This window comes from Pseudomonas sp. TCU-HL1, from assembly GCF_001708505.1.
In the GTDB taxonomy this organism is placed as follows: domain Bacteria; phylum Pseudomonadota; class Gammaproteobacteria; order Pseudomonadales; family Pseudomonadaceae; genus Metapseudomonas.
The window spans coordinates 4523577-4581247 of the sequence record NZ_CP015992.1; the positions used below are offsets into that span (position 1 = coordinate 4523577).

Genomic DNA, 57671 nt, shown 5'->3' on the forward strand with positions numbered 1-57671 from the left:
TAGATGGCGAAGTTGTTGTAATTGATCAACTTCTCCTGCACCCCTACGTACTTGAAGTCATAGCGGTCCTGGCGCCCCAGGAACAACCGCTGCTGGTCCATGGTGGTGATGCCGCCAGCCACCGGCGAGGGGGTGTCATATGCTAGGTCAGGAGCAAGCTTTACCCGACGCTGGCCGGGCAGGTACTGCCAAGCCCTCTGCTCGCCCGCGATGTTCGTCCGCACCAGTGTCTGTTCGCCATTACGTCGAGCGGGATCGTACAGGGCGACACGCACCCGGAAGTATTCAACTTCGCTGCCCCGGGGACCACTGACACTGGGATCCAAGAAGGGATTGGTCGTCCAGTGCTTCTCAGCGTTGACCAAGATGCGGCGACCGCTACCATCGACCAGATAGGACTTGAGGTTGCTTTGCAGGTCGGGGATGTACTGCAGCTGATGGTTCCACATCACCTCGTTGCCGCTCTTCGGCATCGGGAATGGCAGGCCGCCGAAGCACCCCTCGATTCCCACACCGCCGTTTGTGGTCTTGCAGGAATCCGCGTTCTTCTTGGTGTTCTCCAGGTAAGAGTCCGGGAAACGGACAGTACGCCGGGTCGGATAGACGTTCATCTTGAAGTCGGGGTAGCGCGCAAACAGCGCCTTCTGCCCCTCAGTCAGGACGTTGGAGTACTGAGCGAGATTCTGGGCCGTGATCGTATACAGCGGCTTGTCGTTCCACGGATCGCAGAAGTTGGTCGGCTCGCTCGGGTTGTAGCACTTCGGAGTCCCGATCGGCTCGCCGGTGTAGGCCGGGATGCTGCCATCGGCATTTCCGTTGCGCTGTGCTCCGAACGGCGTCAGCTCCGACCCGCCCAGTTGCGCGGCTTCGCTGGCAGATACGGACTGAGCGGCGCTGACCAGGGCGGTCACTGCCAACACGCGAGCTAGTTTGCTTCGCATCATGTAACCCTCTCTTGTTGTAATCATGGGGTGGCGCCGTATTCGCGACGCCGGACTACGAACCATCAGGAATTAGGGTCCTGTGACCCCCTCCCTGCAAGCACTTCCGATATCGGTGAAATCCGTTGAACCCGTGCCACGGGCACCGAGGCTGCCTGGGATCGTTGAGATTACGTTACGCCCCTGGTTAAGCCCCGGTGTCGTCGGAACCGACGAATATCGGGCACTTACCTCCTAGCGCAGTGCCTGTCCGGCCCTGGCCTTCTCCAGCAGTAGCGTCGGCGGTGCGAACCGATCACCGTAAGCCTGCTGCAGCTCCTGCGCCCTCTCGATAAAGCGCTCGATGCCATAGCCATTCACGAACTGCAGGAAACCACCCGTCCACATCGGCGCGCCGATACCGAGGATGGAGCCCACATTGCCATCGGCCACTGAACGCAGGACGCCCTCCTGCAGGCATTTCACCGCCTCGATGACCTGGCGGAACAGCATACGGTCCTTGATATCCTCGACCGGCAGCGATATCTCCGGTTTGACGAATATCTCGTAGAGCCCCGGCCAGATGGTTTTCTCGCCGCCCTCCGGGTAGTCGTAAAAACCACCGCCGTAGTGGCGGCCGGGACGGTTGTGCTCCTTGATGAGAATGTTGCCGACTTTGTCGCTGTGACTGTTGTCGAAGACGGTGGCGAACACGCCCATTTCCTTCTGCGTTTCGTTGACCTTGCGCATCAGCTCCAGGCTGACCTCGTCAAGCACGGTCAGCGGCCCGACCGGCATGCCGATCTGCTTGCCAAGGTTGTCGATCAGCAGCGGGTCGACGCCCTCCAGCAGGAGCTTGCAGCCTTCGTCGAAGAAGCTGCCGAAGGTCCGCGAAGTGAAGAAGCCCAGCGAGTCGTTCACCACGATGGCGGTCTTGCCGATCTGCCGAGCGAAATCGAACGCCTTGGCCAGGGTTTCCTCGCTGGTCTGCTCGCCGCAGATGATTTCCACCAGAGGCATCTTCTCGACGGGGGAGAAGAAATGGATGCCGATGAAGTTGCCCGGACGTTTGGAGGCCTTGGCCAGCAGCGAGATCGGCAGCGTCGAAGTGTTGGTACCAAAGACTGCCAGTTCCCCCAACTGTTCTTCAGCCAGTTGAGTGACCTTGCCCTTGAGCTCGACACTCTCGAATACCGCCTCGACGATGAAATCTGCACCTTGCAGATCGGCGTATTCCGCTGTCGGCTTGATAAGGCCGAGGATCTGCGCCTTCTTGTCCTCGCTCAGGCGGCCCTGGGCAACCGACTTGCCAAGCAGCTTGTCGATACCCGCCTTGCCTTTCTCTGCCGCCTCCAGATTGACGTCGAGCAGCACCACTTCAATACCGGACTTGGCCGCCACATGTGCGATGCCATTTCCCATCATACCGGCGCCGAGAATGCCAAGTTTGACAACCTTGCTCTTCTCGAAGCCCTTGGGACGGCTGGAACCACCATTGACCTCGTTCAGCTGGAAAAACATGGTGTTAATGATGTTCTTCGCCTGGACACTGGCGGCGAGGTAGGTCAGACCACGCGTCTCCACCACCAGCGCTGCATCGAAGTCCAGCAACGTGGTCTCCACGGCCACCCCCAGAATACGCTCAGGAGCCGGCAGCAAACCGCGGGTGTTCCTGGCCGTCATGGCCATGGCGCCGGCGACCATCGGCGCGATGTGTGGCTGTTGGGCAGTTCCGCCCGGGATCTTGTGGCCCTTGCGGTCCCAGGGCTGAAAGCCGCGCAGTTCGTTCTCGCCCTGAGCCAGGATCCACGCCTTGGCGGCCGGCACCAGCGCTTCGGGCGCCGCGACCAGATCATCCACCAGACCGAGACCCAGCGCCTCACCCGGCTTCAGACGCTTGCCCTCAAGCAACAGCGGCAGCGCCTTTTCCAATCCCAGCTTGTGAACCAAACGCACGATCCCGCCAGCTCCCGGCAGAAGTCCGAGGGAAACTTCGGGCAGTCCGACCACTGCGGCGGGGTTGTCGAGCAGTATCCGATGGTTGCACGCCAGGGCGATTTCGAAGCCCCCCCCCAATGCCGCACCGTTGATGGCCGCCACTACCGGTACAGGCAGACGCTCCAGGCGACGAAGGTCATTCTTGGTCTGCTCGATCTTCGCCTGAAAATCAGCCTCGTCACCGGGCTCGAAGTCCAGCAGTTCGTTCAGGTCGCCGCCGGCGAAGAAGGTGCTTTTCGCGGAGGCGATCACGACGCCGGTCAGACCGGTTTCCTGCTCCAGACGCTGCACGGACTCGGCCATCGTGTCCCGATACAGCTGGTTCATGGCATTGACTGGACCCGGCATGTCCATGGTCAGCGTAACGATGCCATCGGCATCCTTTTCGTAGTTGAATACATTCATAAAGGGGGCCTCGCTTGTGAAGAATTTCTGCCGCGGCAGGTGGCGGCTCAGACGCGTTCGATGATCGTGGCAATGCCCATGCCGCCGCCTACGCACAGGGCGACCAGGCCACGCTTGAGATTGCGCCGTTCCAGTTCGTCGAGGACGGTGCCAACCAACATCGCACCCGTCGCCCCGATGGGATGGCCCAGGGCAATCGCTCCGCCGTTGACGTTGGTGATATCCGGCGAGATATCGAGGTCGCGCATGAAGCGCAGGGCCACGGAGGCGAATGCCTCATTGATTTCGAACAGATCGATGTCCTGGACTCGCAGTCCGGCTTTGGCCAGCGCCTTCTTCGCAGCCGGACCAGGTCCGGCCAGCATCAGCGTGGGCTCGGTGGACAGGACCGCCGTGGCAACGATGCGGGCACGTGGTTCCAACCCCAACTGCTGCCCTGCGAGCTGGCTGCCCAGCAGCGTAGCGCTGGCACCATCGACGATACCCGAGGAGTTACCAGCCGTGTGGATGTGCTCGATTCGCGCTACCTGCGGATACTTGCGCAGGGCGATATCGTTGTAACCGACCTTGCCCATCGACGCGAAGGACGGCTTCAGCTGGGCCAGCGCCTCCATCGTCGTCCCGGGCTTGATGAACTCATCGCGCTCCAGCACCACCAGGCCGTTGACGTCTCGCACCGGCACGACGGAGCGATCAAAGTAGCCACTGTCTCGGGCATGGGACGCACGCTGCTGCGACAGCAGGGCAAAGCGATCGACGTCCTCGCGCGAATAGCCATCGAGCATGGCTAGCAGGTCCGCACCGATGCCCTGGGGAACCGACCCAAGCTTGAAGGCGATTTCCGGGTCCTGAATCCAGGCACCACCGGCGCTGCCCATAGGCAGGCGCGACATGGACTCGACACCGCCAGCGACTATCAGATCCTCCCAGCCACTGGCGATACGGCTGGCAGCCTGATTAACGGCTTCAAGGCCGGAAGCGCAGAAGCGGTCGATCTGCACACCCGGAACACTCTGGTCCCAGCCAGCATACTGAACCGAGCACTTGGCGATGTCGCCGCCCTGCTCGCCCACAGGCTGCCCACATCCGAGCACCACATCATCGACACGCGAGGTATCGAGATCATGGCGCTGCTGCAATTCGGTGAGTAGACCGGCGGCAAGATGAACCGGTTTCACGGTAAACAGTGAACCGTCCTTTTTGCCTTTCCCACGTGGCGTGCGAATGGCGTCGTAGATGAAGACTGCCTGTGACATCGGAGATTCCTCTTGGCGATTTCAGAGATATGTCTGAAGCCTATGGAACCCCCTCCCCCCCTACATCGTCGGAAGCGACGATCACTGCAAGGGCATTCGACCGGACCATATCCGTAATTCACGCAACACGATCAAAACCTCATTCACAGCATCCTTGAACAGGCCATTTAGAGGCTTTGTGCACGACGGCAGGCACTTCGCACCTCGCGCCTCTCCCACGCCTAGACGTCTGATCCAGACGCTGCCGTCCCCGGAAAGAACTTGCAGCCGGCCCAGCTTGCCCATAGCTTAATGATCCAATAAGAAATGACGGGGAACATGGCAGCCCCGCTAAAGGAATCGTGATGTCTTCGACTCAACGCCCTGCGCCATACATCTCGCGCACCAAGGTGACCCCACCAGCCACCTCGCGCTTCGAAGTCCCTCGCCAGGCTATTCTCGACCGAGCGGGTACTGCCGTTGGCAGTCGCGCCGTCCTGGTCCATGCACCAGCCGGTTTCGGCAAGACCACGTTCATGACCCAATTGTTGGCACGTTATCAGCGGCAAGGCGTGGCGACCGTCTGGCTCACATTGGACAGTGGCGACAATGATGTTTCGCGCTTTTTAAGCGGCTTCTCGACGGCCATCGCCGGTCTGCAGAAAGAAATCGCTCATGACCTGTCGCAAATGCGAAACGCCGACCTTGTGTCCTGGATACTCGACTGCATCTCCGAGTGCCCGACACCTGTCGCGATTTTCTTCGACGATTTCGAATCCATCCGCAACCCGGTCGTGCTCGGCCTCGTGGCGCGCGGCATCGAAGCGCTTCCCAGCAAGGCCAGCCTGGTGATTGGCAGCCGGACGCTTCCCGAGATCGGCCTGGCTCGCCTGCGGGCACGCGGCAGCCTTGTCGAAATAGACTCGGCAGGTCTGCGCTTCAGCAGCGAGGAAACCCAGGACTTTCTCACCCAGCGCCGGGGCACTGGCCTGAACGATTCACAACTGGAAAAGCTACAGTCCAGCACGGAGGGATGGGTCACCGCGCTCTGGTTGGCGTCGCTGGCGCTAGAAAACCATGGCGATACGGATAAATTCCTCGACTCCTTCTCCGGTTCAAACGCAGCGATAGCGGCCTACCTCGCCGAGGACGTTTTGGCTGCCCTGCCCGATCGCCTTCGCCACTTCCTGCTGCGTAGCAGCATACTGGACGAGCTTAGTCCCACTCTTTGCGATGCGGTATGTGGCGTGACCGACAGTCTCGGGATGCTGCAAGAGTTGGAGCGACACCAGCTGTTCCTCGTTCCGGTCGACGAGCAACGCAATCTCTACCGTTATCACAGTCTGTTTCTTGATTTCCTCCGCCACCAGGTACAACGCCGACATACCGAAGAGCTCCACGCACTGCACCAGGCCGCCTGCAAGGCCTACCTGCAGGAAGGCAGGGCAATCCCCGCCATCCGCCATGCCCTGCTGTCTGGGGAAACGCATACTGCACTCGACCTGCTGTATCAGCACGTCGACGATCTTCTCAGCCAAGGCCGCCTGCGCCTGTTGGCCGAATGCATTGGACAGCTACCGAAGATGGAGCTGGAACGTCATCCCCGGCTGCAACTGATCCGCGCCTGGTGCACAGCCTTCACTTGGGGGCCGCGTGAAGCGATGGCGATCTTGGGCGATATCGACAGCACGACGCTGCCCAACGAGTCCGCCGTATACCTGAAGGCGTTGCGCCCGATGCTGCTGGTCATGATGGACCGCAACCAGGAAGCCCATGACCTCGGCGTGCAGGCGCTCGCGGAGGTATCCACCGAGCACCCCTTTGCCTGGGCCATGCTCAATCAGGCACTTACGCAGACCAGCATCATCCTTGGTCTGCACGATAAAGCGCATCACTTCGTCGATGAGGCGCGTAGGGCTCAAAGCGACTCTGCTGGCGCATTTGGTTTCGTGCTCGCGGAGTCAGCTGAGGCCCTGCTCGACATGATGGCCGGCCGTCTCAAGCAATCCACGGCGCGACTGCGCATGGCGACTACCATGCTCGAGGCCTCACGGCAGCGCGACCGCAACGGCAACGCCCTGGCAGCGGTGCAGCTGGCCGAGGCGCTATACGAGAGCGATGAATGCGAAGAAGCCCAGCGCCTGCTGCTGATCTTCACACCTCTCGTTCAGGACCTTGGCCTCTCGGATGCGTTGATCACCGCCCATACGCTGCTGGCGCGTATTGCCGACGACAAGGGCGATCGCGACCGTGCGCTGCAACTGCTCACCGAACTGGAAAACGTCGGACATCGATCCGGCCTGCCACGCGTCGCTGCCAGCGCGCGCCTGGAGCGTGCGATGCTGGCTCTGTCCCACGGCGATCATGCCGGTGCATTGGAACAGCTGACGCTCGCTGAGCAGACTTTCCCATGGAGCGAGGCCGTCACGCACTGGTTCATCGGCAACGATACGTTGACGCCACCCATCGCCCGACTTCGCTGGATGATTCGTTCTGGCTCTGCTGGCAAGGCCATCGCACCACTTCGCACCGAGCTGGCAGAAGCTGAACGCCTCATGCGCGGCCGCAGGGCCTTGAAACTGCGAATTCTCCTGGCCGAAGCCCTGTATATCGACCACCAGCCCAAGGTTGCATTGCGCACCCTGGAGCGGGCGCTGAAGTTCGCACAGACCGAAGGCTTTGTCCGCACATTCTTCGAGGAAGGTGCCACCGTTCAGGCCATGCTTCGGGAGTTGCACAGTGAACAGGATGAAGACGAGCTACCCGCAGAAGGCAGTCTGGATCGCTGGCTGCGGCAAAGCGCTCCAGCCCAATCTGAGGCCGTCTCGGCCAGTGGGCTGGTCGACCCACTGACGAAGAAGGAGCTGAAGGTACTTCAGCTGCTCGCCCTGGGTATGTCCAACGCAGACATGGCTGAGAAACTGTTCGTTTCTGACTCTACCGTCCGCACTCACCTGCGAAACATCAACCTCAAGCTACATGCAGGTAGCCGCGCCCAGGCCGTGGCTATTGCCCGACGCCTGGGCCTATGCCCCTGAACTCCAAAGCGCCGTGACCAAGAGGCGCAATATTCAACGAATCGGCCGCCCGGCTCTTGCAGAGGCGGGCGGCCGACGGATCTGCTCTATGCCAGGCGAGCGCGATACTCGTCCCGCAGGATCCGCTTGAGGAGCTTGCCGTTGGGCTCGCGTGGCAGGCTGTCGGTGAAGTCAATCACCCGCGGACACTTGATCGGGGACAACTGCTGCCGGCAGAACGCAATCAGTTCCTCGACCAGGGCCTCCGATGGCTCCACGCCGGGCTCCAGTTGCACTACGGCGCGAACTTCCTCACCAAAATCGCTGTGCGGTGTGCCGATCACAGCCACATCCAAGACCTTGGGATGGGTGATGAGTACGTTCTCAGTTTCCTGCGGGTACACGTTGACGCCGCCGGAGATGATCATGTTGTTTTTGCGATCAGTGAGGAACAGGAATCCGTCCGCATCAACGTGTCCGATGTCTCCCACGGTAGCCCAGCCCGCCTCGTTATAAGCCTCGCGGGTCTTCTTTTCATCTTTGTGGTAGCTGAAACGGGGGCCATTGGCGAAGTACACGAGGCCATCCTCGCCAGGCGGCAATTCTTTGCCGTCCTCGCTGACGATATGCAGCTCCCCCAAGACCGCTCGCCCGACGGTGCCCGGCCGTTCCAGCCAGGACTTGCTGTCGACCATGGTTGAACCTATGGTCTCGGTGCAAGAGTAGAACTCGGCAAGGATGGGACCCCACCAGCGAATCATCTCGTGCTTGGTTGGCACTGCACAGGGCGCGCCCGCATGCACTGCAACCTTCTGGCTCGATAGGTCATAGCGCTCGCGCACCTCGCTGGGCAGTGCCAGCATACGATGGAACATGGTGGGCACCCACTGCGAATGGGTCACCTTGTGTCGCTCGATGGCTTTCAGTGAATTTTCCGCATCGAAGCGCTCGGCCATCACCAGGGTTCCCCCTAGAATGGTCACGCCCTGCCCCCATTTCATCGGCGCAGCATGGTAGTACGGCGAGGGAGAGAAATAGACGGAGTCTGGACCCACACCGAAGCCGCGTTGCATGAGCCCGGCAATGACCGCGGTACTGCCTAGCGGTAATCCGCTCAACGCCGGTTTGACCCCTTTCGGACGCCCCGTGGTGCCAGACGAGTAGAGCATTTCGCTGCCCTCCACCGCCCCCCGGATCGGGCTACCGTCAAATGCTGACAGGGCGTCGTCAAACAGTTTCACTCCTGCGACAGGATCCAGACTGTAGATCTGCGGCGGCCTCGGCAGCGCGCGAACCGCCTCCAGGATAGCCGGCGCTGTCTTTGCAGTGACCAACAGTACCTGGGCTTCGCAGTCCGCCACGATATAGGCGGCCTCCGCTCCGGTCAGACGGGTGCTAATGAAGGTGTAGTAGAGGCCAGCATAATGGGCTCCCCACTGCACGACCGGGCATTCCAGGCGATTTTCCAGGCAGTAGGCGACATGGTCGCCCGGCTTCAGGCCGAGCCACTGATAGAGGCGGCCGAGTCGATTGGCATAGGTATCCAGAGCCCCATAGGTCAGCGTATCTCCCGTTTCGGCCATGATCACGGCGGCTTTGTCGGGAGCGTGCGCAGCGTGCGCACCGGGGTACAGCGATGGCTTGTCACTCATTTCAGTGGCCTCATGACAGTTGGCTCCGGCCCGTGTGGCGGAACACGATTGTGCTTGTTATGGGTGCGATCAGAGGTGTTTTAGTATCCAACCCAAGACTTTTCTTACGTGTGGCTTGTAGGGCGGGAAAAACATCCTGGCCAGCAGTACCTGGGTCTGCAGGACGGCGCGCTCATGGGAAAAGGCGCGAATCCCCCATTCACCGTGGTAGCTGCCGATCCCGGAATTGTTGACCCCTCCGAACGGCAGGTTGTGATGCAGGAAGTGCGCGGCCACGTGATTGACGCAGGTACCGCCTGCGCTGGTGCGCTCGATCAGCGCGTCTGCACTTGCCTGGTCACGTGTCCAGACGTAGAGCGCCAGCGGCTTGGGCGCAGCGTTGATCCGCTCGATCACATCCTCCAGCTGGGCGAAGGGGAGAATTGGCAGCAGCGGGCCGAAGATTTCCTCCTGCATGATGCGCGCGTCGTCTGGCAGGTCGCCCAGCAAGGTCGGCGAAACGAAATGGGCGTCGACGTCAACTTCGCCGCCATACAACACGCGGGCACCTCGTCGCTTGGCGTCGTCAATGAGACCCGCAACACGCTGGGTATGGCGAACGTTGATGACCCGCGACAACGGTGCATCCTTGGCCGCCAGACCTTCGCCGTACCAGGCATCCAGATGCGCGCACACGCATTCTACGAACCGCTCGCGCACCGACTCGTGAACGTAGATGTGATCGGGCGCGATACAGGTCTGCCCGCTGTTGATGAACTTGCCCCAGGCAATGGTTTTGGCCGCCAGCGCGACGTCGGCGCTGCGATCCACAACAACGGGGGATTTCCCCCCCAACTCTAGGGTCACGCTGGTGAGATTCTTCGCCGCAGCCCCCATGACCAGCTTGCCAATGGCGGGGGCGCCGGTGAAGAAGCAGTGATCGAAGGGCAGTTCAAGCAGCGCTTCGGCAACTGTCGCGTCGCCCTCGAAAATGGCTACTTCTGTCTCGTCAAAAACTTCCCGGACGATTTTCACCAGCACCGCAGAGAGGTGCGGCGCGATTTCCGAGGTCTTGATCATTACCGTATTGCCACAAGCAATCGCCGGGACCAGCGGCCCGAGAGTCAGGGTCACCGGATAGTTCCAAGGGGCGATGATGAGGCAGCGTCCGCGCGGCTCATAGCGTACCCATGCCCGCGTGCCGAGCATCATCAGGGATGGACTCACGCGCTTCGGCCTCAGCCACTTGCCGAGTCTTCGGCAGCAATCGGAAATTTCCATGATCACCGGCATCAGCTCGGTGAAGTCGACTTCTACGGGCGGGCGCTTGAAGTCCCGGGCCGCCGCTTCAACGATCGCCTCGCGATAGCTCAGCAATACCGCACGCAGCCGTTTCAGCTTGGCGATTCGCTCGCTGACGGTCGAACTGCGCAGGCGCAATGCGACCGATCGCTGCGCCTCGAAAATCCGCTGAATATCCGCCGCAAGTTGGGGCGTCAGAGACTCTGGGGGAAGAATCGGTGCCTGGACGACTGACATAGGGGCTTCTCTACCATTGGACTGAGGCCATCATCATCAATCTGTCGTCAATGGAAATCGTCGTAAACGACGACACTGAACCCCCGCTTACCTACCTAGGATTTGTCCATCAGCCCAACGCACCGCATGGACATTACTATGATCGACGGCTACCAACCCCGCTGGATGAATGAAGAGCTTCTGGCACTGCAAGACCTGGCCCGACGCTTCACCGCCGAGGAAGTGACCCCACATCAGGAACACTGGTACGCCCAGGGGGCAACCGATCGAGAAGTCTGGCTCAAGGCAGGGGCGGCCGGCATCCTGCTCCCTGATATCTCCAGTGAGTATGGCGGCTCCGACGGCACCTTCGCCCATCAAGCCGTGCTGGCCCACGAACTCTGCCTGGCTGGAGACTCCAGCTTCCGCTGCGGGCAGCAAATCCATGTGATCGCCGCACACTACATCCAGCGCTACGGCACCGAAGCGCAGAAGCAGCGCTACCTACCGAAGCTTGCCAGCGGCGAGTACATCGCCGGCATGGGCATGACCGAGCCCAATGGTGGCACCGACCTGCAGAACATGCGTACCCGCGCCATCAAGCAAGGTGACCGCTACCTCATCAACGGAGCCAAAACCTTCATCACCAACGGTTCGACCGCCGACATCCTGGTGCTGGCAGCCAAGACCAATCCCAAGGAAAAGGCCAAGGGTGTCTCGCTGTTCATCTTCGAAACCCGCACGCCCGGTTTTCGCGTCGGCCAGCGCCTGAAGAAGATCGGCCTGCATGGTTCCGACACTTGCGAGCTGTTCTTCGAGGACTGTGAGGTACCGGAAGACGCCCTGCTCGGTGGCGTCGAAGGCCAGGGCTTCTACCAGATGATGCGCGACCTCACCTACGAGCGCACCCTGACCGGAGTGAACTGCGCCGCCGTGATGGAACATGCCTTCCGTGTAACGCGTGACTACGCCAGCGACCGCACCATGTTCGACAAGCGCCTGATCGACCTGCAGCATGCCCGCTTCGAGCTGGCAGAGGTGAAGACGGCAGCCACCGTTGCGCGGATCTTCGCCGACTTCGCCATTGAGCGTTACCTGGACGGCACCATCACCACCGACATCGCCTCCATGAGCAAGTGGTGGATCAGCGAACAGCAGTGCGAGGTGGTCAACCGCTGCCTGCAGCTGTTCGGCGGTCACGGCTACATGCTCGAGTACCCCATCGCCCGCATGTACGTCGACGCGCGCATCGAGCCAATCTACGCCGGCTCCAATGAGATTCTCAAAGAACTCATTGGCCGCGCCCTCTGATCCTACCGACGCATTTTCCCGTTTCTCTAGCCAGGCCGATGTTTGGGCCTGGCTTTTTTTTGGCCACAGCCACGGCTTTTGGGCTAGCCGTATTACATGCTCACACCGCTGCTGCGACTCCTGCGCCGAATGCCACCGTGCCAATACGGAACCACAGGGCATACAACGCAGGCACCAGCAGCAGAGTGATCAAGGTGCCAACCGCGACTCCCCCGATCAGCACATAGGCCAGAGGCCCCCAGTAGGCGTCATGGGTGAGCGGAATGAAGGCCAGTACCGCCGCCAATGCAGTCAGCACCACAGGCCTGGCTCTTTGCACAGCAGCCTCCACCACCCCCTCAAAAGCCTCCATGCCTGCTGCGAAGTTATCGTTCACCTGCTGGGTCAGTATAAGCGTGTTGCGCATCATTATTCCCGCCAGCCCGGTCAACCCCAACAGGGCGACGAAGCCAAAAGGCTGGTGGAAAAGCAATAGGGCGAGCGCCGCGCCGATCAAGCCCAACGGCGCGGTAGCCGCAACCATGAAGGCCCCGGAGAACGACCTCATCTGCAGCATAATGAGTATCAGCATGATGGCGATCATCAGCGGCTGCAGCTTTTCAATCGAACCATTCGCTCGCTCCGAGGCTTCCACCGTGCCGGCGAGCAGTAACCGATAGCCCGCAGGAAGCTCCGCGCGTAGCGGCGCCAGTTGCGCCCACAATGCATTACTCACGTCACTGGCCTGCGCCCCAGCCACCTCGCCCTGGACGGTCAGCGAGCGCTGACGCATGAAGCGCTTGACCATCGACTCCTCAAAGCGAATCTCGAACTTGCCAAGCTGCCTGAGGGGCAGTTTTCGATTATCGGGCGTGGTGATCTCCAGTGCGGCGAGGCGATCGGCGTCGAAACGGCCGGCAGGCTGCTGCAGTCGCGCCACCACGTCGACGGTACGGATGTCTTGCCGCAGGCTGGTGACGGTCAGACCATCCAGCTGGAACTGTAGTGCCTGCGATACAGCTTGCGGGGTCAGCCCCATCAGGCGAAGGCGCTCGGTATCCATGGCTAGGTGCAGCACTGGCACCCGGTCGTCCCACTCCAGGTGTGGCTCGACCATGTTCGGGTGAGCCGCCATGACATCCCTCACGCGATGACCGATCTCGCGCAAGACCAACGGATCGGGCCCGACCAGCCGCAACTCGACGGGCCAGTTCACTGGCGTTCCGTACAGCAGACCAACCACTCGAATACGTGCTTCGGGAAACGCTCCCTCAGCCACCGCCTGCCGGACACGCGCCATAACTCGGTCGCGCGCATTAGCATCGTCAGCGATAGCAATGATCCGGGCGAATGCTGAGTTGGGCATCTCGGGATTCGCGGTGATGAAGAAACGTGGCGCGCCGGCTCCGGTATAGGAGGAATAGCTGCGCACCTCATCGAGCGGCACGAGCAATGCCTCCAGCTTGTGTACCACCGCATCGGTTGCGGCCACGCTGCTGCCCTGAGGCATGTAGACGCTGATCATCACCTCAGGGCGGTCGGAAATTGGGAAGAACTGCTTTTGCACCACGAAAACCATGGCGCACATCGACAGCGCCAGTAGCCCAAGCGTCCCGGCGACCACCGTCTTGCGCCGCCGCACGCACCAGGACACCAACCGTCGAAGTCGTCGGTATCCCGGGGTCTGATAAGACTGCCCATGCTCGACGCCCTTTAGCCGGACCTCTGGCAGCAGCTTGACGCCGAGATAAGGCACGAAGATCACCGCTACCAGCCACGACGCCGTCAGTGCAATCAACAGGACCCAGAACAGATTGCCGGCATACTCGCCCACCGATGAGTGGGCAAAGCCGATCGGCAGGAATCCCGCCACCGTAATTAGAGTGCCGAACAGCATGGGCGCCGCGGTAACCGTCCAGGCATGGGCGGCTGCTTGGGCCCGGTGGTAGCCGGCCTCCATCTTCACCAGCATCATCTCCACAGCGATGATGGCATCGTCCACCAGCAGACCAAGTGCGATGATCAACGCACCCAGGGTGATGCGGTCGAGGTTGATATCCATGGTCAGCATGACCACGAAGGAGATGCATAGCGTGAGCGGCACTGCAATGCCGACCACCAACCCCGCCCGCCAGCCGATGGCCAAGACGCTAACGGCGACCACCACCAGCACGGCGATCAGGAACTTGATCTGAAACAGGTTGACCGCACTGGCGACGACTTCGGCCTGATTGGTCAGGATGTTCAGGGACATGCCTAGCGGCAGGGCTTGACGCTCCGTCTCGATAAAGCTGGCGAGCTGCTCGCCGAGCGCCAGGCCGTTGGCGCCGTCGGCCATGACCACGCCCAGCAGCAGGGCTTCCTGCCCCTGTGAACGCACCAGATAGCTGGGCGGGTCCTCGTAGCCGCGACGGATCATGGCGATGTCAGATAATTTGAGCAGGCGCCCGCCGACCTCAAATGGAACCGCAGCCAGGCTGTCCAAATCGGAAAGGTCGGTGTCCAGCCGCAGATACAGACGCGGGCCGCGACTTTCCATGCGTCCGGCGGGCAGCAGGCGGTTGTTGGCGTCGATAGCCGCGAACACTGCCTCGGGTGAAATGCCAAGGTTGCTCAGGCGTGCGTTGTCGAATTCGATGAATACCCGCTCCTGCCGCTCGCCAAGGACTTGTGCCTTATGCACGCCGGGTAACAGCTGAAGGCGGTCGCGCAGCTGTTCTGCCTCGCGACTCAGTTCGCGCAGCGGCATGCCCGGGGCGGTCAGCGCAATGAGGCTGAAATAGACATCGCCAAAATCATCGTTCACCGTCGGCCCTATCACTCCGACCGGCAAGCTGGAGGCCTCTTCCTCCATACGCTTGCGAACCTGGTACTGCAGGTCGAGCACCTGCGCTTTGGTGGTGTAGTCCTCGAATTCCACCTGGATGTGAGCCTGTCCCTGGAGAATCGTGGTGTCGATTTTGTAGAGGTGCTCGACCTCCTGGATGCGTTTCTCCAGACGGTCGACCACCTGGGTCTGCAGTTCGTCGGGGGTCGCCCCCGGCCAGCGTACGGTAACGATCATGGCCCGCACTGTGAAAGCCGGATCCTCGGCCCGACCCAGCTCGAGGAACGCATACACCCCTGCGCAGATAGCCAACATGAGCAGGAACAGAGTGACCGCGCGCTCGCGCACGGCCAGCGCGGACAGATTTGGGAAACTCATCGGGCCAGCTCCCGCGCGCGCATGTTCTCCGTCAGCAAGTGCGTACCCAGCGCCACAACGTGATCGCCCGCGCGCAACGGACCACTCACTTGTGCCTGATCGGTATCCAGCGCCAGGATCGATACCGGTACGGATCGGACCTGGCCATCACTGAACCGCCAGATACGTGGGCCCGTGCCTCGCTCGCTGATAGCCGCCAATGGCACGCTGAAAACTTCCGATGTTGCGGCTTCATTGCGAAAGCGCGCACGCACAACACTACCCAGCATCAGCTTGTCGGATGGCCCGTCGAGGGTGTAGCGAGCACGCAGGGTTCGGCTGAGTGGATCCACAGCACCGGCCTTCTCCCGCAATGTCAGCGCCAAGCCCACTTCGTCCAGCAGCACTTCACCGGTCGCCGGCGGTACTACGCGCTCCGGGAAATACACCTCCACCTCGCGCTTGCCGGACTGCGCTAGGACAGCAACACCCTGACCGGCTGCCACCACCTGGCCGACCTCCCCGGAGACATCCATCAGCACGCCGTCCGCTGGTGCTCGCAACCGACCATAGCCAAGTGCATTGCGCGCCTGGTTCAGGTGAGCATGAGCGGCATCGCGGCGCCCACTGGCCTGCCGCACGGCATCCTCTGTCAGTTGCAACGCCTGGGCGCTGACGAAGTGCTTGACCACCAGTTGGCGGTGTCGGATCAGATCGGCATTTGCCGCATCGAAGGCTGACTGGGCCGCCGACAGGGTCGCCTCTGCAGCACGTACCGCTTGTTCGAGATCACGCCTGTCCAGCTCAAAAAGCACATCGCCGGCAGCAACTGCCTTGCCCGCGTCGACCTTGCGTGCGGTTATCCGGCCGCCCACCTGAAACGCCAAGGGCGACTCGGTTCGCGCTCGCACGATGCCTGACAGGCCAAGGCTAGAAGCGGCGCTGACCTTCACAGGCTCGGTCTTGACGAAGGGCGGCGGCGTAGCGATCACAACTGAGCTGCGAGCGTCGCCACACCCGACCAGCGCTGCGGCAATGAACGACAGAAGCAATGGCAGCAAGACACGCATGGAGAAAATCTCCCGGAGGCATAATTAGTGAACGTATCGTACATTAATTATTTTTCCGCGCCATCCTGCACAATGCGCAACTATTCAACGGCCTGGAAATCCCCATCTGGATGCCACATGACAGACAAACCCGTGAAGAAGGCTGGCCGACCGGTCAGCCAAAAAAAAGGCGAGGACATCCTCCAGGCCGCCCGGAAAATTGTGTTCTCCGAAGGCCCACAGGCTCTGACGATGGAACGGGTCGCCTACGAGGCAGAGGTCTCCAAGGTCACCCTGTATGCGCGCTATGCCAATCGACACGAACTCCTTCAAGCCGTCGTTGTGGCAGACACCACCAGTGTCTACCAGTCGCTGGACGAAGAGCCCGGGGGGCCGGAGGAGTTACAAGACGGCTTGTGTGCGCTCGCCAATGCCATGGCTCACTACATCCGCAGTGAGCACTATCGCCAGCTGACCCTGGTAATGGGTGCGATCCCGCAACGCAGCCAGGACCTCGAGGCGGTCTATCGCAATGGCCCGGAACGTGCGCACCAGGTGCTCGCTGACTATCTGCGGGCGGCTGCCGACAAGGGAATCATCCATTGCCCAGACCCGCTGGAACAGGCAGAACTGCTGATGGGCATGATCCTCGGGCTGGACTTGCTGCGCTCAACTTATCGGGTCGAATTGGAACCGCTCTCAACCGCAGCAATCGAAACGCGATCGCGCCGCATTGTCACCACGTTCCTTAAGACGCTGTCGGTCTAAATGAACGGCCCTTCCAGGTACTCCCATTCAGCGATCTCGGACCGCGCCAAATTGCCGGTTCTGAATGGCCGAGCTAGCCAAAACATGGCGAGGGGGGATGTCGGTAACGACCATCAACAGCCAGACCATCAATACCGATAGGGCCACGGTGGACAGCGTTCCTAGATAGAGCGCAACAGCGGGCAGCGCGGCGGTGTCAGTTCCCAGCAGGTTGTACATCGGCCAGCCGGCGGCGGCATGGCCCATGAAGGCGCCTGACGGCATAAGTGGAACAAGCAGCCATTGGCGACGACCCGACAGCATAGGAAACAGCTTGTAGACCAGAATGAAGGGCACCAGGACCGCCGCCGCGTTGGCGAAAATCCACCAGATGGGCATGTAACCGATCTTGGGTAGCTGTTCGCCGTAATAGACCCAGACCCCAAAGTGCAGTGGAATCTGCTCGACCACCGAGGCCCCGGCCACCACCGATGCGAACGTCCACCAGACGAAACGCTGGCTCAAGGCGCGCTGCTTCAGCATCGAATAGCACAGTAGAGGACAGGCAGCGAAGTACCAGAGATAACCGATCAGTACAGCCCAAGGCACGGGATGCCCATTTGTGGTCAAAAGATTAAGCTGGCCCATCTGGGGATGCACTGCGTTGCCTAGTACATCGACGATGGGCTCCAAGTAGACAGTCAGTGCCGCGCCCAAAATCATCAGCAGCGGCAGCACTGAGCGCTCGCGCAGTGCGAGGCGAATGGCCAAGAAAATGAACAGCAACGCACCGACGCCGTATATCAGTGTCGTCCATAGCTGGGCGGTGGCAGGCATGATTAGACCGGCAGGCGGCTGCGTGTAAAGCTCCAGCATGGCGAAACCTTCTTATTCTTGTATGAATGGCGATAGCTCGTCGGGTCTATCGTTTCGCAAGCGATACGCAGCGATCAGCCCTGAGTCGCGGGAATCCTCAGCACCAGCCCGTCCCACTCCTCGCGCATCTTCAGCTGGCAACTCAGGCGGCTGCTTTCGCCGACCGCTGACGCCCCTTCGAGCATGAAGTTTTCATCGCCGCTACGCGGCGGCAGGCGCTCCTGCCAGGCAGGATCAACGTACACATGGCAGGTGGCGCAGCTGCAAGCGCCACCACACTCGCCATCGATACCGGGCACCATGTTGTCCACCGCGATCTGCATCAGTGAGCACCCCGCTGGGGCCTCCACGCTGTGCTGAACATCCGAGCTCTCGATGAAAATAACCTTCGGCATGATTCGACCTCCTGACCTCAACCGAGCAACGACTTGAGTGCGATGCTTTCATCAGCCAGCGCCTGCGGATTGACCGACACACGCTCCGCCACAAGACGCTTGGCCACCATGAAGTCCTGCGGGCGATTGACCGCGTCCGCTGACAACACTACGTTCCCGCGCAAATAGAAGGCACTGAAGGACTCGGACGCCAAATCGCCACGCAGCACAAGTTTGTCGTAACCCTCCGAGAGACCGACCATTTGCAGCTTGAGGTCAAACTGATCTGACCAGAACCAGGGCACTGCGACATGTGCCACGGGCTTTCCGCAAATAGTCGCCGCAGCCGTGCGAGCCTGCTCCTGGGCGCTGGGCACAGACTCAATGCGGACAAATTTGCCGAGAAACCCGTTTACATGACGCGCGCAATCTCCGACAGCCAGGATCCTGGGATCAATCGAAGTTTTTGCATAGGAGTCCACGAAGATGCCATTGTCGACCTCGAGGCCTGCTTCGCGAGCCAAATCATCGTTCGGCAGGATGCCAATGCCGACGATGACCAGGTCAACCTGCAACTCGCTGCCGTCACTGAGGCGTACAGACTCCACGCGCTCGTCGCCGCCGAAAGACTCCACACTGACAGCGGTACGGACATCAACGCCGCGTGAACTGTGGGCACGCTCGTAGAAGGCAGAAATTTCCGGCGCCGCGACCCTTGCCAGCAGGCGCGGGGCCGCCTCCAGTACAGTCACAGCCAGGCCACTCTTGATCCCCACCGCAGCGGCCTCGAGGCCGATGTACCCGCCGCCGATCACCAGCAGCCGACGACCGTCGACGAAGTCAGCCTTGAGCCGATCGATATCCGCCAGGGTGCGGATGTAATGCACGTTTGCCTTCTGCGCTGCCGGATCGGTCAAGCGGCGCGGCCGCCCCCCTGTGGCGAGGACCAGATGGTCGTACCCTTGGGTACGGCCATCGCCGAGCATCACACTGCGTTGCTGACGATCAATGGCACAGACCTCAGTACCGGTCCAGCACTCGACCTGCAGCTTGTCATAGGCGGTCGCGCTGCGGATCTGCAGCGAGTCCCGGTCTACCTCTCCAGAAAGATAGGCCTTAGAAAGCGGCGGCCGCCGGTAAGGCAGTTCAGGTTCGTCGCCGATAAGGATGATGCGTCCGGCATAGCCCTGCTGACGCAGCGCCGCCACCAGTTCGGCGCCGGCATGACCGGCACCGACGACAACAGTGGTTTCGTTCTGTGAAGACATGATTGCTACCTGTGCGTTGGCTGTATTTCACGCTCCCAGCCATGCTCGCCGGTAGCCGGTGGCCTGCGCATCGTCGGTTGCGACGAACCCAGAGCGACCTCAGGCGCAGCGCACTACGCCCTGATCGTGCAACCGTCCCACCTCGGCACAGCTCAGTCCGAGAAGTTCGGTCAGTACTGCCTCTGTATCGGCGCCCAGACGCGGCGCGGGCTGCGCAGGAAGGCGTTGTTCATCGAAACGCAACGGAATGGCCGGACTGAGTACAGGGCCGATCCCAGGCTGATCGAGCTGCCTGAACATTGGGTTGGCCTCGGAGCAGGCCGGGTCCTCGTGCAACAGCTGGCTCACGCTCTGGTAGCGGCTCCAACACACGCTGCAGCTGTCGAATGCCTCGCGCAGTTGTGCCAAGGTGCGTGCCGCCACCCAGGGGGCGATCAGCGCCGCGAGTTCTTCACGGGCACGGAAGCGCTCCCCCTCCAGACTCAGGTCGACGCCAAGACGTGTTTCCAGCAAACGCACCTGCTCGACAATGCCGGTGGCCTCGCACAGGTTGCGCCACTGCTTAAGCGTCAGGCCGACCACCATGATGCGCTCACCGTCACCAGTCAAAAAATCGCGGCCGAAGGCTCCGAACAGATCGTTGCCATAACGCTGGCGTTGTTGCCCATTCTGCGCTTCTGCCAGAAAGCCCAGATGTGCCATCACCGCCAGTGCGACATCCTCCAGTGCCAGCTTGACATGCTGACCAGTGCCTTGCCGGCGCCGCTGCCGTTCGGCGGCCAGCAGGCCGAGCGCAGCCATCTGCCCAGTGATCAGGTCCCAGGCGGGTAGGACATGGTTGACCGCTCCTTCCGTTGCCTGCGGGCCGGTCAGATAGGGCAGACCAAGACGCGGATTGACGGTGTAGTCCACCGCCGAACCTCCACTCCGGTCGCCCTGCACGGTCAGCTGGATCAGATCCTGACGTTCCGTCCGCAACGCTTCATAGTCCAGCCAGCCACGCGGTGGCAGGTTGGTAAGCAGGATGCCAGCATCCTCGCCGGGAGCGACAATCAGCGCCCGCGCCAGCTCCCGACCTTGTGGCGAGCCCAAGTCCAGGCAAACAGAACGCTTGGACTTGTTCAACCCCGCCCAGAACAGGCTGGTACCGTCATCGCTCACCGGCCAGCGGCGGTAATCCAGGCCACCCTGGAGGCCATCGATGCGTATCACCTCGGCGCCAAGCTGTGCCAAGGTCATTCCGCCCAGCGGTGCCGCCACAAAGGCAGAAGCCTCGATCACCCGCAGTCCTTTGAGTATTGCCCCGTCCATCAGGCAGCATCGGCGCCGAGCGCCGCCTCCAGCAAGCTGCGGCCGATCACTTTCAGCGCCAGAGTTTCTTCGGCGCCCTCGAAGATCGACAGCACCCGTGCATCAACAAAGTAGCGGCTGACCGCTACCTCCTCCGCGTACCCCATACCACCGTGAATTTGCAGGGCCTCGCGGGTAACCAGTTCGGCGCTGCGGCAGGCGAACAGCTTGACCAAGCTGGCCTCCATGCTCGCCCCGCCCTGCGCCAGCCGGCGTCCTACCGAATAGGCGAGGTAGCGGCTAGCCGCGTAGCGCGCGGCCATCTTCACCAGCTTGGCAGCGCTAAGGGGATAATTCGCCAGGGGCGCACCAAAGACCTTGCGCTCGCCGGCGTAGCGGATGGCTGCAAGCAGCGCCGCGCGCATAACGCCGCTGGCACGCCCGGCGGTCTGCATGCGTCCGCCAGTCATACCGGACATGGTGTAGTAGAAGCCCTTGCCGAGCCCCTGCTGTTCGCCGATGACGTTGGCGTCCGGCACGAAGAAGTTCTCGAACGACAGGTCGAAGGAGTGCATGCCGCGGTATCCGATGGTCGGGATGGCTCGGCCGCTCAAACGGCCACCGCCGGGCTGGTGATAGTCAAATTCATGGCCATCATAGGACGGCTTCTCCGCCAGCAGCAGACTCAGGCCACGATGCCCGAGGCTGCGGTCCGGATCGGTACGAGTCACGACCATCAGTACCCCGGCCTTGCCCGCGAAGGTGCACCAGGTCTTCGCTCCATTGAGCAGCCAGCCTCCTTCGCAACGTGTGCCACGCAGGGTCAGGCCAGCAACGTCCGATCCGTAATCCGGCTCGGTGATGGCGATGGCGCACAGCGGATCGCCCTCCGCGAGGCGCGGCAGCCAATGCTGCTTCTGTTGCTCGGTGCCGCCGGCGAGCAGCGCGCGCGAAAGGATTTCCGGGCGAGTGATCAGGCTGCCGGCAGCCGCCAGCGAGGCTTCGGACAATGCCTCGGTGACCACGATCATGGTAAGGGTTTCATCCTGGCCCTCCACCGCGCTGCCGCCGTATTGCTCGGGAATCGACAGGCCGAATACACCCATGTCGCGCATTGCACTTAGCAGTTGGTCAGGCACGATCAGGTCATGGCGATGGATCTGCTCGGCCAGGGGCGCCACGACATCAGCGGCGAAGCGGCGGAACTGGTCCTGGATGAGCGACAGATCGCCGCTCATATCGACCCGTCCGATTTCCTCGGGGCGCTCAGCCAGCATGCCAGCGGTGTACTGCAGCGCTTCTCCTGACAGCAGCGTGCGACGCCAGGCGCGCAGTCGCGGATCTGCGGCAAGCGCCTGTAACGCCGTATCGTCCATGTCCAGCTCGGCCAGTACACCCTCCAAGCGGTTGCGCACTTGGGAAACCGCTTCCAAGGCAAATACCCTGACCAGATGCTGGTCGACCTCGCTAGCCCCTCCTTCCAGTGCCTCCAATGAACGCTGAGCTGCCAGCAGTTCAGCGCTGGCCCAGGCCAGCTCGAAAGTGGCTACCTGCTGCGCGTCGAGCAGATCGGCGTCCAGACCTGCGCCCTTTGCGCAGCCTCGTGCTAGCGCGGTAGTGGCCTGATCCAACACGCAGCGCAACTGCACCAGCAGATTCAGCATGTCCGACACATTGGGCAACGCGGAAATCTTCAACATAGGTCGAACTCCAAACATCAGTGGTCAACCGCCGGCATGCGGCGCTTGTAAATGGCACGGTGGCGGGCAAGTACCTCCTGCGCCCTCGCGATAACCGGGGCATCGATCATCCGGCCACGGTAGGCGAAAGCTCCGCGGCCTTCGGCGAGAGCAAGATCGAGTTCGGCCAGCACCCCCTCGGCAAACTCAACTTCCGCGCTGCTGGGAGTCAGCACCTCATTGAGCACTGCGACCTGGGCAGGGTGGATACAGAAGGCACCTACCATGCCCAGCTGGCGCGCCTTTACGACGGTCTCGCGGAAGCCCTGCAGGTCGCTGAAATCGCTGATGGAGCCTGGGAAACCGAACGGCAAAATGCCGGCGCGGCGGCAGGCGAAGGCCACCTGCTGATTAGGCCCATAGAGTGTTTCCGGCACCGGCTCGATACCTGCGGACACGCAGAAGTCCTCGGGCCCCAGACTCATCCCCAACAGGCGAGGCGATGACGTAGCGATCTCGTCGAGCATTGGCAGTGCCGCCACGTCTTCGATCTGCGCGATGAGGCCGATCTGCCCATCCGGAACGCCAAACTCTGGCTCCATACGTTCGAGCAGCGCGGCTATCACACGCACCGCCTCAGCGGAGGCCACCTTGGGCACGACCACAGCCCGCAACGCAGGGCTGACAATCGCCTGCAGATCGTCCAGGCCACCGGTCTCCAGCGTATTTATGCGCACCAGCACGTCCATTCCACGGTCATCGATGGCACGTGAGGCTACCTGGGCAACGGCGCGAGCCTCGGACTTGTGCGCGAGTGGCACGCTGTCCTCCAAATCGAGGATGCAGGCATCCGCGCCACGCTCGTGTACTTTGGAGACGAACTTTCCGACATGAGCGGGCACGAATATCAACGAGCGCCAGACTGGCGCAGTTCGGCTCATGGCGTTACTCCTAGCGTGGCAGTTGCGGTCATGGTCACGAAGCCGTCCTGGTTCACAGTCCAAAGCTCCACCGCGTCACCATTGCGACGTCCGCACAACTGCAACCGATCGAAGTCAAACACCGGCCGGACTGCCCGAAAACGGAAATTGATCATGCGCTCCTGAGGGAACTGCCTGGCCACCTGCTCGGCCAACAGTGTTGCCAGCAGAGGGCCGTGTACCACCAGCCCTGGATAATGCTCCTGCTGCATGGCGTAGTTTCGGTCGTAGTGAATGCGGTGACCGTTGTATGTCAGCGCGCTGTAGCGGAATAGCAGCACGGGGTCAGCTTCGAACGGAACCCGAAACTCCGCTTCGGCACGTGGTGTTTCCCCGGTGGGCAGCGGCGATGGGCCTGCCGGCATCTCTCGGTAGACCAAATGCTGCTTTTCGAATAGACAGAGCTCGCCTCTTTGCTCAGTGCGATGCTCAACGGTGACGAATACCAGCGCGCCAGTGGAACCCTGCTTAAGCTCGACATCACTCACCACCGAACGTTGTTCAGCGGGCTCGCCAAGGCATATCGAATGCTCATAGGAGAACTCACCAGATGCCCACATGCGTCGCGGCAGAGGCACCGGAGGCAAAAAACTGCCCGTCCGGGGATGCCCATCAGAACCAGTGTCACGCTGGTGAACCGGCTCGTTGAAGTACAGCCACTGCCAAGTGGGCGGAAGGGCACCAGCTAGACCCGGCGGATACTCGCGATTGAAGGCTGCCGCCAATGCGTCGGCCGGAAACGGCGCAAGTACGTCGCGGCGGACGCGTTCGCGGCCAACCCATTTGCGTAAGTATTCAATATCGATACTGGTCATGTGCGGTCCGCCTCTGCCGTCACTAGCGGTAAGCCCAACGAAGCGCGGCGTGCGAGCCAGGGGCTGGGGCGATAACGAGGGTCGCCGGTCAGCTCATGCATGCGCGTGAGGATCTCCATCACCTTCCTGGAACCGATGGCGTCGCCCAGGCTCAACGGCCCCAGCGGATAGCCGAGACCAAGGCGTACCGCATCCTCGATATCGGTAACGCTGGCGATACCACGCTGGGCGATATCCGCAGCGATATTGACGATTGTGGCCAACACCCGCTGCACGACAAAACCACAGCTATCGCCGATCACGGTGACGGATGCACCCCCCTTCGCCAGCAATGCGTGAGCAGCATCGCGCACCTCTGGGCGAGTCATACTGGACAGCATCAGGGTCCGGTGATTGTCCAGTCTGGGCAATGGGTCTACGGCCACGGCCTTGGTCGCATCCAAACGGTGTTCGGCACAATAGCGACTGACATCCATTCCCCAGAACTGCAGGATCAGCAGATCGGCGTTCTGCGAGAACTCGACGAGTTCCAAACCAGCTTCGAATACCAGTCCGCAGAGCCTCGCATGTTCGTCAGCATCCGGATCCACCCAGACCCGTAGCCTGTCAGGCAGCTCGGGTACCGTCGGGCAAGCTGGCACCTGTTTCTCATTGTTGACATAGACATACCAGCCACGGCCGCTCTTACGGCCGAAGAGACCTGCGGCGATGCGAGGCGCGACCAGGGTGGAGGGCCGGAAGCGCGGCTCTTGATGGAACTGCTGATAGATCGACTCCATAACCTTGCCCGAGACGTCCAACCCGGTGAGGTCGAGCAGCTCGAACGGCCCCATGCGGAAACCGGCCGCCTCGCGCATCAGGCGATCGACATCTGCCACGCCAGCAACACGCTCTTCCAGAATCCGGAGACCTTCGGTATACAGGCCCCTCCCAGCGTGATTGACCAGGAAGCCGGGCTGGTCTTCAGCCACCACCGCGCGATGGCCGGCGGCGCTCACCAATACCTCGAGAGCAGAGACAGTCGCGGCGGAAGTGCGCACAGCGGCAATGACTTCGGCGACCTTCATCAACGGCACCGGATTGAAGAAGTGCAGCCCGGCGACCCGCTCGGGCCGACGGCAGGCAGCGGCAATGTCCGCGACCATCAGCGACGAAGTATTGCTGGCTAGAATCGCCGACTCACCCAGGACTTCCTCCAGAGCTTGAAACAACTGGCGCTTGACCGTCAGGTCTTCGACCACCGCCTCGATGGCCAGGTCGCATCCCGCCAGCTCCTCAATGCGCTCGCAGGCCGACACCCGCCCGATGATGGATGCACCCTCCTCCGCGCTGTATCGACCCTTGGCTACCGCTCGCTCGATCATCTCCGCGACGAACGCCACGGCCTTGCCCGCTGAGCCTTCGACGGCGTCGAAACATCGCACAGCATGGCCCGTCTGAGCGAACAGCTGGACGATGCCCCGCCCCATGGTGCCGGCACCAATCACAGCGATGCTCTGAATGCCGCTCATGCTCATTTCCCCTTGTAGTTCGGTGCGCGCTTGTCGAGAAAGGCACGCATGCCTTCGGTTTTGTCCTGGGTGTCGAACAGCAGCAGGAATTCACGGTTCTCCAGCGCCAGCGCCACCTCCAGCGGCTGGTCAGCACCAAGCGCGAGGGTTCGCTTGATGGCACGCAAGGCCTTTGGCGGCATGCCAGCTATCACCTGAGCCAGGGCATAGGCACGTTCCAAGGCTGGACCCTCTTCGACCAGTTCGCTGACAAGGCCAAGCTGCGCGGCACGCTCGGCGCCAAGCGTCTCGCCAGTCATCAGCAGCAGGCTAGCCACCGGTTTGCCCACAGCCCGGAGCAAGCGCTGGGTGCCACCGGCACCAGGCATGATGCCGACACGGATTTCGGGTTGACCAAAGCGAGCCGTGCGGTCCGCGACGATCAGGTCGCACATCATCGCCAGCTCGCAACCGGCCCCCAGGGCAACGCCGCTAACCGCGGCAACAACCGGTTTCTGGCAACGAACCAAGGGGGCCCAATACTGGCCCAGGTCCAGTTCGGCGACGTCCTGGGCTCCCTTGTCCACCAGCAGGTTGAGGTCAGCCCCGGCAGCGAACACCTTGTCTCCACCGCTGATGATGATCACGGCCACCGTTTCATCGCGCTGCAACTCATCCAGCGCACTGGCAATCGCGGCGCGCATCGTCAGATCCAACGCATTGCGTTTCTCTTCACGTCCAAGGCGCAGGATCGCCACAGCGCCCTCGCGCTGCACACTCACCGGGTCACTCATCGCGACTCTCCCCCCGAAGGTGGAAGCGCGGCTCACGCTTCTCGTTGAACGCAGCGAAGCCTTCCTGGAAGTCTGAGCCGAGCAGCAGCACGGCCTGATCGTCCTCCTCGCGCTGCAACTCCTCCGCGAAACTCTGCGCAGGGTTGGCCAGGCGCCACTTCATGCGGCCGAACGCCTCCCTAGGCAGCTCGGCCAATCGCTGGGCCATCCGCAGCGAAGCCTCCATCACGTCGTCGTCGACCAACTCATCGGCAAGGCCAAGACGCACCGCCTCTTCTCCACCGATCGCGTCACCGCGCATCAGCAGGCGCCGGGCACGGGCCTGTCCGACCCGAGCCGGCAGCGTGCGCAGCAGGCCCCAGTCCGGTGCCAGGCCAAGCCGCAGAAATGGAAAGAGAAACTTGCTGTTCGGACCGGCGACGATGAGGTCGGCGAGCAGCGCCATCCCGGCGCCGGCCCCCGCGCAATAGCCCTGCGCTGCCGCCACAACGGGCACGGGCAAGTTCTGGAGACGACTGCACAACTCATGGATGTGGCGCATCCGCGCCCGGGCCCCGAGTTCGTCGAGCCCGGACATGCTGGCAATGTCGCCACCGGCGGAGAACATGCCGTCGACGCCGCCGAGCACCAATGCCCGACAGTCCAAGTCGGCCACAGCGCTGTCCAGCGCCTCGATCAACGCCTGGCGAACATCGTGGTCGATTGCATTGCGCTTGTCCGGGCGATCGATCAGCAAACGCCACACGCCTGGTGCGGGATGGTCGATACGCAGGCTCATCAGCGTCCTTCCCTGCCAACGATGGAAATCGAGCAGACGTTCTGCGACGGCTGCCCGCCCAGGTTGTGGATCAGTCCGGTATGCGGGTCCGCCAGTTGGCGCGCGCCGGCCCGTCCCTGCAACTGCAGGTAGATCTCGTAGAGCATACGGATACCACTGGCACCGACGGGATGACCGAAGCACTTGAGGCCGCCATCGATCTGGCAGGGCACCTTTCCTTCGGCGTCGAACACACCGTCGAGCACGTCGCGCACGGCCATGCCCTCGTCAGAGAGGAACAGGTCCTCCATGGTCACCAGCTCGGTGATGGAGAAGCAGTCGTGTACTTCAGTCAGGCTGATCTGCTCGCGCGGACGGCTGATACCGGCCTCGGCGTAGGCCTTTTTGGCGGCGATGCGCGCGGTATGCACGTAGCTGCCATCCCAGCCGTTGCCCTGTATCTCCCAGCCATTGGAAACCGCTACCTGCAACGCCTTGAAGGTCACCAGGTCGGTCTTGCCCAAGGCGCGTGCAATGTCCGGACGGGTCACGATCACTGCCGCTGCGCCGTCGGACACGCCGCAGCAGTCGAACAGCCCGAGCGGTTCGGCGATGATCGGCGCCCTCAGGCACTGCTCTTCGGTGATCGGTTTACGCAGGTGCGCCTTGGGATTCTTCGCGCCGTTGGCATGGCTCTTCACCGATACATGGGCGATCGCGCGCTTGAGCAAGTCGGCTTCGACGCCATGGCGCGCGCGGTAGGCAGTCGCCAACTGGGCGAAGTTGGCCGGCGCCACCGCTGCTGGGTACCACTGCGGGATGTAGGTCCCCACGGTGGCGACCGGCAGGCCGCCGTAGCCAGTGTCCTTGAGCTTCTCCACACCCAGCGCCAGAGCGATGTCACAGGCGCCGGCAGCCACGGCGTAGACGGCCGCGCGGATCGCCTCGGAACCGCCTGCGCAGAAGTTTTCGACCCGGGTGACGCCAATATTGGGCAGGCGCAGGGCGATGCCCAATGGCGTGCCGCCGCGGCCAGTACCGACATCCTCCATGTGGGTCGAGAACCAGGCCGCGTCGAGCTGTTCCGGGGCAATGCCGGCGTCGGCCATGGCCTCGTTGTAGGCCTCCACCATCAGGTCCTCGGGGCTGGCGTCCCAGCGTTCGCCGAACCGGCAGCAGCCCATGCCGAGAATCGCTACCTTGTCTTTGATACCTACGGGCATGACTTACTCCTCCACTGCGTCAGAAGGGTTGAGGACGGGGGTCGCCTTCCAGAAATAGCGCTTGAAACCGCGCAGTTCGTCGATGTCCTTGATGCGGAACACCATCTCTACCGACATGCCGGTTTCCACATCTCCACGGGCCACGTCGGTGAACTCCATGAGAACTCGCCCGCCCCCCTCGAAGTCGATCTGACCGTAGTGATGAGGCGGCGCCATGTAGGAGGACAGGGACTCGGCAGACCAGCTCAGCACACGCCCCGGCCGGTCAGCGAGCGGATAGGGTTCCTGGCTGTCGAGCTGAGGCGCGTCGGGGGTGTAGGAGAACCGCGACGGCGGAAAATGCACGTCGCCGCTGACCCGGCAGCGACCGGCCACCAGGCCGAGGATGGCGCGACGATGGCGATAGGCAGTGCTCAGTGCGGTCTTCTTGTCCTGCTCACCGCGCACGCCACGTTCCAACTGCAGTTGCCCCTTGTAGGCGAGGTAGCGGGTGTAGCTGGTTTCCTCGCGGCCACGCTCAAGCCAGCCGGCGACACCACAGCGCGGCTTAAAGCGGCGGATTTCCTCAGTAACGCGCAGGACGAACGCCCGCGCGCCGCTACCGAACTGAGCCAGAAGGATCAACTGGCCCGGCTCAGCGTGCTCCAATACCTGCGCCAGCATCAGGAGCCCGTGACCAACGCCGGTGTGCCCCACCTGTTCGGCGAGTTCATCCACCACACTGTCGGCACGCAGACCACAGGCGATCGCCACCTGCGCCTTCCCAAGCGAAGTCGGGAAGATGAAATGGTCTACGGTCTCGGCCGCCACGCCGCTTTCCTTCAGAGCGCGCTCAATTACTTTGGGTACGATCCGGCTAACGCCCTCATCGCGAATCCAGCGCTCCTCTCCGTAGTAATCGATATCCCGCCCGTACTGGCGGAAATGGTCGATGAAGTCAACATTCAACGCAGCCTGGCCGAGCACCTCGGCGATCACCCCTTCACGACCGATCAGCAGTGCGGCCGCACCGTCGCCGTAGTCGAGTTCCTGTGCACTGGCCGCTCGGGTCTTACGATTGTCGGCCGCGGTCAGCAGAACGTTCCCCGACGCGCTGGCTGCACTGGCCAGTGCCTGAGACAGGCCTGCCAGCGCCGCGCATTGCGAGCCGGTGACGTCGGAGGCGGCTGCAAACTCGTCCAGGTTCAGCGCCTCCGCCACTACAGCGGCATTCAGGCGCTCGGCAAAAGGCAGGCTGCAGGAGGCGAGTAGCAACTCGCGTACCCGTCCCTGACCGTCCTGACCACCCAATGCGTCACGTGCTGCGGCGACCGCCATGGTGATGCTGTCTTCATCCCAGTTGGCCATGGTCCGATGTCCCTTGCCCTTGGCTTTCAGTTCGGGCGCATACCAGGCATTGGCTGCCACGACCGCTTGACGACTCAGGCGCAGGCGCGGGATATAGGCGCCATATCCGGTGATACCGATATTCACAGTGAATTCCTCATGTCAGATCCAGTGCCTTTTCAGGAAGGCGCCTATGTGTTCGATGGCCGCACGTGCCTCTGGCAGTTCCTCGGCGAACTGCTGGAACACGTGGATCATGTCCGGCCAGACCTCCAGCTCAGCTTGGCCGCCGGCCATTTGGGCCTTGGCGACGAATAACGCACTGTCATCGAAGCCAACCTCTCGCTCACCGACCTGCAATAGCAGCGGCGGCAGCCCAGCCAGGTCGCCACACAGCGGCGAGGCCAGCGGATCGCTGCAGCTCCCTTTCTCGCCCAGGTATTGGCGTGCCAGGGCTATTAGCATCGGTTGCTGATGGATGGGATCGAGTTCGGCGCGGGTGCGGTAGCTCTCGGCGTTGACGTGGAGGTCCGTCCACGCCGAGAGCAACGCGGCAGCGGCCGGCAGTGGGCGACCCTTGTCTCGCAGCGCGTGCAGCGTCGCGGCAGCCAGACCGCCACCAGCGGAGTCACCGGCCAGCGCCATCTGCCGTGGTTCATAACCCTGGGCGAGCAGCCAGTCGTAAACCGCCAGAACGTCCACCAATGGCTCGGGGAATCGGTGCTCCGGCAGCAGCCGGTAGTCCACGCCCAGCACTCGGCAGTCGCCGGCTCGGGACAGACGCACCATCAGATCATGATGCGAAGTCAACGAGCCCATCTTGAAGCCACCGCCATGCAGGTAGATCAGGGTGCGCTCCTCGCGGGCCTCCAGTGCGCGTACCCAGCGCACTGGCACACCGTTGGCAACGTGGTCCTGAGTCTCGCAGCTGAGCCGGTCGGACCAGAACAGTTCGTCCCAGTCGCGACGCATGTCCTCGATGGACGTGTCTCTCCGCCAACGGCCGTACACTGCCCGGACCTTTGCGATGACTGTCTCGACCGCCTGGTTGAACTGGATATCGTCCATCAGCAGCCCATCCCGCCGGACACGCCAAGCGTCTCGCCAGTGATGAACGCGGCATCCGGTGAAGCGAGGAAGGCCACTGCCGCAGCAACTTCATCCGGCTCGCCGAGCCGTGCCAGCAGCGTCGACCCCTTCATCGCCGCGAGCAGGCGTTCTCCCCCTGCCTCCACCGCCTTGCGCAGCAACGGCGTGTCTACCGGACCGGGAGCGACCACATTTGCGGTGATGCCGTAGCGGCCGTTCTCCCGAGCGATCGACTTGGTGAAGGCGATTACCCCACCCTTGGCAGCGGCGTACACAGAGCCGCCCCGTGAGCCCTGGCGGCCGGCCTCGGAGCCGACGTTGATGATCCGCCCGTAGCCCGCTTCTTGCATCGCCGGCAGCGCTGCATGAGTGGTGGCGAACACAGCCTCCAGGTTGACCGCCAGCAGGTAGCGCCACTCATCAGGGGTGCTTTGAGTGAAGAAACCGTGCTGGTCGATGCCTGCGTTGTTGATCAGGATCTCGAAGGGCCCGGTCTCGGACACCACTTGCTGCACCCTACGCAGATCGGTGACGTCAAGGCGGACGGCCTGCCCACCAACCTCATCGGCCAGTTGTTCGGCGCTGATCATGTCTTGTGCAGCGATCACCACCTTGGCGCCCTCGGCCGCCAGGCGGCGCACGATGGCTGCCCCGATGCCCTTGGAGCCGCCGGTGACGAAAGCGCGCTGCCCTACCAGAGAACGCATGTCAGCACCCCTCGAAACGCGCCCGGCGCTTCTCGACCACGGCCGTCAGGCCTTCGCGCACATCGGCAGTGCGGCACAATGCGGCGACGGTGCGGCTTTCCTCCGGCATGGCTGCATCCACCCCCAGACCTACGCCAGACCATAGCAAGCGCTTGGTCGCGGCCAGCGCACACGGCGCTCCCTCCGCCAAGCGCTGCGCATAAGCCAGTGCCACGCCCTGCAACTCAGCGTCAGATACGACCTGATTGATCAATCCCAACGCCAAGGCTTCGGAAGCCGAAACCACGGGATTCATCAGCAGCATGTGCGCGGCGTTACGCGGGCCGACCAGACGCGGCAAGGTCACGGAAAGGCCTGCATCCGGAGCCATGGCGACGCGAGTGGCGCCAGCCAGGAAGCTTGCGGACTCAGCCGCGAAGACTATGTCAGCCGCGCACACCAGCCCCATACCACCGCCGCCAGCGGCGAAGCCCTGCACCGCCGCGACGACGGGCGCATCCAGATGGATCATCGCGCTGATCGCGGCCTGCAGCAGCAGGGTGGCCTGGCGCACGTATTCGGGCAGGTCTTCTCCCTTGGTGAGGAAGGTTCGTACGTCGCCGCCAGCACAGAAATTGACGCCACCGCCAGTCAACAGCACGACACGCACTCGCCGGTCGCCGTGACAACGCAACAGGGCCGTCTGCAGGTCCTGGAGCGTGGGGATATCCAGACCGTTCGATGCCTCAGGCCGGTTCAAATGCAGGCGCGCAACGCCGTCCTGCAGTTCCAGCAGCACCGCGCCGTCGCCTATCAACACTTCCGATTGGCTCATCATTCGATACTCAGATCAGGAAGGAGAGGGTAAAAAGCGCCTTGTCGTTGTTGACCAGCACCACCTTCTTGCGGGCCATGCGCAGACCACCTTCTTCGCGGCGCAACAGGTATTCGTTGCGGGTACACCAGACCGTGTCGGCGCGCAGACTGGACTCGAAGACCATCGCATTAGCGACGACACGGATCTCGTCGCCATTGGCCTCGAGGACCTCGATATTGGAAAGCACCCTTCCCAGGCGCGAACGCGGCGTCTGGGTATGGCGCTTGCCTGTGTGGAATTGCTTGATACGCAGCGAAATCCGGGAGCGGTTGTCATAGATGATCGACATCTGGGTTTCCGGATCGATGTCGTCGCCATTGGCCGGCACCCAGTAGACGCCATCGGCAGTCCAGAGCGACTCCCACTCATCAAACTCGTGGGTGTCCTGCAATCGGGCTTCGCGGGCGAGGAACTGACTAACTTCCATGAACAGTGCGACTTCAGTCGCAGCGGCGCCGGACATGCTCATACGACCTCCATCAGTTTGCGGTAGTGATTCCAGATGCCACGAGTGGTCACCTCGTCGGTCGCATCGCCGATCAGGTACCCGTCGGCGTCGCGGCGCTCGCGCGCCAGGCCGCGCCCCAGGTAGTTCCATTCCGGATTACGGATGCGCACACCACGCTGGGTCCGCTCGTACATCTCGGAGTCGTCGGCGAGCAGGAAGCCAGCTGGTCCGACCGAGCCCATGGTCTGCTGACGCATGCGCCGATTGAGATCCGGCGCGCCCTTGAACTGCAGGGCAGTGACGTGCTGAACGGTCTCATCGACCGACAGCGGCTGGATGACGAAGATCTGGATCTCGGCGATGAACAGGTTGGGGAAGATCATGATGTGCGGAGTGCCATCGATCATGATCTCGTTGGCGCGCTCTTCGCCGTAGGCCTCACGCATCTTCGCCACATAATCGGGCAAGCGATCTTCTGTTGTACCGAACCAGCCAAGCGGCTGGCCGATGCGACGGAATTCCGGTCGCAGGTCGATTTCCGTATGACCGTCGCCAAGGTCGCGGGCCACGGCAGTGGAGTCGGCACTGTAGAGGTCACCGATGCCGCTGGAGGCAACGTCGAAAATCGACGCATGCACGAACTGCGGGTGATAGCCGTCAGTCTCGTTCTCGACCAGGAATTTCCAGTTGGACTTGGCCTTGTGCTGGAGGAAGCCGGCGGTGATCTCGATTTCGCCTTCCGGGGAGGTCTCCACCAACGCATCGAGCGCGGCGCGAGCCCCGCCGAGGTGTTCCTCGAGGCTAGGTCCCTCCTCGGCGAAACTGCCGAAGACGAAACCCTGATAAATGCCAATGCGCGCGACCTTGCCAAGGCCCAACGTACTACGATCAGTGCCTTCATAGCCTGAGGCGAACGGATAGCCGCGTAGGGTGCCATTGTTGGAGAACGTCCAGCCATGGTACGGGCAGGTGAACGACTTGCGATTGCCATGGTGCTCCAGGCACACCTGATTGCCACGGTGCGGGCAACGATTGAGCAGCAGATGAATCTGCCCCTCAGGATCACGGGTCATGATCACTGCCTGCGGACCAATCGACTTCAGGACGAAGTCGTTCGGATTGGGCACCTCGCTGACATGTCCGACGTAAACCCAGGTGCGATACCAGATCTTCTCCAGTTCCTCCTGGAAGATTTGCTCATTGGTGTAGAGAGAACCATGTACCCGGTCATGCTGAATCAGGGCATCCCAGTTACGTGCGGGGCTTGCAGTCGTCATTGCGAACCTCTGGAGAGTGATGACTCGACAGTTCGCAATCTAGCGACGCACCGAAACGCCCAGATCGTCGCTTTGGACGAATTGCATCGGCACCTTGGCAATGCCGACCTCCATCGCCTGAGCGAAGGTATGCAAGATCGCGCGCTCAGGATAGTGATCGCCAGAAGGTCCGACGTATCCCAAGGACGTCACCCGAGGGAATGGGGGCTAGATTCGACTATCGGAACTAGGCCTGATAGGAAATTGGACCTGCGCCCACCAGGCGTAACGCGGCCACCACACAGACATCCACCACCCTCGATGCGTCGCCGATAGTGGACTCGCACTGAGCCGAACATATCCCTTGAAGCAGAGACAGGATGCCCAGCCGCACTGCGCCGGCATCCGCCAGCCGAAAAGCCCCCACCGAAACTCCCTTCCGCAGGATGGCCTCCAATTCGGACTCGTACTGCATCTTCAGCTTGCCGACGACGGCCCTCCCCTGCGGGTCAAGGCTACGAAAATCCAGTTGGACGATACGACTCTCCGGCGCGCGCGCCAGATGGAAGCGGACATAGACGGCGACAAAGTCCAGCAAGGCCTTCTGCGGATCGAGGTACCGGCCCTGCTCCATCCAGGCGGACAGCAGATCCTCCTGGTAGTCGCAGAACAGCTCGAGCAGCAGTTGGTGCTTGTTCTGGTAATGCGTGTAAATCGATCCCGGCTGGATACCCACAGCATTAGCCAGCTGGCGCAGCGACACCCCATCGAAGCTTTTCTCGGCCATCAGCAGGATGGCCTGGTGCTTTATTTCTTCAACCTTGGTCATGACTCATTACAAGCGCTTTCGGATTTCTGACCACTCAAGGGTCGCCCAGCCCCCTGCCCCTCCGCTCGTCGGATGCGACGATTTTCGTCTTCCAGGACCGCATGAAAGATCAGTCTTAATTGCCTTACTTATCAAACTGTTAGCACGAAACTGAAAGAAAAATTCGTCCGCACGGTTCGGAAAATAGTTAATTTTCCACTGTTAACAAAACAGTAAAAGGTTGCTAATTTGAATCCACAAACCCGCAGATACGGTGACTTATGGCACGCCCTGTCTATTCCGCCGACGAGACCGAGAGCATCCGCCAGACCCTAATTCAGGGGGCGCTGGCCCTGTACCTGGAAGAGGGCATGGACAGCGTCACCCTTCGCCAGATCGCCAAGCGAGTGGGTCTGAGCCATACCGTCGGCTACCGCTACTTTGCGAAAAAGGAAGCGCTGGTCGCTGAAATGCGACGGCTCTGCATTCTTGAGCTCAAGGCCGCCATCGTCCCGCCGGATGAGCCCGATCCGCTCCATCGTCTGCGCGCGGCACTTCTCGGCCTGCTCGAGTTCGGCCGCGACCATCCGGCCAAGTACCGGTTGATTTTCTCGGATAGCCAGCCTGACCTCGCCGAATACCCGTCACTGCTGGAGGAGCGCTGGGAATTGTTCAGCGCCTGCGTCGAGCTGGTACAGGACGCCATTGACAAGAAGCAGCTGCACGGCGACGCCCTGCTGTTCGCCCACGGCCTGTGGAGTCTGCTGCACGGGATGCTTTCACTGCACGCCGCCAACCAGCTGGTACACGGCCTGTCACTGAGCGAAATGGCCGCCCCCCTGATCAACACCTTCCTGCAGGCCGGAACCGTCCCGCAGAAGGCTCACTCACCGAGTCCCGTCAGCTAGGTACAGAGCGAAAGCGCAAGGCCCACGTAATGAGGAATGAACCATGACCAACAATAACAATCCCTTGGCTCGATTCACCGTCCCCCCGGCAAAGCAGGCCGCCATAGCGGCCCTAAATCGGGTACCGGCGATCTCTCCCCCTGTCCTGCTGCTACTGATCGCTTCCACCGGCGGCGTAATTGTCAGCAACGTTCTGGCCGTACTCGGCCATCTCAGCCTGGGATGGGCCTGCGCGCTCAACGCTTTCCTGATGTACTGGCAGTTCACCGTGGTCCATGACTCGGTGCACCGTTCGGCTGCGAGGAACCAAAAGCTCAACGATCTCGTAGGCCACATCGGCGTGGCGACCTTCGCACCGCACATCAACCTCGGCATCTTCCGTTGGGCGCACATCCAGCACCACCGATTCACCAACGGTCCGAAAGATCCGGATGCATGGATGCACGGCCCCTGGTGGAGCCTGCCACTGCGCTGGGCCCTGCTCGATTATGGCTACCTGCGCTTCATCCTGCGTACCAAGGATCAAACCGCGATGCGCCACCTGCTCGCCGCCCTGCGCAATACAGTCGCTACGCTGGCGATCGTCGCCGCACTGATCTACTTCGGCTACGGCACGGAAGTATTGCTGCTCTGGTTCATCCCGGCGCGCATCACCTTCATGTCGGTCGGTTTCATGTTCTTCTGGCTTCCACATGTGAAAGACGATGTGGCCTCGGAGGAGGATCTGACACTGGCCACCTCTGTACGCCTCGGCCATGAGTGGCTGCTCACCCCGGTCTGCCAGTTCCACAACTACCACCTCATCCACCATCTGTTTCCGACCATGCCCTCCTACCAACACCTCAAGGCCTGGCGGGTCCTGGAGCCGGAACTTATGAAGCGCAACCTGCAGATCCAGCACGGTTTCGCCATCCAACCCGTCGTCCATCCGGGCGCCTGATCGAGGACACCGACATGAAGCGCTGGCAATGCAGTTTTTGCTCCCACATCTATGACGAAAGCCTGGGCGATCCGGACAACGACATCCCACCTGGTACCCGTCTGGAAGATCTGCCTGACGACTGGATGTGCCCCGATTGCGGGGCCGGCAAGGCCGACTACTTCGAGATCGTCTGACCTCCGCACCGGGCCCCATATGGGGCCCGGTTCGTATTGCGACCGGCACAACACTGGAAAATTCGTCGCTTGAGACGAAGCCCCACACCCCGCTCCGCCCTAGCCTTTCCCTCCGAAATGCCGATCCCCTCCTCGGCCAAATGCTCTTTCCTAAAGCAAAAGGAACGTCCTGTGCGCAATTTCTCCGTGCGTATAAAGCTGTACTTCCTGATGTTTTGCTTCATCGCAACCCTGGCAATCGTCGGTTCCGCTGGCTGGCTTGGTATCCGCAATGCTGGGAGCAGCATGGAGGAAGTCAGCGACGCCCTAGTTTCGGTAGACGCACTGGGTTCCCTTCGTAACGCGCGACTCAGCTCCATCGCCGCAATGCAGGAAGGTGCCAGTTGGCGTCCAGAGGTCTTCGATTCGTTGAGCGACAAGAGCGAGGCACTGGCCGAAGCCCACGGCCAGTTCGGCGACATTCTGGACCGTCATCACGCCGCGCTGGCACAAGCCGAACAGGCATTTAACGCCTATGACGCCCAGCCAAAGAGCAAGGAAGAACAGGAGCTCTGGAAAGAATTCAGCGAACTGTGGAAAGAGTTCCATGCCGCGAATGAGGTGCAGACGCAGATCGGCCAAAGCCTGGCCGATTCCAAGGACTGGAACGAAGTCCATGTCCACTCGCTGGAGCTCGTGACCAATACGACGCCTTGGGCCGCGTCTATCCACGCCACCGGCGAGCCGCTGGAGAAGCTGATCAAGCTCAGAGTCGCTGCCGCCGCTGAGGCGCAAAGCGCCGGAGAAATGGCCATCAACACCGCGACCATCCAGATCGTCTCCGTGCTTGGCACTGCAGTGGTTGTACTCGGCGTTCTCGCCACTCTTATCGTTCGCAGCGTGGTTGTGCCCTTACACCAGATGCGCTCGACCATTGAGGAGGTGGGTGCCACCAACAACTTCTCGCTGCGCGCCCGCAACCAAGGTCGAGACGAGGTTGCTCAGGCCGCCAGTGCCTTCAACTCGCTGCTCGAACGAGTCCAGCGAGCGCTGGTCGAGGTGATGGGCGGTGCCGGCAGAATCGACCAGGCGGCCTCGCAAACCAGCACCATGGCCCAGCAGGTAGCCAACAGCGCCGCTCAGCAAAACGAGGCCGCAGCCGACATCGCCAGCGCCATCGAGGAAATGAGCGCCGCCTTGGGCCAGATCAATGCCAGCGCCCAGGACGTGCGTTCCCGTGCCGAAGACGCCGCCTCCGCCGCCGACTCCGGCGCCCAGGCGATCAACAGGACCACCGAGGAAACTGATCAGGTCGTGCACCAGGTCAGCAGAGCCAGCGGCACCATCAGCGCTCTGGGGAAAGAGTCAGACCGCATCTCGACCATCGTGGCAGTGATCAAGGAGGTCGCCGAACAAACCAATTTGCTTGCCCTCAACGCAGCTATCGAGGCCGCCCGAGCCGGCGAACGGGGTCGCGGTTTCGCTGTGGTTGCTGACGAGGTCCGCCTACTGGCCGAGCGTACCCGAACCTCAGCCGAAGAGATTCGCGAAATGGTGGGCGCAATCCAATCGTCCGCGCGTCAAGCCGTGGCTGACATGGCTGCAGTGGTCAGCCGCACCCGCGAAAGCCGGGCTCGCTCGGAGAACGCTGCCGCCAGCATTCACGAGATTCTCAGGAGCGCGAGCCTGGTTTCCAGCGCGATAGGCGAGGTATCCCTGGCGCTGATCGAGCAGGACCGCACTACCCAGATGATCGCCCGCCGCGTGGAAGCGGTGGCGCAGATGAGCCAGGAAAACTGCAGCACCGGCACCCACGCGGCCGCGGTATCCCGCGAACTGGATGGCGCCTCCGGCGCTCTGCGCCTTGCGATCAACCAGTTCAAAGTCTGAGAGGCAAAAAAGCGCCGAATGGCGACGGGTGGCTGATTGACAGCCAGAAATTTGTGGTCGTAGACTTTGCCACTATAACGAACGTTATATAAGTAGTTTGTGAGTGGCCGAGTTGGCGTCCTGGAGCACCACGGAAACCACGGCCGGAGCGGGTCTCGCTCCAAGCCATGAGCAGCACCCAGAACAACTTCAATATCGAGGACAGTTCATGCGAGACATCGATGTAATCGTGGCGGGCGCAGGCCATAACGGCCTGGTATCAGCTTGCTACCTTGCGAAGGCCGGCCTTAAGGTACTGGCCCTGGAAGCCCACCAAACACCTGGGGGCATGACCTGCACCAACCCCATGGCGCCCGAGGCGCCCGAGCACATCATCAACGAAGCGTCGATCCATGCGTCGATGTTCCGTATGTCACCCATCAACGACGAGCTGGAGCTGGAGAAGAAGTTCGGCCTGCGCCAGCGCCTGATCGACCCCTGCCACTACCAACTGTGCTCCAACGGCGAGGCCTCCTTCGGCATGTGGCGCGACGCCCGCCGCACCGCTGCGGAAATCGCCCACTTCTCCAAGAAGGACGCCCAAGCCTGGCTGCAAATGTCCGAGACCGCCGACGCGGCCTTGCGCATCGGCCTGCCGCTGGCAATGGAAAACCCGACCAAGCCCGGCTTCAACGCCATGTTCAAGGTACTGAGCAAGGCGGTCGGCAACTTCAAGCACCTGGGCCCCATCGTCAAACTGATGACGGGGTCCCATGCCGGCACCCTGGAGGAGTTGTTCGAGACCGACATTGTTCGCGCCGGCCTGCTCACCGGTCTGCCGTTCATGGACTTCCGCGCCGACCTGAGCTCCTTCGCCATGGTCTATCTGAGCGTGCTGCAGAAGTATGGCGTGACCATGTTCGAGGGCGGCACCGGTGGTTTCCCCGCAGCTCTGATCCGCTGCCTGGAGGCCCACGGCGGCAGCGTGCGCTGCAGTGCCAAGGTTCAGCGGATGCTGGTGGAGAACGAGCGTGTGGTCGGCGTGGTACTGGAGAACGGCGAGGAGATCCGTGCCAAGCGTGGCGTGGTCACCGCCTTCAGCCCCAAGGCCGTGCTCAACTACATGCTGCCGGACGGCCTGCTCGACCATGCCACCCAGGTCAAGGCCAAGTTCATCCCCACGGCCAACCGCGGCATCGCTGACTACAAGCTCAACATCGCCCTCAAGGGCAAGATCATGCCGACCCGCAGCGCCGCCTGGCGCAAGGCCAAGGGCTGGGACGGCAACATGCGCCTGGGCACCCTGCAATGGTCAACCTATGAGCAGGGCCGCAAGGCCTACACCGACTGCATCCGTGGCTTGGTGCCGGACATCATCGGCGGCCTGTCGCAGATCACAACCGAATTCGATCCTGCCATGGCGCCGCCCGGCCACGACACATTCTGGTTCTGGTCCGGACTCATCCCGAATGACCCGCACATTGGCTGGGACAAGGCACGCGAGCAGATCACCGAGTCAGTAATCAAGGATTCGGCACGCATCTACGACGGCATCGAAGAACTGGAAATCGCCCGCCGGCCGCTGTGCCCACCGGATATCGAGAAGCGCTTCCACGCCATCGACGGCAGCGTCTACCACTGCGACCCCTACATCACCCGCTTCGGCGCGGGTCGCCCGGCCAAGGGGCTGGCTGGCTACAAGATCCCGGTCAAAGGTCTCTACCTCAGCGGTTCCGGAACCCATCCGAGCGCCGGCATCTGTGGCCTGCCGGGCCGCAATGCTGCCCTCACGCTGCTGAAGGACTGCGGTTAGTCATGCACTTCACCATCCACAACCAACAACAAGACGGGTAAGCCAAAATGTCTTTCGAAAACTGGATGCAAATCGTACCGGGGGAGATCCTCCCGGTTCCTGCCGACTACCTAGCTAACGACTTGATCGGCATGATCTTCACCATCTGGGCCGGCGGCTTCGGCCTGGCGGTACTGCCCTGGGCCCTGTACCGCTACCTCAAGCACAAGGACGATATTCCCGGTCTGATGTGCATCGGCGGCTTCATCAGCTCGCTGCTGGAGCCGATGCTCGACCACTTAGGCCACCTATGGTGGCCGACCAACCTGCCCGGCCCGGCGTTCATGGGCTTCGACCTGAGCATCCCTTACCTGATCCCGCCGTGCTACGTGTTCTTCATCGCTATGACCGGCTACTGGGCCTACCTGCGCATGAAGTCCGGCCTGGATATGAAGGGCGTGTTCGTGGTTTGGCTGATCATTTCCATGTCCGATGTGATCATGGAAATGCCGGGCACTATGACCGGCGCCTACACTTACTACGGCGATGCCTCCTTCAAGATTCTCGGCTTCCCGCTCGCCTGGGGCTGGATGAATGGCACTTCCATGTTGCTGGTCGGCTTCCTGCTGTGGCTGGTCAACCCCTACCTAGTGGGCCTGAAGCGCCTCTACATCATCCTGGTGCCCATCACCGCCATGGGCGCCGCCTACGGCATGGTTTCCTGGCCGTATTTCATGTCGCTGAACTGGGATATGCCGTGGATCGCCACCCGTGTGCTGACCGTGGTGTCCCTGCTGATCGCCCTGGTCGTGGTCGGCTTCGTCGGCGTCCTGGTTGGCCGCACAAAAAACAGCACCAATCCGCTGCCGAACCTGGGCTCCATCGCCAAAGCGTAATGGTTCCCCCCGCCTTCTGACCACAGAAGGCGGGTCGCTACGAAAACGCCTCTAGCCAACAACGTGGATGAGCGTGGCTGTCCGGTGACGCCACCTCATCCCGACCAACAAAATTGGAAGTGGACGTGAACGCAATAGATATGAGCTGCCAGCGACTGGCCGCCAAGAATGAAAAGCACATCCCCGGCGACGAGATGATCTGGCTGTTCCTGCTCGGCGACATGGTCTGCTTCGCGCTGTTCTTCGGTCTGTACTCTTACACCAAACTCAGTCAGCACGCGTTTTTCGTTGAGTCGCAGCAGGCCCTCAACCTGCACACCGGCTCGCTCAACACAGTGCTGCTGCTGGCCAGCTCCTGGTTCGTGGTGCTCTCCGTCAAGGCCGCGCGCCGACAAATGGCCGCTGCCAGCCGTTGGTTCTTGTTGCCGGCCTTCCTGTGCGGTGCCGGCTTCGCAGTCGTCAAGGTCTGGGAATACAAGGAAAAGGCTGCCGCAGGTATCAATTTCCTGAGCAACGATTTCTACCTGTTCTACTACCTGATCACCGGTATGCACTTCGCCCACGTGCTGATAGGCCTACCGCTGCTCTTGTACTTCGCTATCGCCCTGCGCCGGGACCGGCTTGATGCCAAGACCCTGAACAATCTGGAGAGCAGTGCCATCTACTGGCACATGGTCGACCTGCTCTGGATCGTAATTTTCCCACTGATCTATCTGGTGCAATGACCATGAAGGATCTCCTCCTCTCCCGCGAGACCCTGGTGTGGGTGGTGTTGATGGCGATGACCATCACCTCCTGGGTACTGGCTTACACCCATGGAATGCTGCTGCCCAGCGCTCGCTACGAAGCCGTGTTGATCCTCTCCCTGGCCTTCATAAAAGCCCGCCTGGTGCTGATGCATTTCATGGAGGCCGCGGACTCACCTGCGCAGTTGCGCCTGCCTTGCGAGGCCTGGGTACTCCTCTGCGCGGCCACACTAATAGCTCTTGAAAGCGGGATTTTTACCCGTTGATTTTCCACGCTACATAAGAATAAGGACTGCACGATGAAAATCACCACGAATGACCGGTACCTCGCCCTGGCGCTGAAGTCTCTAACCGACACCATCGAGCCCGAACTGCAATCGGGCAACGCCAAAGCATCGCTGGGCATGATCAAAGGGGTACTCGGCGAGTTGCTCAAGCGCGAGCACCTGACCGGCTCACTTCTTCGCGAGGTAATCGCTGAAGGTCTGGACCTGCAGGACGCCCTCGCTGACGCGCTGCACATCCTGCCGCCGACGGACGCCGCGGCGCGGACTGATATCGAAGCGGTGATGAAGCGCGAAGACGTCGCCCTGTCTGCCCTGCTGACGCAATACGAGTTGCTGTGCAACAGCCTCGACCAGTTGAGCAGTCAATTGCCCAATAGCGAGGTGCCAGAAGATCGAGCCGCAGCGCTGCTCAAGCGAATCGCTGAGTGGGAGCTGTCCTACTACGATCGCGAGGCGCAACTGCCTGTGCCGGTACTCCCGACCATCGACAACCCCAAGCAGCCGCTGGATAAACAATTACTGCAGGACTTCCTCAACAGCCTGCCGGATAGCGACGACGCAGTCGAGGTCACGCGTCTCGAACCGCTGGCAGGGGGCTTCGGTAAGCAGACCTACTTCGCCTCATACCACACAGCTGCGAATGCCGAGCCCGGCGAACTGGTGGTCCGCAAGACCGACCCGGCGCCAATCATGACCCACGGTGCCTGCGACCTGGAAAGCGAATACGCCCTGCTCAAGACTCTGGCCCAAGTCGACTACCCGGCGCCGAAGCCGCGCGATTTCGCCAAGGACTTCAAGACCGTCGATGCAAGCTTCTACACCATGGGCAAGATCGCCGGCGCAACACCCGGCACTTACCTTGGCGGGCTGAGTGGACAGGTCGACGAAGGGCTGTTCATGCAACTGGCTGAACGCCTCGGGCAACTGCATGCACTTCCGCTCGACATGTTCACCGACTACGTCAAGAGCTACGAGGACCCGCGCATTCTCAGCGCCACCGTGGAAGAGTGCTACCGCTACAACCTTGAGGGCTGGGACCGCTACATGAAGCGCGAAGACCACCTGCCCTCGCCTTACATGCGTTGGCTTCTGCACTGGCTGCGCCACAACATCCCGCGCGATGCACGACGCCCGATCCTGGTCCATGGCGACTTCAATATCCACAACATCCTGTTCGACGAGGGACAACTCACGGCCGTTCTCGACTGGGAATGCTCGGGCTTTGGAGCTCCGGAACAGGACCTGGCCTATATCAAGCCGCACATCTCCCAGCATGTGGACTGGGACCGCTTCATCAACCACTACCAGGCCCATGGCGGTCTGGCAGTCAATCCGGAGGCGATGGCCTTCGGCTTCGTCTACTCGGCACTGCGCACCAACCTGGCCGGCAACCGTGGCACCAGCAACATGCAAATCGGCCGTAACCAGGACCTGCGCTACACCATGGTCGAACTCGGCTTCACCCGATCGTTCATGGCGATGGCACTGACCAGCGCCTACGCGAACGCCTGAGCCCAACCCTTCTAGGAGAGCAACGATGAAAGTCACTGGTGGCGGAAACGTACTGGAATACGGTCCGGAGCAGGAGGGCCCGCAGACGCCGGGCAAAGACCCCTACTGGCAGGACAGCGTGGTGCTGGTTTGGTGGGATCTGGAAAATCAGGTCGGCGGTATGCATCGCATCGGTCATGAGGTAAATGTGGCCAGCGGCCCGCAGGTGACGCTGTGGAACTACGTGTTTTCACCCGACCACATTTTCAAGCGAGAAGACCGTGTACCACTGCGCGAAGGCGATCGTGCCGGCCGCACCTTCAACAGTGGTGATGACACCTGCATTTTCGAGTACACCGATCACCCGATCTGGCGAATTAACGATCAGGATGTCCGCGCGGAACTGCATGTCAAAGACCATCATACGCCAGTGGACATCTACCCGAAGAAAGGCGCCATGGCCGACGACGTCGCCCCCAACCACATGGAGGTTGCAGGGCGGGTCAGCGGCGAATTGACGATCATGGGCAAGCACTACCAGATAAATGGTTTTGCCTTCCGCGACCACGGTTGGGGCACTCGTAAGTGGGATGTCTTCGTCAGCCATCGCTGGATGGCCGGCGTACTGGCCGATGGCACCATGCTATTCGCCCAGACCTTCCACAGCTCCGACGATCATCTGGTTCGCTTTGGATGCATGATCAAGGACGACACCATCACCTATGCCAAGCATGTGGACATCCTCGCGTATCTCGAACCGGACGGGCTGACGCATCGCGGTGGACGGGTCGAGATGACGCTGACCACTGACGAGGTGATCACTGTGGAATGCACGCCCCTGCAGAAAGGGATCGTTTCGTGGATTCACGGGATTGCCTGCGTGGACACCATCTGCCGCATCGAACACAACGGTGTCGTGGGCATCTGCGACTTCGAGACGACCAACAATGCTCTGCGCGGCTCGCACCGACCCCTGCTGGCGATTAATGGGATCGTCGAAAATGGAATGACCCGGCTGGGGTAGACTGCCACCCCGCGTCCGGCCACCACTGGTGGCCGGACAGCAGCCGCACCATTGAACGCTCTTCGACAGCAGCCTTTCGGGAAAACAGTCGTGAAAAACAGCGCCGCTCAACCTGCCAATTCTCGCCAACGAATTCTCGAGGTTTCTACCAGACTGTTCGCCAAGCACGGCTTCGATGGCGTCAGCATGCGCAATATCGCGACCGAGTCAGATATCACTCTGCCAGCGATCTATCACCACTTTGGTAACAAGGAAGAACTGTTCAAGGCCGTGGAAACGGAGATGTACAGCTCGCATGCCAAGTCGCTGATGGATCAGCTTCAAGCCGATCTCAGTCCCGAAGAGCGGCTGCACAATTTCGTCTACGTGATGTTTGAACACTTGGAATCCAATCCGGATTACCTGAAGTTGTTGCAACGCAATCTCGTCGACGGCTGGGAGGAGAATCAGGCTTTTCTGGTCGACTTGTCGCTGCAGCCGGTCATGGACGAGCTGAAGGTCCTGCTCAACGAATATGCCGAAGGCACTGGAAACGGCATAACACCCATCACCATCTTCTCGCTGATCCTCGGCTACATCACGCTGATGCCTGTCATTCGGCATCTCAAGGAGCGTCCGGCATCGGCCAACACTGACCAGGCGATGAGAGAGCTGCTGGTCCAGTCCGTCATGAATTTTGTATCAGCCAATCGGCCAACACAGGAGCCTCGCTAACGCTGCACTGTGCCGGCCGCTGCATCGAGAAAGATCCATGAGCACAATTCATAACAAGAAAACGCTCTACCTTCGCTGGCTACTGCTCCTAAGCATGGGCAGCATCGCAACGGCACAGGCCGCCAGCCAGCAAGATATCCAGCAGCTGCGCACCCTGAGCTACTCGGTGATCGACAACGTGCTGGTCTACCACAATCCACAGGGAAGACCTTTCGACAACGATAACGCGGAGACTTACCGGCGAGACCTGCAAAAACTCAAGCAACTGTCGGCACAACTAGGCCTGAGTAAAGTGACAGCGCAGGCCGAGCAACTTGAGCGTGAGATCACTGGCCTGCAGAACCTGCCGCAATCCGCCTCCGATACACGCGAGAACATTCCGCCCTACTCCCTGTGGCTGCCCCAAGTGATCCAACAGCACGATCTGATTAGCACCGCCCTGGCCGAGCTCTATGCCGAGCAGCCCGTCGCAAGTCAGGCGCAGCGGTCCCTGCACAATCTCAGCTGGGACATCGAGCGACTCTCGCTCTCCTATCAGCTCTCGTCCTTTACCCAGCTCGTGGCACAAACCTGGATGCTCGACGACCAGGCCGTAGCGGCACTGGATGACTCGATCCGGCAGCGCTTCTCCGACCTGCCGCAGCAACATGCCGAGCTGACTGACACGCTGTCCAAACTACAAGGTCGTTATCACTTCGTCAGAGGCTACGTCGTCAAACCGGGACAAACCTGGGCCCCCAATGCGGTCGATCGCTACCTCCTTGGCACTGCCCGAGAACTGGATGCAGCGGCAGGCGAGCTCGTGCCATAGGCTGTGAGCGATTAGCCCAGTGTGCAACTCGTCGAAAGCGACGAAAGAGAAGACTCACACACCACAGACAATATCCACTACCTACCCGGCACCCGTTGCCCGGGAACATCTCGTAAATGGAGCCATTGTATGACTCAGAACGTTCTGTTCATTACCGGCGCAGGCAGTGGGCTGGGCCAACTCACCGCCAAGCGCGCATTGGCAGAGGGATGGTCCGTCGCCGCAATGGACATCAATGCTGACGGCCTGGATACGCTGGGTGTCGACTCCTCTCGGCTGCTCAAGCTGGTCGTGGACATCACCGACCCGGCCGCCGTCGCAGACGCAGTGGAACGTTGTGAGCGAGAACTGGGTCCGATCACCCGCCTGACTAATGCCGCGGCGATCATGCCCCTGGGTCTGTTGATGAAACAGCCTCTGGAAACCATCCAGAAGATCATGGCCATCAACTTCGGTGGCATGGTCAACCTTTCGAAGGCCGCACTGCCGAAGATGATCGCGCGCGGCCGTGGCGAGTTCGTCAGCTATGCCTCGATGGCAGGCCACTGGCCGATCATCTACATGGGCGCATACAACGCCGCTAAGCATGCCGTCGCCGCCTATACCGAAGTGCTGTACCACGAAACACGCAATAGCGGGGTTCGCATCGTCTGCGTCTGCCCGCCCATTGTGGCGACGCCATTGCTGAAGCAGGCCAAGTCGACAGTATGGCCGAAGATCTTCGATATCTTTCCTCCGATTACCCCTGAATGCGTGCTCGACAAGATCGAGCGCAGCCTTAAGGGCAAGAAACTGTGGGTCTTCCCCGGCCCAATGACCGCTATGTCCTGGCGGCTGCGACGCTGGCTGCCCGGCATGCTCTGGTGGACAGTGCATCAGGTGGAAAAGATCTAACCTCCCTCTTCCCGAGCGTCCATACGGCGCTCGGGCCCTCGCCAGAATCGTCGGATACGACGATACCCTCCCCGATTGGCATTTCCACAATAACTAGGCGTTTCCGTGGTCAGTCCCACGCCCTCCTGAGGCCTGGCACCCGGCACACCGACAGCGCGCGTCAGCATCGTTGGACCAATAGCCAAACAGGGCCTTACAACAGAGCCGAGGAGTACAGGAAATGTCCGAGACTGCAGGGGTGGAATACCCCGTTCATCCGTTCAAGACACATCGCCGAACTATCAGCGAAACCGATATCGTCAACTTCGTGAACCTCACCGCCTTTCACGAGCCTTACTTTATCGACATGGAATTCCTTAAGGAGAACATGTCCGGGGCTCACCGCAATCGCTTCGCTCCCGGTCCGATGATCATCTCCTACTCCATGGGCTTGGTATCGCCAATCCTGATGAAAGTCGTCGACGAAGTTCTAGAGGGCCACGCTGTAGGCCCGTTCGCCGGCATGACTGGTCTGCAGGCCAGAATTCATGCTGCGGTATTCCCTGGAGATACGCTGCACGTCGAGGGTGAAGCCAAGATCAAGGCCAAGAGCAGCAGTGGCTTCACCATCCTCGACTTGCGCCACGTGACAAAAAACCAACGGGGCGAAACCGTGGTGGAGTTCACCGAAACGGTGCTGTTCCACAAACCCACGTCGGACCAGTGATAAGGAGGGCCAGTCCATGGCCCAGGCCCGGATGGATACTCGTCGAAAACGAGGCAAACCCGTCCGGGCACTAATCACCTACCCAGGAGGGGCGGGATGAGCAGCTTCAAACCACTGTTAGCCAGTGCCCCTAACTTTCGTGATCTGGGCGGATACAAGGCCTCCTGTGGCCGTACCGTGCGGCGCGGATTGCTCTACCGATCCGAAGACTTTTCCAATCTCACGCCAGAAGACGCAGAGCAGCTCCAGAGGCTCGGTATTAGTGTGCTGTGTGACCTGCGCAGCGATCGGGAGCGACGCCTCAACCCGAACAAGTGGCAGGCAGCAGGTGCTCTGAACCTGAATATCTCGGTCGACCTCCGAGCTGGCCATGCAGTCATCACTCAACTCTTGTCTGACACACCGAGCCGCGAACATGCCGAACAGGCCATGCTGGAAACCTATCGCCTTTTCCCGGCCGCGTTCGCTGACCATGTGCCTGATCTGTTCGAGCGCATACTCGGCCAAAAGCAATTGCCCATGGTTTTCCATTGCGCCGCCGGCAAGGATCGCACCGGCTTCATCGCCGCGGTGTTATTGAGCGCCCTAGGAGTTCCAAGGGATACGATCATCACTGACTACCTATTGACTGCCGAGCGCTGGACTGGCGCCCGAAGCGAAGCTGCAATCAGAGCCTACCTGGCTCCGCTGTGCGAGGGAGAACCCAGTATCGAGGTGATACGCACGCTATGCGGGGTAAGCCCACGCTATCTGAACGCTGCGTTCGACGTCATCGATCAGCATTACGACGGCATAGACGGCTATCTCGGATCGGCACGTTTGAACTGTCAAACCAGGCAACGACTTGGCGAACTGCTGCTGGGCTGATAGATCGAGACTGCTTGGTTCTGCTACAGAATCTGTTTGGCACACGGTTCAGATGCTTTATCAAGCATTGCTCTCGCTTTGCACAGAAATGCCAAAGACACCAGGTACTCGCGCACTTGGCGGTATGCCGGTTGGTAGCTTGATTTTGTCTAGGCGGCCCTGAACTGGATTGTCCTTCCTATTCGCCAATCTCGATGGCCCGCCCAAACCGCTAGGCAGTCCGGCCATTCGGTATGGTCTCCACTTCTATACTCAGAACAGCGCTAAATGCTGTGAGGTCTAGCTATGCATGCGCAATGTGCACCTCCCGAGTATCTGGAGCACCTCTATCGGGCAATCCGGACACTTAGTGGATGCAATCGGGCGCTGTTACACGCGACAGATGAACATGCGCTACTCCAGGAGGTTTGCCGGGTGGTGGTCAATGACGCGGGTTACGACCTCGCGTGGATCTACCGCATGGAGCACGACTCGGCCAAGACGATCTCCCCCATTGCACATTCGGAGATTGACGAAACTCGTTTCAACTCGCTCAACATGGCGTGGGCCTCCATCGGGGGCGCCGGAAGCCCGACGGACATCGCAATCCGCACTGGCAAGCCGAGCGTCGCACGCCAAGAGCCGCGCGCCCAGGGCTCGGCGGAATGGCATGAGGACTGGTCCAGTCTCGGAATTACGTCGACCCTGTCGCTCCCACTGCGGGTCGACGGCGGCATTTTTGGCGCTATTGGCATCGGTTCGTCGGAGCCCGATGCCTTTGGTGAAAAGGAAATAGAACTGCTTGGCGAGGCCCTGGACGACATGGCATTCGGCATCCAAGCCCTAAGAACCAAGGCCAAGCACAGACAGGCAGAGCTGGAGATCCAGGGACTCAACCGCGTTCTATCGACACGGGTGGCCGTCAACCATGCGCTAATCCATGCCACGGATGAAATGGTCCTGCTTCAAGAAGTCTGCCGGGTACTGGTAGTAGATTGCGGCTACCGCCTTGCTTGGGTTGGCTATCGACAGGATCAGGAGCCCCTTACCTATACCCCTGTGGCCTATGAGGGGTTTGAAGAGGGTTTCCTCGCGCTCGGCGTTTCTTGGGAGTCCAGTGCCGAAGGTGTGGCCTTCATTCAGAAGATCGACGCATCGCTCCAGACTGGGCAACCGGTGGTTATGCGCGACATCTTGAATGACCCCGAAGCGCCCCTTCGCGAGGAGGCTGGTAAGCGTGGCTATGCCGCCGCAAATTTGGTGCCGCTGTTCGTTGAAGGTGATCTCGTCGGCGTGCTGGCTCTCATGGCCGCCCAAGCTGAGGCATTTGATGCCAAGGAAGTCGCTCTGCTTCTCGCCACTGCCAACGACCTGGGGTTTGGAATCGCCACCCTACGCACCCGCAACCGGGCCGCAATAGCGGAAGCGACGATCAAGCGCATGGCCTACTCCGACGCCCTGACGGGGCTGCCAAACCGAATCCGACTGTGCGAATTGCTGGATGAAGCGATAGCTTCAGCAAGAACAGAGCTACGCGCACTTGGCCTGCTGCAGTTGGAAGTCGGCCGCAGCCGCGATCTCAATGAATCTCTTGGATACCACGAGGCAGACAGGGCGCAACAGGCCATTGCCCGCCGGCTGGAGCAGACAGTGGGGTCAGCGAACACGGTCGCCCGCGTCGGGGAGTGTGAATTTTCCGTGCTGATGCCCAGCGGCGGCGCCGAACAGGCATCCCAGTTGGCGCAGAAGATATTGCTGGCCTTCCATGAGCCGATCGAGCTGGCTGGGCTTTTTCTGGATGCGCGGGCAAATATCGGGATTGCTCTATATCCCGGACATGGGACCGATGCCGAGGCGCTGATCCGCCGAGCCAGCGTAGCTCTCGAGCAAGCCAAACGCACCCACTCCGAGTTTGCCGTGTTCAAAGGAGGACTGGATCAGGAATGTGCTCAGCGGGTCGCACTGATGGGCGACTTGCGCCGGGCAATCCCGGGCAATGAAATGCGGCTGTACTACCAACCCAAGCTGCAGATCGCCACCCACACAGTATGTGGATCCGAAGCATTGGTACGTTGGGAGCATCCGCTGCATGGGTTGCTTCCCCCTGATCAGTTCATCAAGTTGGCGGAAAGTAGCAGGCTGATCACCCCGCTCACTTACTGGGTGCTGGATACGGCCCTAAGTCAGTGCTATGCCTGGCACGAAGAGGGAATAGAGTGGCCCGTGTCGGTCAACCTCTCCGCGCAAGACCTGCACGATCCCAAGCTGCTTGAACGGATCAGTGGCTCCTTCACGACGTGGGGTGTACAACCCAACTGGATCGAATTCGAACTGACCGAAAGCGCCCTGATGGAAGACCCGAAGACCGCTATGGAGCTGCTGGCACAGCTCAAGGGCCTCGACGCGCAACTCGCCATTGACGACTTTGGCACCGGCTATTCATCGCTTTCCTACCTGCAGCGGCTTCCCGTGGACACCCTCAAGATCGACCAATCCTTTGTTTCCCGCATGACCCAGGACGAGGGCTCAGCCAAGATCGTGCACTCCATCATCGAGCTCGCACACAACTTGGACCTCTCAGTGGTAGCCGAAGGTGTCGAGGATTTAGAAACCCTGGACAGGCTGGGTACCTTTGGCTGTGACATAGCCCAAGGCTACAGCATTAGCCGGCCGCTCTCCGCGAAGCAGTTCCGAGAGTGGGAGGTCCGCTCTGCCGGGCACTAAAGACGCGGGAGTGTCTCGAGGAACAGTTGGTCGACGCAATGCTCGTATTCCCGGCCGCCAGAGTTTGAGTCAGCTGACAAGTTAACCGATACTGGTGGGCCAAATGAGACAAGGCATTTAAATTTGACTTTATTGGACGCCACAATTGCCCTCTTGCTCGCCGCTCAGATCTACTGCTCGGATAAAGCCATCAAGGCCACCGCCAAACGCTGTGCTAAACGTCTTCCCCGCAGCAAACGAGATTTGATGTTCTCCATCATCGACAGCGCCGAACCACTCAAGCTTGTCAGGTACATAGCAGAGAATTTGGACTGATGGATTGGAGGGTCGAGGTACCCTCGTAACTCGATCAAGGGCAATGGCATCCGCCAAAGTAATTGCAGACGATATCGGTCAACTGTGGTGTTTATTTGCATCACGCTAAGGAGAACGCAATGAGCAAACTGGCTGAATTTAAACGCCTGGAAGCCCAGCTGGCAGAACAACTAGCAGCCCTAGACAGCCTCAAGAACGATACGGAACTCAAGCGCGAAATTGAGTTTGAATCCAAACTCAAAGCCCTTCTGAATGAATATGGCCTTGGGCTAAAGGCAGTAATCAATATCCTTGATCCAGGTCGCACGCGCACTCCACTGCCTGCTCAAAAAGGCCAACGGCGCGAGCGCACTGTTAAGGTTTACAAGAATCCACACACCAATGAAGTGGTCGAGACTAAGGGTGGCAACAACAAGATTCTGAACGCTTGGAAAGCCGAGTATGGGGCCGCAGCAGTAAAATCTTGGGTCGAGTGAGGCGGCTTAGGTTCGGTACGAATAGTCGATGTAGGTAGAATCGCCGCCGTGATTAACTGGAGGCCCACATGGCAAGGCGCTATGCCCCCCGATGCGGCCTCGGAATAGATCCAGGATCGGGTTTCCCCGAAAGAGAAGATGGGGCGACCAGGCAGTGATGATCGGCTGATGCTCAACGGCATCCTCTGGCCCCCATGTTCGGGGACAGCTCGGCGCGATCTGCCGGAACGCTTTGGCCCCTGATCGACGATGTAGCGGTGGCTCAATGGCTGATGTGACAACAGCTCGTTTGACCAAATACCTGAGCGTTTACCGGCTCGGCTGAATCAGGAAGGCCTGATCGGCCTGGACTGCTGCCAGATAGACATGGAGATCCCCTGAATGCACGCTCAGGCCGCGCTCCAGCGCCATCTATCGACCCCTAACGAGGGTTCAACATACGGGACTCCCAGAACCCCAGTTGGCTCGGAGCGCCCTCCAGATTGGAAAGGGGAGTCCCAGGCAGTACAGCGCCACGTCGTGATGGCCTCGGCCGCTTTCGTCCTGCAGGGTGAGGTGCTGCACCTTGATCAGGTGTCAGGTCTCGCGCAGATCGTTGACCCGGGCAGCGGGCATCATGATGTCCAGCTGGACTAGGCGGTGATGGTGCTCACCGGACCGATGTGCAGGCGCAACAGCAGGCGACTGCGTCCCCCAACCCGAACCGCACCGGTGGCTGTTGCGCGGAAAATGAAGCAACAATCTTCACGTAGCGACCTTCTGACCAAAAATTGGGATTCTGAGTTCTATGCTTTCGTACTCACCATTTCTTAACTACTTTAACGAGTATCTTCTTGCAATTTAAATTTTCACTCAAATCCGTAGAACGCGTAGCGGTAATGACGATTTCTTCCTCAAAACATAGTAGCCAGATTCAAATTACAAGACATTGATTTTATTGTAAAAATCCAAAACCACCAAAACACCAACCCAAGCGGGCTACCCAGCCAACAAGCCCCTATGTCAAGCATGATGACTTAGCGACTTAATTTCTGAGGGTCGTTCGATGAGGTATTTTTCACCAGGCACCTTGCCTTTTTTCCAGACACCCTCCTCTAATAATATAAATATTTATTAAATAAAAAATATATAATAAAGAATAAGGAAAGGTAGAAGGACAATACTCCGCCCTGCGGGAGCCCCTGCCCCTTCCTGCCGGCTCCTTACGGCCGCCCCCTCCACAAGACTTCACGCGTCGAGTTCGGCCAAGCACCAGGACGTTAAGCGCCCCAGGGAAGTCCACCCGCCCCAGAAGGGCGATATGTACGAGCTTGGCGCCGATGCCGAGTCCTAGTAGGGGCATGGCGTCGTCTGCACAATGGCCAACGGAGCTGATGTCAGGCAGTTCGACTGGCTGCTGCACGGCGAGGGAACGTGGTCAATACCAACGCGTGTTACAGGGGGTGATAACCGCATCCAGCGAGCGGGACATGAGTGATCAGGCAGATTGCGTCGCACCGTTACGCTGAGCAAACGCCAGTTCAGCTACTTGAAGGTTCGCTTCCTAAGCCGTGCTAAGCACGCTGCGCGTTGGGGATTCCGTCACCCTGCCGAACCGCAGGATGGCTCGCCAACCGTTGCCGGCTGACACAGGAAGGGCAATTCCATGAATCCCCAAGCAGAATCCCCTAACAGGGCGGAGCGTGAGGCTATAGCCCCGCCGCCTGGTTCTCGGGCTGTGCTTTTGAAGGAGCTTGGCTACCGGGCGGGGAAAATCGGGACGAGTCAGGCCTAGTTTTCGGCGCGGGTTTTGTCGCGTTCATAGTTCACGCTCAAGGATAAGAAGTGCCTGTACCCTCTGCACCGTGGACTTGGCGCAGGAGCAAACAGTGGCTCCATTCCGGATCGTTGTACCCACGCCATGCACAGCTTAATCCGAGCATGCAGGCTGGCATCAATGGCGCAGTTTTTGTACTTACCGGCTGCCTTTGCCCTCTTGATCCCTTGAAACCTGCGCAGTTGCTCCTCCGCCGTCATACATTGCCCCCTGGGTAAGCGCTGATGCCGACCTCCCGACTGGCTGCATTCCGGATCGATGTACCCACGTCCTTGCGCAGCTTGATACGAGCATGCAGGCAGGCATCAATGGTGCGGCTTTTGTACTTACCTGCTGCTTTTGCCCTCTTGATCCCTTGAAGCCTGCGCAGTTGCTCCTCCGCCGTCATGCATTGCCCCCTGGGTAAGCGCTTGTGCCGACCTCCCGATTGGCTGCCAGCGCACGGTAAACGGTGGCTTGGCCAACACCTACCTGCTCGGCGATCCTGGCTTTGGACACACCTTCGCACGCCAGGCGCAGTATGGCGGCCCGCTTGTCCTCGTGGATGGGCTTGCGCCCCTTGTACTTGCCGGCCTTCTTCGCTTTGGCAATCCCCTCGCGCTGCCGCTCGAGCATCATGGTTCGCTCCCACTCGGCCACACCGCCCAATACGGTCAAAATCAGCTTGCCGGTGGGTGTGCTGGTATCCAGGCCCAGATTGAGGATCCGCACCTCAACCAACTTCAGTTCCAGTCGGCGCAGTATCTGGAGCAAGTCCCCGATCGAACGGGCCAACCGGTCAAGCTTGGTGACAACGAAGGTGTCCCCCTCGCGGGAAAACTCAATCGCCGCATCTAACTGAGCACGATGAGCAACGGATGACACCTGCTCCTTGAATATCTTTTCACAACCGCACAGCTCCAGTTCACGCAGTTGGGCCTCAAAGCCAGCCTCTTGCTCAATGGTTGAGGTGCGGGCATAACCAATATCCATCGTTCTTCTCCCATATACGCTTTAGATGCTGTGATAGCCCACCTCTCAAAAAGCAAAACCTACTTATATGGGAAGTTTAGGCCGGGACTTTCCTGCATTCACATGAGCCAGGCCCATTGAGAAACCGCCCAGGAGAATAGATTAGAAAACCATCACCAAATAATTACCTAAATTGCACTGCAGACACGTTACTTATATACACACCCTCAGCAACACGCCATACAACCCATAACAATTACCTAGACAGTTTTGCGATATCAATCGCCACAGAAACATCCCTTACCACCCCAAACAAATTCGACCAATCAGGCACCCCACCCACACTTTTTATAAATAAAAACTCCCAGACGGACTACAACAGTCCTCCTCACCACTTACCCCCATCAAAAAAAACCATAGGTACTCAGTACAAATCCCTTCAAAACCCAGGAACCTTGGAAATCTCTATAACTAGCCCCCAGCAACCACCAAACTAATAATCACTACACTTAATAAAATCCAAAAATAGTTCCCCATCACAGATTCGAGTCTTTCTTACGCGATGCAGACTTATCTCCCAGCCCCGACCGCATCAACTGGCAAACAAGGAAGCGCGATAGTTAGACCTTCCTATTAGAACCATATCAATCCTTTTTTCACCCGATTCAGGGTCATTGGGGCGTTCTCCTAACTTCTTAGTGAGAATGGAAAAGTGCGGCAAGACAAGTTGACGGGCGGACATCGTCCCCGCCTTGGTTTTACCTACGGCAGAGAGGAGCCGCAGAAGGCTCCAAGTACCGTGCTGATCTGTCGATGCGCGACAACCCTATCCGCTGATGATTCTCGCAACAATGTCGCGAAAACAAATGTTAATAAGAAGACTTTTCATATCCATCGTCCAGGCTGGTGAGCATGGCCAAAAGCAGCCGCGCGCAACGCTGTACCCAGTACCGAGCACGCCCACATGGCACAACGCCATCCACTCTGCAGCCCAGTAACCACGGGGCCTCGCAATTTTTTTCAAGCAGGATTTCAAGGTCTCTGCATACTTAAAGGTAGGGATAGGACGTAGACACGAGAACGCATAACCAATGGAGAAACCTAAATGGGCGTCAAGGAAGAAGCCGCTGCAAAAATGACCTGGTCCCCCAACGAAATCACCTGCAAGGTCATCGAAACCGGAACTCCTAGCTATGACCGCATGACGAACGAGGCGAGGGGCCGTGGCCGTGGCCAGCAGTTCCGCAAGTCCACCCTCCTCTACGACGCCTTGGCCTTAATCTACAACGACACGGCGCTGGGCAATCTGCTGGTGGTAGACCTGCCAAATCGCCCCTCGCCCAGCAATCTGCGCAAAACTATCGAGAATCGCGGGGTCAAGGAGTGCGACTACCGTTTGTTCCGCCCAACGTTCGACGAACATGGCCAGCGTTATCCCTTGAACAAACGTCCGTTGGTCTTGCAACGCATCAGCGACCAAAAAATGCGGACTGTTCAAGAGTTCACTACTCAGGCTGAAGCTATCGCGAAGGAAGCCGCGGAACGGGGCACCTCGAACAACAATTCTCAGCCTGAAAACCAGTGAGTCTCGAAGCGACCCACAGTTATGGAAAAACGATTACTAACAGTCAGCCCTAAGGCCTAATTGTAAGAAATCGTCCACAGAGAGAAGTTAAAGACTCGCATCAACCCACCGGGGACCATTACCCCACCTCACCCCACTACGAACTTAACCCACAGGAGCTTCTGCGCGTCTTATAAATAACAATAATTCTTTACCAACCCCAAAATACCGCCAAAGAACCTCAGGCATACATGCTCCGCATGCCATATCTTTGCGCCCAAAAAATTATCTCACCCATTCCGCTGGCTAGTTGCATAGCTCGCATTCGGCCGACTCATAAATTGCTCCGCTATATGCAAGCGGCGGAAACCAACCTGGTCAAGCCACTGCATCTAACTGAAATTATCCACACACGCCGACATAGTTAACAAATCGAGAAGGATATAATATGTACCACTATTACCAGCGCTCCGAGCATGATGCGTGGACGCCTCTGCACAGCAACAGCGACCAGGACCCGGTGGCACTGGCCAAGGCCGCAGGGGCAAAGAAACTGACCATCCTGGCGCTGAACCAAATGGTCGCCGACGGCGACGACCCTGAGGTGCCGCGTAACCGTGACAAGCTGGGCTACCGGGGGCCGCTGTACTTCGACATCGACTGCAAGGAAGACCTGTCGCAGGCCATCCGCAGCGGCCGGGAACTGGTCGGCAAGC

General features: G+C 60.4%; 49 protein-coding genes and 1 pseudogene (2 of these 50 cut by a window edge). 23 read left to right on the forward strand and 27 right to left on the reverse strand.

What is annotated here, in order from left to right; all coding sequences use genetic code 11:
• The 3 genes from THL1_RS20825 to THL1_RS20835 form a co-directional block, all read right to left on the reverse strand.
• A protein-coding gene (locus tag THL1_RS20825; RefSeq protein ID WP_069085007.1) for a DUF1329 domain-containing protein crosses the window boundary here: on the reverse strand, positions 1-944 show its 5' portion. It extends 415 nt beyond the left edge of the window; 944 of the gene's 1359 nt are visible here — the first part of the coding sequence; it begins with the start codon at positions 942-944; the stop codon falls past the left edge of the window.
• A gap of 231 nt (positions 945-1175) precedes the next feature.
• On the reverse strand, positions 1176-3323 hold the full coding sequence (locus tag THL1_RS20830; protein ID WP_069085008.1) for a 3-hydroxyacyl-CoA dehydrogenase NAD-binding domain-containing protein: 2148 nt from the start codon (positions 3321-3323) through the stop codon (positions 1176-1178).
• A 47-nt stretch (positions 3324-3370) separates the two neighbouring features.
• Entirely contained in the window at positions 3371-4579 is a 1209-nt protein-coding gene (locus THL1_RS20835) for an acetyl-CoA C-acetyltransferase (RefSeq protein WP_069085009.1), read from the reverse strand.
• Between the two features lie 344 nt (positions 4580-4923).
• Here THL1_RS20835 and THL1_RS20840 point away from each other — a divergent pair, with 344 nt between their 5' ends.
• Entirely contained in the window at positions 4924-7596 is a 2673-nt protein-coding gene (locus tag THL1_RS20840; protein ID WP_069085010.1) for a LuxR C-terminal-related transcriptional regulator, read from the forward strand.
• Between the two features lie 86 nt (positions 7597-7682).
• Here THL1_RS20840 and THL1_RS20845 read toward each other — a convergent pair whose 3' ends face one another.
• Complete coding sequence (locus THL1_RS20845) at positions 7683-9227, reverse strand: acyl-CoA synthetase (protein ID WP_069085011.1); 1545 nt, start codon at positions 9225-9227, stop codon at positions 7683-7685.
• A gap of 69 nt (positions 9228-9296) precedes the next feature.
• On the reverse strand, positions 9297-10745 hold the full coding sequence (locus THL1_RS20850; RefSeq protein WP_069085012.1) for an aldehyde dehydrogenase family protein: 1449 nt from the start codon (positions 10743-10745) through the stop codon (positions 9297-9299).
• Between the two features lie 138 nt (positions 10746-10883).
• Between THL1_RS20850 and THL1_RS20855 the strand changes: the two genes are divergently transcribed.
• Positions 10884-12035 carry an acyl-CoA dehydrogenase family protein gene (locus THL1_RS20855; protein ID WP_069085013.1) on the forward strand — a complete coding sequence of 384 codons (1152 nt, stop codon included), beginning with the start codon at positions 10884-10886 and terminating at the stop codon, positions 12033-12035.
• Between the two features lie 100 nt (positions 12036-12135).
• Here the strand turns inward: THL1_RS20855 and THL1_RS20860 are convergent, their stop codons facing one another.
• Together THL1_RS20860 and THL1_RS20865 are read right to left on the reverse strand one after the other, a co-directional pair.
• Positions 12136-15219: an efflux RND transporter permease subunit gene (locus THL1_RS20860; RefSeq protein ID WP_069085014.1), complete on the reverse strand. Its 3084-nt coding sequence runs from the start codon at positions 15217-15219 to the stop codon at positions 12136-12138.
• Positions 15216-16268: an efflux RND transporter periplasmic adaptor subunit gene (locus THL1_RS20865; protein WP_069085015.1), complete on the reverse strand. Its 1053-nt coding sequence runs from the start codon at positions 16266-16268 to the stop codon at positions 15216-15218. The genes THL1_RS20860 and THL1_RS20865 overlap by 4 nt, the downstream gene beginning before the upstream one ends.
• Positions 16269-16385: 117 nt before the next feature.
• Between THL1_RS20865 and THL1_RS20870 the strand changes: the two genes are divergently transcribed.
• On the forward strand, positions 16386-17015 hold the full coding sequence (locus tag THL1_RS20870) for a TetR/AcrR family transcriptional regulator (protein WP_069085016.1): 630 nt from the start codon (positions 16386-16388) through the stop codon (positions 17013-17015).
• A 27-nt stretch (positions 17016-17042) separates the two neighbouring features.
• On the opposite strand, the gene THL1_RS20875 is transcribed toward THL1_RS20870, so the two are convergent.
• The 18 genes from THL1_RS20875 to THL1_RS20960 form a co-directional block, all read right to left on the reverse strand.
• Positions 17043-17870, reverse strand: coding sequence for a hypothetical protein (locus THL1_RS20875; protein ID WP_069085017.1), 828 nt, complete (start codon positions 17868-17870; stop codon positions 17043-17045).
• Between the two features lie 74 nt (positions 17871-17944).
• The gene (locus THL1_RS20880) at positions 17945-18265 is read right to left on the reverse strand and encodes a 2Fe-2S iron-sulfur cluster-binding protein (protein WP_069085018.1); all 321 of its coding nucleotides are present in this window, start codon (positions 18263-18265) and stop codon (positions 17945-17947) included.
• 17 nt (positions 18266-18282) lie between these two features.
• Positions 18283-19512, reverse strand: coding sequence for an NAD(P)/FAD-dependent oxidoreductase (locus tag THL1_RS20885; RefSeq protein WP_069085019.1), 1230 nt, complete (start codon positions 19510-19512; stop codon positions 18283-18285).
• A 99-nt stretch (positions 19513-19611) separates the two neighbouring features.
• A complete protein-coding gene (locus tag THL1_RS20890) occupies positions 19612-20823 on the reverse strand; it encodes a CoA transferase (protein ID WP_069085020.1) in 1212 nt (403 codons plus the stop codon).
• Positions 20823-22502, reverse strand: a complete 1680-nt coding sequence (locus THL1_RS20895) for an acyl-CoA dehydrogenase family protein (protein WP_083245982.1) — start codon at positions 22500-22502, stop codon at positions 20823-20825. Before THL1_RS20895 ends, THL1_RS20890 begins: the two co-directional genes overlap by 1 nt.
• 17 nt (positions 22503-22519) lie before the next feature.
• Positions 22520-23422: an HpcH/HpaI aldolase/citrate lyase family protein gene (locus tag THL1_RS20900; RefSeq protein WP_069085021.1), complete on the reverse strand. Its 903-nt coding sequence runs from the start codon at positions 23420-23422 to the stop codon at positions 22520-22522.
• On the reverse strand, positions 23419-24276 hold the full coding sequence (locus tag THL1_RS20905; RefSeq protein ID WP_069085022.1) for an FAS1-like dehydratase domain-containing protein: 858 nt from the start codon (positions 24274-24276) through the stop codon (positions 23419-23421). Before THL1_RS20905 ends, THL1_RS20900 begins: the two co-directional genes overlap by 4 nt.
• Complete coding sequence (locus THL1_RS20910; RefSeq protein ID WP_177343848.1) at positions 24273-25793, reverse strand: 3-hydroxyacyl-CoA dehydrogenase; 1521 nt, start codon at positions 25791-25793, stop codon at positions 24273-24275. The genes THL1_RS20905 and THL1_RS20910 overlap by 4 nt, the downstream gene beginning before the upstream one ends.
• Entirely contained in the window at positions 25790-26560 is a 771-nt protein-coding gene (locus tag THL1_RS20915) for an enoyl-CoA hydratase-related protein (protein WP_069085024.1), read from the reverse strand. The genes THL1_RS20910 and THL1_RS20915 overlap by 4 nt, the downstream gene beginning before the upstream one ends.
• Positions 26553-27338: an enoyl-CoA hydratase/isomerase family protein gene (locus THL1_RS20920; RefSeq protein WP_069085025.1), complete on the reverse strand. Its 786-nt coding sequence runs from the start codon at positions 27336-27338 to the stop codon at positions 26553-26555. Before THL1_RS20920 ends, THL1_RS20915 begins: the two co-directional genes overlap by 8 nt.
• The gene (locus THL1_RS20925) at positions 27338-28540 is read right to left on the reverse strand and encodes an acetyl-CoA acetyltransferase (RefSeq protein ID WP_069085026.1); all 1203 of its coding nucleotides are present in this window, start codon (positions 28538-28540) and stop codon (positions 27338-27340) included. Before THL1_RS20925 ends, THL1_RS20920 begins: the two co-directional genes overlap by 1 nt.
• Before the next feature lie 3 nt (positions 28541-28543).
• A complete protein-coding gene (locus THL1_RS20930; RefSeq protein ID WP_202969614.1) occupies positions 28544-30013 on the reverse strand; it encodes an OB-fold domain-containing protein in 1470 nt (489 codons plus the stop codon).
• 15 nt (positions 30014-30028) lie between these two features.
• Positions 30029-30934, reverse strand: a complete 906-nt coding sequence (locus THL1_RS20935) for an alpha/beta hydrolase (protein ID WP_069085027.1) — start codon at positions 30932-30934, stop codon at positions 30029-30031.
• Positions 30934-31662 (reverse strand): SDR family NAD(P)-dependent oxidoreductase, encoded by a 729-nt coding sequence (locus tag THL1_RS20940; protein ID WP_069085028.1) that lies wholly within the window; start codon positions 31660-31662, stop codon positions 30934-30936. Before THL1_RS20940 ends, THL1_RS20935 begins: the two co-directional genes overlap by 1 nt.
• A gap of 1 nt (position 31663) precedes the next feature.
• Positions 31664-32479, reverse strand: a complete 816-nt coding sequence (locus tag THL1_RS20945; RefSeq protein WP_202969615.1) for an enoyl-CoA hydratase/isomerase family protein — start codon at positions 32477-32479, stop codon at positions 31664-31666.
• Positions 32480-32486: 7 nt separating this feature from the next.
• Positions 32487-32987 carry an aromatic-ring-hydroxylating dioxygenase subunit beta gene (locus THL1_RS20950; RefSeq protein ID WP_069085029.1) on the reverse strand — a complete coding sequence of 167 codons (501 nt, stop codon included), beginning with the start codon at positions 32985-32987 and terminating at the stop codon, positions 32487-32489.
• A complete protein-coding gene (locus tag THL1_RS20955; RefSeq protein WP_069085030.1) occupies positions 32984-34243 on the reverse strand; it encodes an aromatic ring-hydroxylating oxygenase subunit alpha in 1260 nt (419 codons plus the stop codon). Before THL1_RS20955 ends, THL1_RS20950 begins: the two co-directional genes overlap by 4 nt.
• A 226-nt stretch (positions 34244-34469) precedes the next feature.
• Positions 34470-35051, reverse strand: coding sequence for a TetR/AcrR family transcriptional regulator (locus THL1_RS20960; RefSeq protein ID WP_069085031.1), 582 nt, complete (start codon positions 35049-35051; stop codon positions 34470-34472).
• A gap of 260 nt (positions 35052-35311) precedes the next feature.
• On the opposite strand from THL1_RS20960, the gene THL1_RS20965 reads away from it, so the two are divergent.
• The 18 genes and pseudogenes from THL1_RS20965 to THL1_RS30835 form a co-directional block, all read left to right on the forward strand.
• Positions 35312-35938, forward strand: coding sequence for a TetR/AcrR family transcriptional regulator (locus tag THL1_RS20965; RefSeq protein WP_069085032.1), 627 nt, complete (start codon positions 35312-35314; stop codon positions 35936-35938).
• Positions 35939-35981: 43 nt separating this feature from the next.
• Positions 35982-36878: a fatty acid desaturase gene (locus tag THL1_RS20970; RefSeq protein WP_069085033.1), complete on the forward strand. Its 897-nt coding sequence runs from the start codon at positions 35982-35984 to the stop codon at positions 36876-36878.
• A 14-nt stretch (positions 36879-36892) separates the two neighbouring features.
• A complete protein-coding gene (locus THL1_RS20975) occupies positions 36893-37054 on the forward strand; it encodes a rubredoxin (RefSeq protein WP_069085034.1) in 162 nt (53 codons plus the stop codon).
• A gap of 117 nt (positions 37055-37171) precedes the next feature.
• Positions 37172-38923: a methyl-accepting chemotaxis protein gene (locus THL1_RS20980; RefSeq protein ID WP_083245983.1), complete on the forward strand. Its 1752-nt coding sequence runs from the start codon at positions 37172-37174 to the stop codon at positions 38921-38923.
• A 208-nt stretch (positions 38924-39131) separates the two neighbouring features.
• Positions 39132-40715: a phytoene desaturase family protein gene (locus THL1_RS20985; RefSeq protein WP_069085036.1), complete on the forward strand. Its 1584-nt coding sequence runs from the start codon at positions 39132-39134 to the stop codon at positions 40713-40715.
• A gap of 65 nt (positions 40716-40780) precedes the next feature.
• Positions 40781-41590, forward strand: a complete 810-nt coding sequence (locus tag THL1_RS20990) for a hypothetical protein (protein WP_145928360.1) — start codon at positions 40781-40783, stop codon at positions 41588-41590.
• Between the two features lie 125 nt (positions 41591-41715).
• Positions 41716-42315 carry a cytochrome c oxidase subunit 3 gene (locus tag THL1_RS20995; RefSeq protein WP_145928361.1) on the forward strand — a complete coding sequence of 200 codons (600 nt, stop codon included), beginning with the start codon at positions 41716-41718 and terminating at the stop codon, positions 42313-42315.
• Positions 42316-42317: 2 nt separating this feature from the next.
• A complete protein-coding gene (locus THL1_RS21000; RefSeq protein ID WP_161490986.1) occupies positions 42318-42602 on the forward strand; it encodes a cytochrome C oxidase subunit IV family protein in 285 nt (94 codons plus the stop codon).
• A 33-nt stretch (positions 42603-42635) separates the two neighbouring features.
• Complete coding sequence (locus tag THL1_RS21005; RefSeq protein ID WP_069085040.1) at positions 42636-44135, forward strand: phosphotransferase family protein; 1500 nt, start codon at positions 42636-42638, stop codon at positions 44133-44135.
• A gap of 25 nt (positions 44136-44160) precedes the next feature.
• Complete coding sequence (locus THL1_RS21010) at positions 44161-45138, forward strand: DUF7065 domain-containing protein (protein ID WP_069085041.1); 978 nt, start codon at positions 44161-44163, stop codon at positions 45136-45138.
• Between the two features lie 90 nt (positions 45139-45228).
• Entirely contained in the window at positions 45229-45852 is a 624-nt protein-coding gene (locus THL1_RS21015; protein ID WP_069085042.1) for a TetR/AcrR family transcriptional regulator, read from the forward strand.
• A gap of 37 nt (positions 45853-45889) precedes the next feature.
• Positions 45890-46663, forward strand: coding sequence for a hypothetical protein (locus THL1_RS21020; protein ID WP_145928362.1), 774 nt, complete (start codon positions 45890-45892; stop codon positions 46661-46663).
• A 129-nt stretch (positions 46664-46792) separates the two neighbouring features.
• Positions 46793-47557 carry an SDR family NAD(P)-dependent oxidoreductase gene (locus THL1_RS21025; protein ID WP_069085044.1) on the forward strand — a complete coding sequence of 255 codons (765 nt, stop codon included), beginning with the start codon at positions 46793-46795 and terminating at the stop codon, positions 47555-47557.
• A gap of 220 nt (positions 47558-47777) precedes the next feature.
• Positions 47778-48263: a MaoC family dehydratase gene (locus THL1_RS21030; protein ID WP_069085045.1), complete on the forward strand. Its 486-nt coding sequence runs from the start codon at positions 47778-47780 to the stop codon at positions 48261-48263.
• A 96-nt stretch (positions 48264-48359) separates the two neighbouring features.
• On the forward strand, positions 48360-49130 hold the full coding sequence (locus tag THL1_RS21035) for a tyrosine-protein phosphatase (protein WP_069085046.1): 771 nt from the start codon (positions 48360-48362) through the stop codon (positions 49128-49130).
• Between the two features lie 285 nt (positions 49131-49415).
• The gene (locus tag THL1_RS21040) at positions 49416-51833 is read left to right on the forward strand and encodes a bifunctional diguanylate cyclase/phosphodiesterase (protein ID WP_069085047.1); all 2418 of its coding nucleotides are present in this window, start codon (positions 49416-49418) and stop codon (positions 51831-51833) included.
• A 434-nt stretch (positions 51834-52267) separates the two neighbouring features.
• Entirely contained in the window at positions 52268-52624 is a 357-nt protein-coding gene (locus tag THL1_RS21050; RefSeq protein ID WP_069085049.1) for a histone-like nucleoid-structuring protein, MvaT/MvaU family, read from the forward strand.
• 68 nt (positions 52625-52692) lie between these two features.
• A pseudogene (locus tag THL1_RS30835) lies at positions 52693-52990 on the forward strand (IS5/IS1182 family transposase); the annotation flags it as partial.
• Between the two features lie 1646 nt (positions 52991-54636).
• Here the strand turns inward: THL1_RS30835 and THL1_RS21060 are convergent.
• Positions 54637-54828: a hypothetical protein gene (locus THL1_RS21060; RefSeq protein ID WP_069085051.1), complete on the reverse strand. Its 192-nt coding sequence runs from the start codon at positions 54826-54828 to the stop codon at positions 54637-54639.
• Positions 54825-55412, reverse strand: coding sequence for a recombinase family protein (locus tag THL1_RS21065; RefSeq protein ID WP_069085052.1), 588 nt, complete (start codon positions 55410-55412; stop codon positions 54825-54827). The genes THL1_RS21060 and THL1_RS21065 overlap by 4 nt, the downstream gene beginning before the upstream one ends.
• 1084 nt (positions 55413-56496) lie before the next feature.
• On the opposite strand from THL1_RS21065, the gene THL1_RS21070 reads away from it, so the two are divergent.
• Together THL1_RS21070 and THL1_RS21075 are read left to right on the forward strand one after the other, a co-directional pair.
• Positions 56497-56976, forward strand: coding sequence for a hypothetical protein (locus tag THL1_RS21070; RefSeq protein WP_069085053.1), 480 nt, complete (start codon positions 56497-56499; stop codon positions 56974-56976).
• A gap of 427 nt (positions 56977-57403) precedes the next feature.
• Positions 57404-57671 carry the beginning of a hypothetical protein gene (locus THL1_RS21075; RefSeq protein ID WP_069085054.1) on the forward strand. 2534 nt of this gene lie beyond the right edge of the window, so the window shows 268 of its 2802 coding nt (coding positions 1-268); it begins with the start codon at positions 57404-57406; the stop codon falls past the right edge of the window.

Bases quoted from the DNA above. Each gene is read 5' to 3' on its own strand.
- THL1_RS20830 (WP_069085008.1), bottom strand. From the start codon at position 3,323: ATGAATGTATTCAACTACGAAAAGGATGCCGATGGCATCGTTACGCTG.
- THL1_RS20835 (WP_069085009.1), bottom strand. From the start codon at position 4,579: ATGTCACAGGCAGTCTTCATCTACGACGCCATTCGCACGCCACGTGGG.
- THL1_RS20840 (WP_069085010.1), top strand. From the start codon at position 4,924: ATGTCTTCGACTCAACGCCCTGCGCCATACATCTCGCGCACCAAGGTG.
- THL1_RS20845 (WP_069085011.1), bottom strand. From the start codon at position 9,227: ATGAGTGACAAGCCATCGCTGTACCCCGGTGCGCACGCTGCGCACGCT.
- THL1_RS20850 (WP_069085012.1), bottom strand. From the start codon at position 10,745: ATGTCAGTCGTCCAGGCACCGATTCTTCCCCCAGAGTCTCTGACGCCC.
- THL1_RS20855 (WP_069085013.1), top strand. From the start codon at position 10,884: ATGATCGACGGCTACCAACCCCGCTGGATGAATGAAGAGCTTCTGGCA.
- THL1_RS20860 (WP_069085014.1), bottom strand. From the start codon at position 15,219: ATGAGTTTCCCAAATCTGTCCGCGCTGGCCGTGCGCGAGCGCGCGGTC.
- THL1_RS20865 (WP_069085015.1), bottom strand. From the start codon at position 16,268: ATGCGTGTCTTGCTGCCATTGCTTCTGTCGTTCATTGCCGCAGCGCTG.
- THL1_RS20870 (WP_069085016.1), top strand. From the start codon at position 16,386: ATGACAGACAAACCCGTGAAGAAGGCTGGCCGACCGGTCAGCCAAAAA.
- THL1_RS20875 (WP_069085017.1), bottom strand. From the start codon at position 17,870: ATGCTGGAGCTTTACACGCAGCCGCCTGCCGGTCTAATCATGCCTGCC.
- THL1_RS20880 (WP_069085018.1), bottom strand. From the start codon at position 18,265: ATGCCGAAGGTTATTTTCATCGAGAGCTCGGATGTTCAGCACAGCGTG.
- THL1_RS20885 (WP_069085019.1), bottom strand. From the start codon at position 19,512: ATGTCTTCACAGAACGAAACCACTGTTGTCGTCGGTGCCGGTCATGCC.
- THL1_RS20890 (WP_069085020.1), bottom strand. From the start codon at position 20,823: ATGGACGGGGCAATACTCAAAGGACTGCGGGTGATCGAGGCTTCTGCC.
- THL1_RS20895 (WP_083245982.1), bottom strand. From the start codon at position 22,502: ATGTTGAAGATTTCCGCGTTGCCCAATGTGTCGGACATGCTGAATCTG.
- THL1_RS20900 (WP_069085021.1), bottom strand. From the start codon at position 23,422: ATGAGCCGAACTGCGCCAGTCTGGCGCTCGTTGATATTCGTGCCCGCT.
- THL1_RS20905 (WP_069085022.1), bottom strand. From the start codon at position 24,276: ATGACCAGTATCGATATTGAATACTTACGCAAATGGGTTGGCCGCGAA.
- THL1_RS20910 (WP_177343848.1), bottom strand. From the start codon at position 25,793: ATGAGCATGAGCGGCATTCAGAGCATCGCTGTGATTGGTGCCGGCACC.
- THL1_RS20915 (WP_069085024.1), bottom strand. From the start codon at position 26,560: ATGAGTGACCCGGTGAGTGTGCAGCGCGAGGGCGCTGTGGCGATCCTG.
- THL1_RS20920 (WP_069085025.1), bottom strand. From the start codon at position 27,338: ATGAGCCTGCGTATCGACCATCCCGCACCAGGCGTGTGGCGTTTGCTG.
- THL1_RS20925 (WP_069085026.1), bottom strand. From the start codon at position 28,540: ATGCCCGTAGGTATCAAAGACAAGGTAGCGATTCTCGGCATGGGCTGC.
- THL1_RS20935 (WP_069085027.1), bottom strand. From the start codon at position 30,934: ATGGACGATATCCAGTTCAACCAGGCGGTCGAGACAGTCATCGCAAAG.
- THL1_RS20940 (WP_069085028.1), bottom strand. From the start codon at position 31,662: ATGCGTTCTCTGGTAGGGCAGCGCGCTTTCGTCACCGGCGGCTCCAAG.
- THL1_RS20945 (WP_202969615.1), bottom strand. From the start codon at position 32,479: ATGATGAGCCAATCGGAAGTGTTGATAGGCGACGGCGCGGTGCTGCTG.
- THL1_RS20950 (WP_069085029.1), bottom strand. From the start codon at position 32,987: ATGAGCATGTCCGGCGCCGCTGCGACTGAAGTCGCACTGTTCATGGAA.
- THL1_RS20955 (WP_069085030.1), bottom strand. From the start codon at position 34,243: ATGACGACTGCAAGCCCCGCACGTAACTGGGATGCCCTGATTCAGCAT.
- THL1_RS20960 (WP_069085031.1), bottom strand. From the start codon at position 35,051: ATGACCAAGGTTGAAGAAATAAAGCACCAGGCCATCCTGCTGATGGCC.
- THL1_RS20965 (WP_069085032.1), top strand. From the start codon at position 35,312: ATGGCACGCCCTGTCTATTCCGCCGACGAGACCGAGAGCATCCGCCAG.
- THL1_RS20970 (WP_069085033.1), top strand. From the start codon at position 35,982: ATGACCAACAATAACAATCCCTTGGCTCGATTCACCGTCCCCCCGGCA.
- THL1_RS20975 (WP_069085034.1), top strand. From the start codon at position 36,893: ATGAAGCGCTGGCAATGCAGTTTTTGCTCCCACATCTATGACGAAAGC.
- THL1_RS20980 (WP_083245983.1), top strand. From the start codon at position 37,172: ATGCCGATCCCCTCCTCGGCCAAATGCTCTTTCCTAAAGCAAAAGGAA.
- THL1_RS20985 (WP_069085036.1), top strand. From the start codon at position 39,132: ATGCGAGACATCGATGTAATCGTGGCGGGCGCAGGCCATAACGGCCTG.
- THL1_RS20990 (WP_145928360.1), top strand. From the start codon at position 40,781: ATGCAAATCGTACCGGGGGAGATCCTCCCGGTTCCTGCCGACTACCTA.
- THL1_RS21000 (WP_161490986.1), top strand. From the start codon at position 42,318: ATGAAGGATCTCCTCCTCTCCCGCGAGACCCTGGTGTGGGTGGTGTTG.
- THL1_RS21005 (WP_069085040.1), top strand. From the start codon at position 42,636: ATGAAAATCACCACGAATGACCGGTACCTCGCCCTGGCGCTGAAGTCT.
- THL1_RS21010 (WP_069085041.1), top strand. From the start codon at position 44,161: ATGAAAGTCACTGGTGGCGGAAACGTACTGGAATACGGTCCGGAGCAG.
- THL1_RS21020 (WP_145928362.1), top strand. From the start codon at position 45,890: ATGAGCACAATTCATAACAAGAAAACGCTCTACCTTCGCTGGCTACTG.
- THL1_RS21025 (WP_069085044.1), top strand. From the start codon at position 46,793: ATGACTCAGAACGTTCTGTTCATTACCGGCGCAGGCAGTGGGCTGGGC.
- THL1_RS21030 (WP_069085045.1), top strand. From the start codon at position 47,778: ATGTCCGAGACTGCAGGGGTGGAATACCCCGTTCATCCGTTCAAGACA.
- THL1_RS21035 (WP_069085046.1), top strand. From the start codon at position 48,360: ATGAGCAGCTTCAAACCACTGTTAGCCAGTGCCCCTAACTTTCGTGAT.
- THL1_RS21040 (WP_069085047.1), top strand. From the start codon at position 49,416: ATGCATGCGCAATGTGCACCTCCCGAGTATCTGGAGCACCTCTATCGG.
- THL1_RS21050 (WP_069085049.1), top strand. From the start codon at position 52,268: ATGAGCAAACTGGCTGAATTTAAACGCCTGGAAGCCCAGCTGGCAGAA.
- THL1_RS21060 (WP_069085051.1), bottom strand. From the start codon at position 54,828: ATGACGGCGGAGGAGCAACTGCGCAGGCTTCAAGGGATCAAGAGGGCA.
- THL1_RS21065 (WP_069085052.1), bottom strand. From the start codon at position 55,412: ATGGATATTGGTTATGCCCGCACCTCAACCATTGAGCAAGAGGCTGGC.
- THL1_RS21070 (WP_069085053.1), top strand. From the start codon at position 56,497: ATGGGCGTCAAGGAAGAAGCCGCTGCAAAAATGACCTGGTCCCCCAAC.